This window comes from Pseudomonas sp. TE3895, assembly GCF_056278855.1.
Genome location: NZ_JBWBQE010000001.1, coordinates 515,678 through 573,348 on the forward strand (window position 1 = coordinate 515,678; position 57,671 = coordinate 573,348).

The following is a 57,671-nucleotide window of genomic DNA, read 5'->3' on the forward strand; positions in this document are numbered from 1 at the left end:
CTGGTTTTCACGGTGCGCGATGTGTGTCACCACCCCTCCTGCGGTGGCATCCAGGCGGCCGATCGCCAACTGCGTCAAAGTCAGCTTCTTGTCGCCGGTCTTCTGGCCGAAGCCCAGCCCGTGACCGTCACTGACAAAGCGCTCGACAGTGAGGATAAGGTCATCAGGAAAGTAATTGGCGTCTACCGGGTGGTCATGCAGCATCTCCTCGCGCAGGCGCGTCGCCGCATAGGTGTGCAAGTCCGGCAGACCGTCCTGAATGCCCTGGGCTGGGGTGCGCTGTTGCAGTAGCGACAAGTCGAGCATGGCTTGTAGGTAGGCGGTCTGGCTATCCGTATCGGCTCGCGACAGGCCCTTGGGGAGCGCCAAGCCCAGCCCACCGGAGCCATAGTCACTGAACTCGGCAAAAAAGGACGCGGGGTCGCAGGCCAAATGGCAGTAATGCTCCAGTTGGTCGACGCTGTCGATCGCACTCCAGCGCAGGCGGGCCACGCGCTCGAGCAAGATTTCCAGCAACAAGGCGCTGTACAGGGCGAAAGCGTCGCCTTCCACCGTCAGGCCTTGCCAGCTCAACTCATCAAACCGGTAACGTCCCGCCATCTGCATTTGCAACGCCGAGCCGAACGCAACCTGGGCGTCGAAACTGCGGACCAGGCCTTCGGGAGAACACCAGAGTGTCAGTTCGCGAACTTCACTGGAGGCGGTAATCAGCAAACCGGGCAACAGTTCATGGAAAGTGTCTTCGCCCTCACGTAACGCTACCCGCACCAGCTGCACATCGAGCCCGGTACGGTTGCCCATCATCAGGTCACGCAGCAGCTTGCGTTGTTCGTCATCCAGCGCTTCGTCCTTCAGGCCATCGAGCAGGTTGGCGCGCAACAACTGCTGCAACCACAGGTCCCGGTCGATCGTGGCGTCGCCGTTCCAATAGCCGATCTGCGCTTGCTGGAAGTGCCAAAGCAGTATCGGCAGCAACGCGTTGAGGCCATCGGTCAGGCGCGCGGGCTCGATCAAATCGCCCTCAGCAGTTTCGAAGCTCGACTCGATGGCGAAAAAGCGCCGGGGCGGGTTCAGGCTAAGGCGGTAGTCACTTGCTGGGGTGAGGTCCAGTGGTTTAGCCGCAAGCAGGGCCTGCAGCACAACATCCACCAGCGGCTGAGGGTGCCAGACACCATCCGGCTGCAGGGACATCAGGTATAGCGGTGCAGCCGAGGTCATTTCAGGGCGATGCACGCCAACCAGAGGATAGTGCTCCAGAATCACCTTCATGATCTGTTCACCTGCGACCTGCCGGAATGTAGGACGGCTGGCGAACTGGGCGGCGACTGCGTGATTGAGGTTGTGCGCGTGAGTGGCGGGCATGACCAGGACTCGTTGTGGAATGAACCACAAAGCGTCCTGGAGATGTTATCGAATGAGGTGCTACATATTGCTGCTGGCAAGCCGCGACACCTGGCAGTGCGGCGGCCTGCCGGGAAGTCAGCTATAGACGCGGCCAAGCACCTGGCGATGGCTCTCGAACTGATCGAGCACATCACGCACGATCTGGTCTGGGGCAAAGCCCATCAGGTCGTACTCCTGACTGCCGTCATGCAGGTAGACCTCGGCGCGGTAGAAGCGCTGGCGCAGTTCAGGCTCACCCTCGACCGGCGCCTCGCTCGGCGCGGCCATATAGCCGTCAAGGCTCACTTCGTAGACGAAAGGGTTGCCTTCTTCCATCATTACCCGCAAGCCCATCAGGTTGCGCGACTGGCCAACGCGGGTTTCCACCTCGAAGCCCTGCGTCTGCAGCTGTGCAGCGGCTTCTTTCAACGCCGGGCTGACCTGCTTGTCCATGAAACGCTGCACCACGGCCTGGGTCGGCTGCAGTTCCAGCTGGGTCAGGCGCTCGCTAAAGCCGCGACGGCCACGGGCGGCCAGTTCGGCGCGCTCCTGCTCGATCACCACGTCCTGCTTCATGGCCTTGTACAGGCCGAACATGAACAGCACCAGCACCACCGAGAACGGCAGGCCCGCCAGCACAACCATGGTCTGCATGGCTTCGAAGTTACCGGCAAACAGCAGGCCGATCGTGACCAGAGTGATCACCACGGACCAGAACACCACCATCCAGTGCGGGGCATCCTCGTCGACCTTGCCGCCTGTGCACGACAGGTTGGCCATCATCACCGCGCCGGAGTCGGCCGGGGTGAGGAACAGCACGAAACCGACGAACACTGCCACACCAATGACGATCTTGGCTGCCGGGAAGTATTCCAGCAACTGGTAGATCGACATCGATGGCTGTTCCAGCGCAGTCTTGCCCAGCTCCACGGCGCCCTGGTTGATCACCAGGTCCAGTGCGGTGTTGCCGAAGATCGACAGCCAAGCCAGGGTGAAGCCCAGCGGGATCAGCAGCACACCCATCACCAGTTGGCGCACGGTGCGGCCCTTGGAAATACGCGCAATGAACATGCCGACGAACGGGCCCCAGGAGATCCACCAGGCCCAGTAGAACACGGTCCACAGGCCCAGCCAGCGCTCCGACTTGCCGGCTTCGCCTTCATACACATAGAGGTCGAAGGTTTTCAGCACGATGCCGTTGAGGTAGTCGCCAACGTTCTGCACGAAGCCGTTGAGCAGGTGCAGGGTCTCGCCGCCCAGCAGCACGAAGATCAACAGGCCACTGAACAGCATGATGTTCAGGTTGGACAGGCGGCGAATGCCGTTTTCCACACCCGATACCGCTGCCACGGTAGCCACGCCAGCCATGACCAGGATCACCACCAGCAGGTTGGTCTTGCTGTGGTCCATGCCGAACAGGTATTCCAGGCCGGACGACACCTGCATCGCGCCGATGCCCAAGTTGGTCACCAGGCCCAGCAGGGTGACGAACATGCCGAAGATGTCGACGGCGTTGCCGGCAGCGCCCTTGACCCAACGCTCGCCCACCAGCGGGTACAGCGCCGAACGCAGTGCCAGCGGCTGGTTGTGACGGTAGGCAAAGTAACCCACGGCCAGGCCCACCAGGGCATAGATCGCCCAGCCGTGCAGGCCCCAGTGCAGGAAGGTCAGCTGCAGGCCCTGGCGCGCGGCCTCGAGGCTGGCAGGAGTGCCCTCCGGTGGGTTGAAGTAGTGGTCCAGGGGCTCGGAGGCGCCGAAGTACAGCAGCGAAATACCGATACCGGACGAGAACAGCATGCCGGCCCAGGCGCCGTAGCTGAAGTCAGGCTGGTCGTCCTTGCCACCCAGCTTGAGGCTGCCGTAGTCGGAGAAAGCCAGGTAGACGACGAACAGCAGGTATCCGCAGATGACCAGCATGTAGTACCAGCCAAAGGTGCGCGTCAGCCACTTCTGGGCCACGCCCAGCACCTGGCCGGCAGTTTCGGGTACAGCGATCAGCAAGGCAGTCAGAACAAGGATCATCAGCGCGGAGGTGAAGAACACCACGCGGTTGACCCGTACCCTCTCGGCGGGGGGCTTGGTAAGTGAGGCAGAACTCATTGCACGAATGCTCCGGGCAGTGCGGCTGTGGAGGCTAATCAGTCTTTCCCGAGCAATTGGTGGAATATCCCCACTGCATCAGGTGTTATAAAAGAACCCTGGAAACCGTGATCCCGAATCGATACGTTGCCAAAAACAGACAGGTGGCCTGCTGAAAATGCCACGCCTCAACGGAGGTGCGCGCATTCGTCACAGATCACCCCGCCCGCTCCAAGGGCCTGTCGCAGGGCCAATGGCCGTACGGCAGAATCTGCATTTCGCATCGCTCATGCCCGTCAACACCTTGTATTCCGGGGGTTACGCGATTTCCTGGGGTGTCAATCCGTGCCGTCTCGACCGCCTGAAAAACTGTCAATGGCACAAATTGTCGCAGAGCTTATTCTTTATTGATTGAACGTTCAATCAAAACAAAATAGACTGGCCTTCGCCGAGTCAGCCGCCTGTCGTCTGCTCGCAGGCCTGAGGAGATAGCAAGATGCCCAAGGTCGGTATGCAACCCATCCGGCGCCAGCAGTTGATCGAAGCCACATTGCAGGCGGTCGATCAGGTCGGACTGGGGGACGCCAGCATTGCGCTGATTGCCCGTTTGGCCGGTGTGTCGAACGGCATCATCAGTCACTACTTTCGGGACAAGAACGGCCTGATCGCAGCGACGATGGGTTACATCATGAGCATGCTCAACGAAGGCGTCAGAGCACGTCGCCAGGCCCTGAAAGACGACAGCCCGCGCGCTCACCTGAAAGTGATCATCGAGGGCAACTTCGATGCCAGCCAGGTAAACGGCCCGGCAATGAAAACCTGGTTGGCCTTCTGGGCTTCCAGCATGCACCAGCCCGATTTGCACAGGTTGCAGCGGATCAACGACCACCGCTTGTATTCCAACCTGTGCTGCCAGTTCCGCCGCGCCCTGCCGCTTTACCATGCGCGTAAGGCAGCCCGCGGCCTGGCAGCCCTGATCGACGGTTTGTGGCTGCGTGGTGCCCTGTCGGGTGATGCATTCGACACCGACCAGGCGATACGGATTGCTTACGAATACATGGATCTACAACTGGCTAAGCAGCACACCCTGGGCACCAACGACCAGGCCGCTGAACAAGCGCGCACGGCACTTGCCAACCCGGCAGGAGCGTGACGCGCAAGCCAAACCACACACTGCACTTGCGAGGACACTATGGCCCGTTTCGGAACGCAAAAACTCTACATTGATGGCGCTTACGTCGACGCTGGCAGCGATGCCACTTTCGAGGCCATCAACCCGGCCACCGGCGAAGTCCTCGCCCACGTGCAACGTGCTACCGAGGCTGACGTCGAGAAGGCCGTGGAAAGCGCCGAGCGTGGCCAGAAAGTCTGGGCTGCGATGACTGCCATGCAGCGTTCGCGCATCCTGCGCCGCGCCGTCGACATCCTGCGCGAGCGCAACGACGAGCTGGCCATGCTGGAAACCTTGGACACCGGCAAGTCGTACTCCGAAACCCGCTACGTCGACATCGTCACCGGTGCCGACGTGCTGGAGTACTACGCAGGCCTGGTACCGGCCATCGAAGGCGAGCAGATCCCGCTGCGCGAATCGTCCTTCGTCTACACCCGCCGCGAGCCGCTGGGCGTAACCGTGGGTATCGGTGCCTGGAACTACCCGATCCAGATCGCCCTGTGGAAATCTGCCCCGGCCCTGGCCGCTGGCAACGCGATGATCTTCAAACCGTCGGAAGTCACCTCGCTGACCACCCTGAAACTGGCCGAGATCTACACCGAAGCCGGCCTGCCAAACGGCGTGTTCAACGTTCTGACCGGCAGCGGCCGCGAAGTCGGCACCTGGCTGACCGAGCACCCGCGCATCGAGAAAGTGTCTTTCACCGGCGGTACCACCACCGGCAAGAAAGTCATGGCCAGCGCCTCCAGCTCTTCGCTGAAGGAAGTGACCATGGAACTGGGCGGCAAGTCGCCTCTGATCATCTGTGCCGACGCCGATCTGGACAAGGCCGCTGACATCGCCATGATGGCCAACTTCTACAGCTCGGGCCAGGTGTGCACCAACGGCACCCGCGTGTTCATCCCGGCTGAAATGAAGGCGGCCTTCGAAGCCAAGATCGCCGAGCGCGTTGCCCGCATCCGCGTTGGCAACCCGGAAGACGAAAACACCAACTTCGGCCCGCTGGTCAGCTTCCAGCACATGGAAAGCGTGCTGGGCTACATCGCCAAAGGCAAGGAAGAAGGTGCCCGCGTGCTGTGCGGCGGCGAGCGTCTGACTGCCGGTGACTTCGCCAAAGGTGCCTTCGTTGCGCCGACAGTGTTCACCGACTGCACCGACGACATGACCATCGTCAAGGAAGAGATCTTCGGCCCGGTGATGAGCATCCTCACCTACGAAACCGAAGAAGAAGTGATCCGCCGTGCCAACGACACCGACTACGGCCTGGCCGCCGGCGTCTGCACCAACGACATCACCCGCGCCCACCGCATCATCCACAAGCTCGAAGCCGGTATCTGCTGGATCAACGCCTGGGGTGAATCGCCGGCCGAAATGCCGGTAGGTGGCTACAAGCAGTCGGGCGTCGGCCGTGAAAACGGCGTCAGCTCGCTGGCTCAATACACTCGCATCAAGTCGGTCCAGGTCGAGCTGGGCGGCTACAACTCGGTTTTCTGAACCCTGTCTAGCCCCGCCCGTGCCACCGCGCACGGGCGTACCCGCTCCCCGATCACCGCCAACACGAGGGTACTTTCATGTCCCAAGAATTCGATTACATCATCGTCGGTGCCGGCTCGGCCGGTAACACCCTGGCGACCCGCCTGACCGAAGACGCCGGCGTCACCGTATTGCTGCTGGAAGCCGGTGGCCCCGACTACCGCTTCGACTTCCGCACCCAGATGCCAGCCGCCCTGGCCTTCCCGCTGCAAGGCCGCCGCTACAACTGGGCCTACGAGACCGACCCGGAGCCGTACATGGACGGCCGCCGCATGGAATGTGGCCGTGGCAAGGGCCTGGGTGGCTCGTCGCTGATCAACGGCATGTGCTACATCCGCGGCAACGCCATGGACTTCGACGGCTGGGCAGAACTGCCAGGCCTGGAAGACTGGACCTACCTCGACTGCCTGCCGTACTTCCGCAAAGCCGAAACCCGTGATATCGGCCCTAACGATTACCACGGCGGTGATGGCCCGGTCAGTGTCGCCACGCCAAAGGCTGGCAACAACCCGCTGTTCCACGCCATGGTTGAAGCAGGTGTGCAAGCCGGTTACCCGCGCACCGAAGACCTCAATGGCTATCAACAGGAAGGCTTCGGCCCGATGGACCGTTCGGTGACCAAGAACGGCCGCCGCTCCAGCACCGCCCGTGGCTACCTGGACCAGGCCAAGAAACGCCCGAACCTGACCATCGTCACCCACGCCCTGAGCGACCGCGTGCTGTTCGACGGCAAGCGCGCCGTAGGCGTGACCTACCTGGTCGGCGACAGCGAAGAACGCGTTGAAGCCCGCGCCCGCAAGGAAGTGATCGTCAGCTCTGGCGCCATCGCTTCGCCGCAGCTGCTGCAGCGCTCCGGCGTCGGCCCGCGCGCCCTGCTGGAAAGCCTCGACATCCCGGTTGTGCACGACCTTCCGGGCGTTGGTGAAAACCTTCAGGACCACCTGGAACTGTACCTGCAGTACGCCTGCACCCAGCCGGTATCGCTGTACCCATCGCTGCTGTGGTGGAACCAGCCGGCCATCGGTGCCGAGTGGCTGTTCAATGGCACCGGCATCGGCGCCAGCAACCAGTTCGAGGCCGGTGGTTTCATTCGTACCCGCCCTGAGTTCAAGTGGCCGAACATCCAGTACCACTTCCTGCCGGTTGCGATTAACTACAACGGCTCCAATGGCGTGAAGGAACATGGCTTCCAGGCGCACATGGGCTCCATGCGCTCGCCTGCCCGTGGCCGCATCCAGGCCAAGTCGAAAGACCCGCGCCAGCACCCGAGCATCCTGTTCAACTACATGTCCACCGAGCAGGACTGGCAGGAATTCCGTGACGGCATTCGCCTGACCCGTGAAATCATGGCCCAGCCGGCGCTGGACCCGTACCGTGGCCGCGAAATCAGCCCGGGCGCCGACGTGCAAACCGACGAGCAGCTGGACAAGTTCATCCGCGAGCACGCCGAAACTGCCTTCCACCCGTCCTGCTCGTGCAAGATGGGCACCGACGACATGGCGGTGGTCGACGGCGAAGGCCGCGTGCACGGCATGAAGGGCCTGCGCGTGGTCGATGCCTCGATCATGCCGCTGATCATCACCGGCAACCTCAACGCCACCACGATCATGATCGCCGAGAAGATTTCGGACAAGATCCGTGGCCGCAAGCCACTGCCGCGCAGCACCGCCAAGTACTACGTGGCGGGCGATGCGCCAGTGAAAGGCAAGCCGATGCGTGAAGTGAAGCAGGGCTGAGGCCTTGATCAGGGGCCGCTCAGCGGCCCCTTTCACGTGCGCTCAGGAGGGCAGCGCAAAGAATGTGCGCATCAACGAATCATCCTCCGTGCCCAGCCGCATCGCCAGTGCCTGGCGATCGAACAGCTTGCCTGTGCGCATATCACGCACTGCCTTGCCGCTTGGCGCCTGCGCCAGCGCCTTCAGGCACACCTCGGTAAAGCGATAATTGTGCCCTTGAACGGCCGTCACCTTTTCCACTTGCAGGTAGCGCCCGGGCATCATCAAAGACTCCGCCTCATCCGGTCGCCTTGAGAAGGGCCCGATAGGCGTCGCCTGCATATCCTCGCCCGGCTCCAACACATAAACCAACGCGTTTTCATCAAAAACATCCCTGCCACTGATTTGAGCCTGCGGGTCGTTGAAAACCTCCCAGAGGGCATAGGGATTTTCCGTGAATGACGTGAAGTCGGTGGTCACCAGCACATCACCCACTTCCATGGCACCCTCACCAACTGCCTGAAAACCCGTGCCCCGCAGGCTGGAGGCAGCCCGATACAGCCTCACTTGATTAGTCACGCCGATTTGCCCAAGTGCGTGAGAAAGCGCATGGCTGCGCTGGATATGCGCGGCGCGCGTGCCCTCTAGCGGCATACCCCGCCACAGGTTGTTGTAACGCTCCGGCGAGCTGGTGTACTCGGCAATGGCGGGCGAGCCAAAGCCGTGCTCATCGCGAAAGACGGGGTAGGGTTCACTGAAGGCATCCAGATACTCGCCATTGGGCCCCAAGGCATCGAGATCAGCCCACGGTACCGCGCCCAACAGAGCTTGCTGGCGGGCCAGCGCCTGATCCGACACCGCCAGCAATTCATCCGCCGCCGGGGCCATGTAAAGCCCCCAGTCGACCTTGGCGGCAGAGGCTTGCGCCTGACCAGCCACCCGCGGGGGGACGTGGCCATCGGTAAACAGCTCGCTGGCTCGCAGCATGGCTATATCAAGCAGGATGAACAGGATATCCGTCAGTACTGACCACCATGCTGCTGTGCGCCAGGCCTGCTTGCCATTGATTGCCCGGTCCAGGTGCAGAGCCAGGCTTGCGGTGCCCAGACCGAGCGATGCCAATATCACTGGCCAGCCAAGCGGCGCCATCGGCGCAATTATAAAACTCGCTGCTTGCAAGCCCGACAGCCAATCGGCCTTGCGCAACTGTGCGTTGGTGGTCAGCCGTTCGTGAGCGTCGCTGGTCAGATCATCCATCACCGCATCACGTAGACGAACGAACAGGTCCCCTTCAATGGACTGCCCCAAGATGGCGGTGTCACCTCGCGACTGAGCGAGCAACTTGAAGTAATTGCGTAGTCGCGGGCGTAGCGACTGCGCCAGTACCCCGTCCCCGACGAACAGCCTGACCAGCCGCTCTCGCCCCACCGTCGTGGCGGCCTGGTCAAGCCATCCACTCCTGAAACGCATGACGATCGTCGAACACCTGCACCACAGCCTGAACATCGGCAAGATAGAGGCACAGCCTGCCAGTCTTCAGCTTGCGCAAGAACATCAGCTTGGCGCTGATACTGCCAATGACAAGCGCGTTCCACCCAGATTGAGCACTCGCTTGCCGGGCGAGTCGCAAGGCTTTTACGGTAGTCGGCAGTGCGGGTGCAGCGAGCGTCACCCCCATTAGCTCCTGGCGCTCATGTTCGCTCAACCCAGATTGGCCCACAGCAGCCATGAAGCGGGCACGGGCCAGCACACAGTAGTCTTCGCCATGCCGTGCTCGAAACGTGCCCAGCGCCTCGGTGTAGCGCCCTGCAAAGTCCAACCGCCAGAACGCCTTCAGTACTTGCTGAGGGTCGAGCCGCACTTCGTTGCGCTCGTCGTAAACTGCGTGGCTGGCATCCACCCGGTAGAAGCCACCGTAAATACTCAACTCGTCAGCACTGGCCTGCTGCTGCGGGCTGAATCGCTGGATAACCAGTTCGGTAAGGCTCAAAGACCGCAGTGGCGGCCCATTGTGACGCCAGCCGGTGAAGCTCAACGAACTGCTGGCCGCCGACTGGAACTCGTGCCAATAGAGCCCGTCCGGATCCACCCAGTACCCCAGTTGGCGGTGAAGCACGTGGCCCGCCGCCTGGCGCGCCAGATTGTGCAAATCAGGAAATTGCCCGAGCAGGCGCTGGGCCACCTGGGCGAGAGAAGTGGTTTCTTTGACATTCATGTCACTTGGCTGCCTGACAGTGGGCGAACCATTACAGCCGCAAGCCGCAGCGACGATGCGGTATCGCTTTACAGCCTGCGTCGGCCTCAGGTTAGAATCGATTGGCACGCGACCTGCTAGCTTTTGCTGGAAAATGCGCTACCACGTCCCTTCCCCGCTGTCTCGGAGTACCTGCCTTTGGATGCAAGCACCATCAACAGCCTGTTCCTGATCGGCGCATTGCTGGTGGGTGCAAGTATCCTGGTCAGCTCGCTATCGTCGCGCCTGGGCATCCCTATTCTGGTCATCATCCTCGCCGTCGGCATGCTCGCCGGTGTCGATGGTGGCGGCATCATCTTCAACAATTACCCAACCGCCTACCTGGTGGGCAACCTGGCACTGGCCGTCATCCTGCTTGACGGTGGCCTGCGTACGCGGGTGGCAAGCTTCCGCGTGGCGCTGTGGCCGGCGCTGTCGCTGGCCACGGTCGGGGTGATGATCACCACCGCCCTCACCGGCCTGATCGCCGCCTGGCTGTTCAACCTGAGCCTGATCCAGGGCCTGCTGATCGGCGCCATCGTCGGCTCCACCGACGCCGCTGCAGTGTTCTCACTGCTTGGCGGCAAAGGCCTGAACGAGCGGGTTTCCGCTACCCTCGAGATCGAGTCGGGCAGCAACGACCCGATGGCGGTGTTCCTCACTGTCACCTTGATCGACATGATCGCCAGCGGCGAGACCGGCCTGCACTGGAGCCTGCTGGGCCACTTGCTGCGTGAGTTCGGTATCGGCGCGCTGCTGGGCCTGGGTGGCGGCTGGCTGATGCTGCAACTGGTCAACCGTATCAATCTGGCCGGCGGCCTGTACCCCATTCTGGTAGTGGCCGGCGGCCTGGTAATGTTCTCGCTGACCAACGCCCTGCATGGTAGCGGCTTCCTCGCCGTCTACCTGTGCGGCCTGGTGCTGGGCAACAAGCCGATCCGTAGCCGCCATGGCATCCTGCATATGCTCGACGGCATGGCCTGGCTGGCCCAGATCGGCATGTTCCTGGTGCTGGGGTTGCTGGTCACGCCGCACGACCTGCTGCCCATCGCCCTGCCGGCACTGGGCCTGGCGCTGTGGATGATCCTGGTGGCGCGGCCACTGTCGGTGGTCGCGGCCCTGCTGCCGTTCAAGGCTTTTCACGGCCGCGAAAAGGGCTTCATTTCGTGGGTCGGCCTGCGCGGCGCGGTACCGATCATTCTGGCGGTGTTCCCGCTGATGGCGGGCCTGCCAGACGCCCAGCTGTTCTTCAACCTGGCGTTCTTCATCGTGCTGGTGTCACTGCTGGTGCAGGGCACCAGCCTGCCGTGGATGGCCAAGCTGCTGAAAGTGACCGTACCGCCAGACCCGGCGCCGATTTCCCGCTCCGCCCTGGAAGTGCACATCACCAGCGAGTGGGAAATGTTCGTCTACCGCCTGGGCGCCGAAAAGTGGTGCATCGGTGCCGCCCTGCGCGAGCTGAAAATGCCCGAAGGCACACGGATTGCCGCGCTGTTCCGTGGCGAGCAACTGCTGCACCCGTCGGGCAGCACCGTGCTGGAAGTGGGCGACATGCTCTGCGTGATCGGCCACGAGCACAACCTGCCGGCCCTCGGCAAATTGTTCAGCCAAGCGCCACAGCGTGGCCTGGACCTGCGTTTCTTCGGCGACTTCGTGCTCGAAGGCGATGCCGAACTGGGTGCGGTGGCAGCGTTGTATGGCCTGAAGCTCGATGGCCTCGACGCGAAAATGCCGCTGGCGCAGTTCATCCGACAGAAGGTCGGAGGCGCTCCAGTAGTAGGGGACCAGGTCGAATGGCATGGCACGATCTGGACCGTGGCAACCATGGACGGGAACAAGATCCAGAAAGTAGGCGTCAGATTCCCCGAAGGAACGCGACCCGGACCAGGATTGTTCCTCTAAACTTCGTTTCAGCCGGATCCACAAGTAGTCTGCCTATGTCCCTGCGCGTGTACCTTCGCACAGCCCTGCTCGGGTTGTGCCTGTCCCTTTCTTTTGCGGCTGGCGCGGCAGAAGTCCCGACCACCGCCAGTATCCAGAACAGCCTCGACAAGATCGCCGAGCGCAAGCTGCCCGAGGCAGACCAGAAGGCGCTGCAGCAGGTGCTCGAACAAACGTTGAGCCTGCTTGCTGCCAAGGAAGACAACGAAAAGAAACTGGCTGCACTGAAGCAGCAGCTGAGCAGTGCCCCCAAGGAGACCAGCGACAGCCAGAAGGAGTTGGCCAAGCTCAAGGAAACCAAGGCACAACCGGTGGCACAGCGCTACGCCAACCTCACCGTGCCACAGCTTGAGCAGATGCTCAGCGAACGCAACACGCAGCAGGGCGAGCTGCAAAAGGCGCTGTCTGAAGCCAACAGCCTGATCATCAACTCGCAAACCCGCCCCGAGCGCGCCCAGGCCGAGATCAGCAGCAGCCAGACCCGCACCCAGCAGATCAACAACATCCTCAAAACCGGCAAGGACGGTGGCAAAGCCATCAATGCCGACCAGCGCAACCAGCTCAACGCCGAGCTGGCCTCGCTCAACGCGCTGACCCTTCTGCGCCGCCAGGAACTGGCCGGCAACAGCCTGCTGCAAGACCTCGGCAATGCGCGTCACGACCTGCTGGTCGAGCGCGCTGCCCGCCTGGAGCAGGAAATCCAGGACCTGCAGACGCTGATCAACGCCAAACGCCTGGCCCAGTCCCAGGAAGCCGTCACCCAGCAGTCGATCGAGGCTCAGAAGGCCGGCGGCAGCAGCCTGCTGGCCACTGAAAGCGCGATCAACCTCAAGCTTTCCGACTACCTGCTCAAGAGCACCGATCGCCTTAACGAACTGACCCAGCAGAACCTGCGCACCAAGCAGCAGCTCGACAGCCTGACCCAGGCCGACCAGGCGCTTGACGAGCAGATCAACGTGCTCAAGGGAAGCCTGCTGCTGTCGAAGATTCTCTATAAACAGAAACAGACACTGCCGCACCTGAAGGTCGACCGCGACCTGGCCGACCAGATCGCCGACACCCGCCTGTACCAGTTCGAAGTCAACCAGCAACGCGAGCAGATGAGCAGCCCGGTCACCTACGTCGACAAGCTGCTGGCGGCGCAACCGCAGGAAGCTGTGACACCGCAGCTGCGCAAGGCCCTGCTGGAAGTGGCCATCACCCGCAGCGACCTGTTGGAGCGGCTGAACCGCGAGCTGTCGGCGCTGCTCAACGAATCGATCACCCTGCAGCTCAACCAGAAGCAGCTGCTGGGCACCGCGCAGAGCCTGCGCACCACCCTCGACGAGCAAATGTTCTGGATCCCCAGCAACAAGCCGCTGGACTGGGACTGGCTGCAATACGTGCCAGAGCGCCTGGCCGACCAGGTCGCCAACCTGCCATGGGGCTCCAGCCTGAAAGAGCTGGCCGATGGCCTGAGCCAGCGCCCGTTGCTGTTCCTGCCGCTGCTGTTGGTGATCGGCGCGCTGTTGTGGCGGCGCAAATACCTTTACCAACGGTTAGGCAAAGTGCACCAGGATATCGGCCACTTCCGCCGTGACAGCCAATGGCACACGCCCCAGGCAATCCTTATCAACATTCTGCTGGCGATGCCGGTCAGCCTTGGTCTGGCGCTGTGCAGCTACGCCTTGCAGATCGACGCCCGCGGGCAAAACGCCAACCTGGGCGCCGCACTCTGGCAGCTGGCCCAGGCCTGGCTGGTGTTCTACACCGCCTACCGTATCCTCGCACCCGGTGGCGTGGCGGAAGTCCACTTCCGCTGGCACAAACCACAGGTCGAGTTCCTGCGCGGCTGGGTTCGCCGCCTGGGCACCGTGGTGCTGGCACTGGTCGGCGTGGTGGCGGTGGCCGAGCACCAACCTTCGGCACTGGCAGACGACGTGTTGGGCATCGGCGTGGTGCTGACCTGCTATGCGCTGATGGCCTGGCTGCTCAGCCGTCTGCTGCTCAGCAGCCCGGCACACCGTGACACCTCGCTGTTCCGCAGGGCGGTGGGGGTAGCATTCACCGCCCTGCCCATCGCCCTGTTCGTCGCCGTGTGCTTCGGCTACTACTACACGGCACTGAAGCTTACCGACCGACTCATCTACACCCTGTACCTGCTGCTGTTCTGGTTGGTGATCGAGGCCGCTTTTGTGCGCGGTCTGTCGGTGGCTGCACGACGCCTGGCCTACCAGCGTGCGTTGACCAAGCGTGCGGCAGCCAAGGAAGGGCTGGATGGCGAAGTCATCACCGAGGAGCCAACGCTGGATATCGAACAGGTCAACCAGCAGTCGCTACGCCTGATCCGCCTGGCCCTGCTCGGCGGCTTCATCGCCGGCCTGTACTGGGTATGGGCCGACCTGATCTCGGTGTTCGCCTACCTCAACAATTTCGTCCTCTACGAATACACCAGCGGCACCGGCGCCGCCGCCAGCATGGTACCGATCAGCCTCGGCGACCTGCTCGGCGCGCTGGTGATCGTCGGCATCACCTTCGCCCTGGCCGGCAACTTGCCGGGCCTGCTGGAGGTACTGGTGCTGTCTCGCCTGAACCTGGCCCAGGGCAGTGCCTACGCCACCACCACGCTGTTGTCGTACACCATCGTCGGCATCGGCATCGTCAGCACCCTGTCGACCCTGGGGGTGAGCTGGGACAAGCTGCAATGGCTGGTGGCCGCGCTGTCAGTAGGGCTTGGCTTCGGCATGCAGGAAATCTTCGCCAACTTCATCTCCGGCATCATGATCCTGTTCGAGCGCCCGGTACGGATTGGCGACACCATCACCATCGGCAACCTGTCGGGCACGGTAAGCAAGATCCGCATCCGTGCCACCACCATCACCGACTTCGACCGCAAGGACATCATCGTCCCCAACAAGACCTTCATCACTGGCCAACTGATCAACTGGTCGCTGACCGATACGGTCACCCGGGTGACGCTGAAGCTGGGCATCGACTATGGCTCAGACCTCGACCTGGTGCGCGACCTGCTGCTCAAGGGCGCGCATGAGAACCCACGCGTGCTCAAGGACCCGGAACCGATCGTGTACTTCCTCAACTTCGGCGAAAGCTCGCTGGACCACGAACTGCGCATGCACGTCCGTGACCTGGGCGACCGCAACCCGACGCTGGACGAGATCAACCGCTACATCAACCGCGAGTTCAAGGCCCACAACATCAAGATCTCGGTACGCCAGGTAGAGGTATTCCTGATGGACGCGAAGGGCGGCAAACAGCAATTGATTCCGATGGAACAGCCGAAATCGGATGGCACTGCTTCGGCCTGAATGGGCTCGAATACTTTATTGTGTGCAAAATGGCTGCGAGGGCTTCGCCCTCGTTCGCGGGTGAACCCGCTCCTACACAGGGACCGCACGGCTTTCAGGCGCTGCATGTTCTTTGTAGGGGCGGGTTCACCCGCGAAGGGCCGCCAAGCGGCCCCATAGGCACCGATTCCAAGGAGCAGTCCCGTGAAAGCCCTCGACCAACTCACCTTCGACAACCGCTTCGCCCGCCTGGGCGATGCGTTCTCCACCCAGGTGCTGCCCGAGCCCATTGCAGACCCGCGCCTGGTGGTAGCGAGCGAGTCGGCCATGGCCTTGCTCGACCTCGACCCCGCCCAGGCCGAGCTGCCGGTGTTCGCCGAACTGTTCAGCGGCCACAAACTGTGGGAAGAGGCCGACCCTCGGGCGATGGTTTATTCCGGCCACCAGTTCGGCTCGTACAACCCGCGTCTGGGCGACGGCCGTGGCCTGCTGCTGGCCGAAGTGCTCAACGACGCAGGCGAACACTGGGACCTGCACCTCAAGGGCGCCGGCCAGACACCCTACTCCCGCATGGGTGACGGCCGCGCCGTACTGCGCTCGTCGATTCGCGAGTTTCTCGCCTCCGAGGCCCTGCACGCCCTGGGTATCGCTACCAGCCGGGCACTGTGCGTAATCGGTTCCAGCACCCCGGTGTGGCGCGAAACCCGTGAAAGCGCGGCCATGCTGACGCGCCTGGCGCAGAGCCATGTGCGTTTCGGTCATTTCGAGTACTTCTACTACACCAAGCAGCCCGAGCAGCAGCGCGTGTTGATCGACCACGTGCTGGAACAGCACTATCCCGAATGCCGTGACGCCGAGCAGCCTTACCTGGCCATGTTCCGCACCATCGTCGAGCGCAATGCCGAACTGATCGCCCGCTGGCAGGCGTATGGCTTCTGCCACGGCGTGATGAACACCGACAACATGTCGATCCTCGGCATCACCTTCGATTTTGGCCCCTACGCGTTCCTGGATGACTTCGACGCCAACTTCATCTGCAACCACTCCGACGATCGAGGCCGCTACAGCTACGCCAACCAGGTGCCCATCGCCCACTGGAACCTCAGCGCGCTGGCCCAGGCACTGACCACCGTGATCGAAGTTGAGCCGCTGAAGGAAGCGTTGGGCCTGTTCCTGCCGCTGTACCAGGCCCATTACCTGGACCTGATGCGCCGGCGCCTGGGGCTGACCACCGCCGAAGATGATGACATGGCGCTGGTCGAGCGCCTGCTGCAGTGCATGCAACGCGGTGGCGTGGACTACAGCCTGTTCTTCCGCAAACTGGGTGAGCAGCCGGTGGCCGAGGCGCTGAAGGTGGCGCGCGATGACTTTATCGACCTGGCCGGCTTCGATGCCTGGGGCGCAGACTACCTGGCCCGCTGTGGGCGTGAGCCCGGCAATGCCGAAGGCCGCCGTGAACGGATGCATGCGGTAAACCCGCTGTACGTGTTGCGCAACTACCTGGCGCAGAAAGCCATCGAAGCGGCCGAGACGGGGGACTACAGTGAAGTTCGACGGCTGCACCAAGTCCTGACCAGGCCGTTCGAGGAACAGCCCGGGATGCAGGCCTACGCCGAGCGACCGCCGGAGTGGGGCAAGCACCTGGAAATCAGCTGCTCTTCCTGATTAGCGCCGAATCCTGAGCGGTTTTACCGGCGAAGCCGGTGCCATGCACCGCGTCGCATTCTTCGCGGGTGAACCCGCTCCTACAGGGAACCGCGATAGACCTACTGGAGATGAAATGACCGACCCACTGGTAATCCCCTGCCCCCACTGCAACGGCCTCAACCGCCTGCCCGCCGACCGCCTGGGCGATGCGCCGAAATGCGGTCGCTGCAAACAGGACGTGCTGTTGAGCACCCCTTTCGAGCTCACCGAAGCCAGCTATGCCAGCCAGATCAAAGGCGACCTGCCGCTGCTGGTCGACATCTGGGCCGACTGGTGCGGCCCGTGCAAGTCATTTGCCCCCACCTTCGAAGAGGCCGCCCGGAAGCTTGCTGGCCGCTGCCGCCTGGCCAAGCTCGACAGCGAAGCCAACCGTAACCTCGCAGGGCAACTGGGCATACGCTCGATCCCCAGCCTGCTGCTGTTCAAGAACGGCCGCGAAGTCAGCCGCCAGGCCGGGGCGTTTCCACTCCAGTCCCTGCTGGAGTGGCTGCGTAACCACGGGGTTTAAGCATTCTCCTCAAGCAGCGAATGCAACTCGACAAACTGCAGAGTCAGCTTGTGCCGCGGCTCCAGGTGAATCAGCGGCAGGCTGGCGTGGTGCGATTCGCGCATTTTCACCGAGCTGCCCAAGTACACCGGCAGCACCGGTAACCCTTCGGCCAGCAGTTCGTCGAGCATCTGCTGTGGCAGGCTGGCACGTGACTGGAACTGGTTGACCACGATGCCTTCGACCACCAGGTCTTCGTTGTGGTCTTCCTTGAGGTCTTCGATCTCGGCCAGCAGGCCATACAGGGCCTGGCGCGAAAAGCTGTCGCAGTCGAAGGGGATCAGCACGCGATCGGCAGCGATCAGCGCAGAAACCGCATAGAAATTAAGCGCCGGCGGGGTATCGATGTAGATACGCTCGTAATCCTCGTCCAGCTCGTCGAGCAACTTGCGCAGCTTGTTGATCTTGTGTTTTGCCTCCAGCTTTGGCTGCAGGTCGGCCAGCTCGGCAGTGGCGGTGACCACATGCAGATTGTCGAATGGGGTTTCGTAGATATCGACCTTGTTCTTCTTGCTGAACGGCCCGCTGGAAAGGCTTTGCTTGAAGAAGTCGGCGATGCCCATGGGGATGTCCTCGCCGGTCAGGCCGGTGAGGTATTGGGTCGAGTTCGCCTGGGCATCCAGGTCGATCAACAAGGTCCGGTAGCCTTCATTGGCACTGACCGCCGCCAGGTTGCAGGCAATGCTCGACTTGCCCACGCCACCTTTCTGATTGAACACCACGCGCCGCATGATTGACCTCCGTGTATCAACGAATGCCCGAGTATGTGGCGGCAGTGGGGCAATGACCAGTGCCATTTGACCAGCATCACGCCTGACCGACCACCTGCCCTGTCAACAACTCGGCAAATGCCTTGGCCATCACCGAATGGCCGCGCTCACGCTGCACCAGCCACACCGCCGACATCGCCTCTTCATCGAGCAAGGTGCGGTACACCACCCCTTCTATACGCATGCGCTGGAACGACGCCGGCAGCACCGACACCCCCAGCCCCGCCGAGACCAGGCCGATGATGGTCATCGCTTCCCCTGCCTCTTGCGCAAAATGGGGGCTGAAACCCGCATGCCGCGCCAGGCTCAGCAATTGTGCATGCAAGCCGCTGCCATAACTGCGCGGGAAGAACACGAAGGGCTCAGGGGCCAACGCCGCCATGTAGACGCCTTGCTCAGTGCCCTCGGCCAGCGGATGCGAGGCATTGATCACCGCCACCAACGGTTCTCGGAACAACTCGGTGGCCACCAACCCTTCCGGCAGCGGCATCGGCCGCATCAACCCCACCTCGATGGACTCGTCGAATACCCCTTCGGCAACATCACGGCTGCTCATTTCCTTGAGGTTCAGGTGCACCGCCGGAAAGCGCTGACGGAAGGCGTGAATGGCCTTGGGGATTTTCGAGGTGAACGGGGCCGAGGAGGTGAAACCGATTTTCATCTCCCCCAGCTCGCCCAACTGCGCACGCCGGGCGACATCCGCGGCCTTCTCCACCTGCGCCAATACCTGGCGCGCTTCCTCGAGGAACAATCGCCCGGCCTCGCTCAGTTCGACACGACGGTTGGTCCGGTCGAACAGCCGGGCCCCCAACTCCTGCTCCAGGGCCTGGATCTGCTGACTCAAGGGCGGCTGGGAAATACCCAGCTGCTGGGCGGCGCGGCCAAAGTGCAGCTCTTCGGCCACAGCAATGAAGTAACGCAGATGACGCAGTTCCATGATCCGCTCCAAACAAGTCGCCAAACATCTCAAATAGGTCGAACAATATATTGGATCTAATCGTTAGCCAGCTATATGCTTTTTTCATTGCGCCAGAGGTACCCGCCCGTGAAAACTGCAGTAGCCCCCCTCCTCCTTGAGCCAAAACCTGCCATCCTGACCGAAATGTGGATCGAAAAAGGCACACCCGCCTTCATGAAAACCGTGCTGGCCTTGTTCAGCGGCGGTTTCGCCACCTTCGCCTTGCTGTACTGCGTACAGCCGATGATGCCTCTGCTATCCAGGGAGTTTGCCATCAATGCGGCGCAGAGCAGCCTGGTGCTGTCGGTGTCCACCGCCATGCTGGCGTTCGGCCTGCTGATCACCGGCCCCATTTCTGACCGCATCGGACGCAAGCCCGTGATGGTGTTCGCGCTGGTCTGCGCCGCACTGTCCACCTTGGCCAGCGCAGTGATGCCCAGCTGGGAGCTGGTACTGGCCACCCGCGCATTGGTCGGCCTGTCGCTGAGCGGCCTGGCGGCAGTGGCGATGACCTACCTGAGCGAAGAGATCCACCCGCAACACATTGGTCTGGCCATGGGCCTTTACATCGGCGGCAACGCGATTGGCGGCATGAGCGGGCGGCTCATCACTGGCGTACTGATCGACTTCGTCAGCTGGCACACGGCGATGCTGACCATTGGCGGCCTGGCCCTGGTGGCCGCGCTGGTGTTCTGGAAGGTGCTGCCGGAATCACGCAATTTCCGCGCACAGACGATGAACCCACGCAGCCTGCTGGACGGTTTTGTCATGCACTTCAAAGATGCAGGCCTGCCCTGGCTGTTTCTTGAAGCCTTCTTGCTGATGGGCGCCTTCGTCACCCTGTTCAACTACATCGGCTACCGCCTGCTGGCCGAGCCCTACCACATGAACCAGGCGCTGGTCGGCTTGCTGTCGGTGGTTTACCTGTCGGGTATCTACAGTTCGGCACAGGTCGGCGCGCTGGCGGACAAACTGGGCCGGCGCAAGGTGTTCTGGGCCAGTATCGTGGTAATGGCGGGTGGCTTGCTGATGACACTGGCCAGTCCGCTGGTGATGGTGATCGTGGGCATGCTGGTGTTCACCTTCGGCTTCTTTGGTGCGCACTCGGTGGCCAGCAGCTGGATCGGCCGCCGGGCGCTGAAGGCCAAGGGGCAGGCGTCGTCGCTGTACCTGTTCTGCTACTACGCTGGCTCCAGCGTGGCCGGTACGGCGGGCGGGGTGTTCTGGCACCAGTGGGGCTGGAACGGGATCGGGCTGTTCATTGGCAGCTTGCTGGCGGTGGCATTGCTGGTGGCGTTGCACCTGAGCAAGTTGCCACCCAAAACGGTGTGATGCATTCGTGGGCACGCCCGCACCCACAACCTGTGGGAGCGGGCGTGACCACGAAGAGGCCATCAGATCAGTTGATGATCTCGACAATATCCACATCCACTTCCCGGCTCATCAGGTGCTTTTCAACCTCACCGGTCAGCTTCACCTTGGTCTTGTCGTTGAACGGCGTCGGCGGCAGGTCCTCATCGTCGATCTCGACAGTGATGGTGCCGGTGTTGTCCTTGAACTCGTACTTGTCGTCGTTGTTGATCTTCTTGGTCACGAAGCCTTGCAGCACAACCGGAGTGTCATCGGCGGCGTCGTTGGCGGCGGCAACCGTGGTTACCGACTGGGCGCCAGGGCCGGTGTAGCCAGCGGCAAATGCGCCAGCGCTGAACAAGGGGGCGAGGATGAGGGCAAGATAACGGATTTTCATGAGGATCGGGTCCTGTTTCGGTTTCGATGGGACCAGATTAACGACGATCGCTGAATTAAAACTTAATGCAAAATAAAAGCCCGGCACATGACCGGGCTTATGGTTTCCGCGTGTCACCTCACTGGTGATACTGCGCCGACAGCTCGTGCACGGCGTTGATGAACACGCCGGCATGCTCCGGGTCGACTTCCGGGGTAATGCCGTGGCCAAGGTTGAACACATGACCGGTGCCGTGGCCATAGCTGGCCAGGATGCGCGCCACTTCCTTGCGAATGGCCTCGGGCTTGGCGTAAAGCACGGTCGGATCCATGTTGCCTTGCAAGGCTACTTTGTCCCCCACGCGGCGGCGGGCGTCGCCAATTTCGCAGGTCCAGTCCAGGCCCAGTGCGTCGGCACCTGCGTCGGCGATGCTTTCCAGCCACAAACCACCATTCTTGGTGAACAGGATCACCGGCACCTTGCGCCCCTCGTGCTCGCGGATCAGGCCGCTGACGATCTTGCGCATGTAGGCCAGTGAGAACTCCTGGTAGGCCGCCGCCGACAGGTTGCCGCCCCAGGTGTCGAAGATCTGCACGGCCTGGGCGCCGGCCAGGATCTGACCGTTAAGGTAGCTGGTGACCGACTGGGCCAGCTTGTCCAGCAGCAGGTGCAGGGCTTGCGGATTGTCGTAGGCCATGGCCTTGGTCTTGCGGAAGTCCTTCGACGAGCCGCCTTCGACCATGTAGGTGGCCAGGGTCCACGGGCTGCCGGAGAAGCCGATCAACGGCACACGGCCATTGAGCTCACGGCGAATGGTGCTGACCGCGTCCATCACGTAGCCGAGGTCTTTCTGTGGGTCCGGGACTGGCAGCGCTTCGATGTCGGCGGGGGTGCTGATGACCTTCTTGAAACGCGGGCCTTCGCCGGTTTCGAAGTACAGGCCCAGGCCCATGGCATCGGGAATGGTAAGGATGTCCGAGAACAGGATCGCTGCGTCCAGCGGGTAGCGGTCCAGCGGCTGCAGGGTGACCTCGCAGGCGAACTGCGGGTTCATGCACAGGCTCATGAAGTCACCGGCCTTGGCGCGGCTGGCGCGGTACTCCGGCAGGTAGCGGCCGGCCTGGCGCATCATCCACACCGGGGTGACGTCTACGGGTTGCTTGAGCAGTGCACGCAGGAAACGATCGTTCTTCAGGGCAGTCATGTCGGCATCCGGAAAAATAGTGCGGGCATTTTCTCAGACACCAGCGCAAAAGGCACGGCCATGACCATGTGTTTTGTCTATTGGATGCCACAGATCAAGCGTTTTTGTATACAAAAGCTTCGCGGGCATGCCCGCTACCACGGGTTCTACGCTTAACCCTGTGGGAGCGGGCATGCCCGCGAACAGGCCGAAAATCAGACTTCGAGGTAGTCCAGGATACCCTCGGCGGCCGTACGCCCTTCGAAGATCGCAGTCACCACCAGGTCCGAACCGCGCACCATGTCGCCACCGGCAAACACTTTCGGGTTGCTGGTCTGGTGCTTGAACTTGCCCTTCTCCGGGGCAACCACACGGCCCTGGCTGTCCAGCTGAATGCCATGCTGCTCAAACCACGGCGCCGGGCTCGGGCGGAAGCCGAAGGCGATTACCACGGCGTCTGCCGGCAGGATCTCTTCGGAGCCCGGGATTGGCTCAGGGCTGCGGCGCCCACGGGCATCAGGCTCGCCCAGGCGAGTCTCGACCACTTTGACGCCTTCGACCTTGTCCTCACCCACAATGGCGATGGGCTGGCGGTTGTAGAGGAACTTCACACCCTCTTCCTTGGCGTTCTTCACCTCTTTGCGCGAACCCGGCATGTTGGCTTCGTCACGACGATAAGCACAGGTCACTGCCTTGGCACCCTGACGGATCGAGGTACGGTTGCAGTCCATCGCGGTGTCACCACCACCCAGCACCACCACTTTCTTGCCCTGCATGTCGACGAAGTCTTCCGGCGACTTCTCGAAGCCCAGGTTGCGGTTGACGTTGGCGATCAGGAAGTCCAGTGCGTCATGCACGCCCGGCAGGTCTTCACCCGGGAAGCCGCCCTTCATGTAGGTGTAGGTACCCATGCCCATGAACACCGCGTCGTACTCGGCGAGCAGCTGTTCCATGGTCACGTCCTTGCCCACCTCGGTGTTCAGGCGGAACTCGATGCCCATGCCGGTGAACACTTCACGGCGGTTGCTGAGCACGGTCTTTTCCAGCTTGAACTCGGGGATACCGAAGGTCAGCAGGCCACCGATCTCAGGGTTTTTGTCGAACACCACCGGGGTTACCCCGGCGCGCACCAGCACGTCGGCGCAGCCCAGGCCCGCCGGGCCGGCGCCGATGATGGCAACGCGCTTGCCGGTTGGCTTGACCTTGGACATGTCCGGACGCCAGCCCATGGCGAAGGCGGTGTCGGTGATGTACTTCTCCACCGAGCCGATGGTCACCGCGCCGAAACCGTCGTTCAGGGTGCAGGCACCCTCGCACAGGCGGTCTTGCGGGCAAACACGGCCGCATACTTCCGGCAGGGTGTTGGTCTGGTGCGACAGTTCCGCCGCAGCCAGGATGTTGCCTTCGGAGACCAGCTTCAACCAGTTGGGGATGAAGTTGTGTACCGGGCACTTCCACTCGCAATACGGGTTACCGCAGCCCAGGCAGCGGTGCGCCTGCTCCACGGACTGCTGCGGCTTGAAAGGTTCGTAGATTTCCACGAACTCCTTCTTGCGCTGGCGCAGCAGCTTTTTCTTCGGGTCCTTTCGGCCCACTTCGATGAACTGGAAGTCGTTGTTCAGACGTTCAGCCATTTTTCAAAACCTCTTTACAGCAGCTGCAAGCTACACGCTGCAAGCCGCAAGACGATCACTTAAGCCGGGCAAACCTCTCACTGCCATTACGTGCAGCTCGAGGCTTGCCACTTGCAGCTGTTTTTACTGCGGGTTGGCACGGGTGCTGGACAGCAGCTGCTTCAGGTTGGCTGCCTTCGGCTTGACCAGCCAGAAGCGCCGCACGTAGTCGTCCAGGTTCTCCGAGAGCTCACGCCCCCACTCGCTGCCGGTCTCATCCACATACTCGGCAAGGACACGCGCCAGGTGGCTACGGTAGGCCTCCATCGCTTCGCCACTGATACGCTGGATTTCCACCAGCTCGTGGTTGAGCTTGTCGACGAAGCTATTGTCCATGTCGAGCACGTAGGCAAAGCCGCCAGTCATGCCAGAACCGAAGTTGTAACCGGTCTTGCCCAGAACGCAGACAAAGCCGCCGGTCATGTATTCACAGCAGTGATCGCCAGTGCCCTCGACAACAGCATGGGCGCCGGAGTTACGCACAGCGAAGCGCTCGCCCGCAGTACCTGCGGCAAACAGCTTGCCGCCAGTGGCACCGTACAGGCAGGTGTTGCCGACGATGGCGCTGTGCTGGGTTTCGAACGGGCTGCCGGCTGGCGGCACGATGGTGACCTTGCCACCGGTCATGCCTTTGCCGACGTAATCGTTGGCGTCGCCTTCCAGGTGCAGGTTAAGGCCACCGGCGTTCCACACACCAAAGCTCTGGCCCGCAGTCCCCTTGAAGCGGAAGGTGATCGGCGCCGCGGCCATGCCCTGGTTGCCGTGCAGGCGGGCGATTTCGCCCGACACACGCGCACCAATGGAGCGGTCGCAGTTGCAGATGTCGAGGCTGAACTCGCCACCCGCTTGGTCGCGGATGGCCGGCATGGCCATATCAACCATCTTCTCGGCCAACTCGCCCAGGTCGAACGGCGGGTTCTTGTCGACTCTTCGCAGAACTGCGGTTTGTCCGCCGGAATGTGCGAGCTGCCCAGCAGCGGCGACAGGTCCAGGTACTGCTGGCGTTCGGTGTCGCCTGGCAGCACTTCGAGCAGGTCGGTACGGCCGATCAGCTCGCCAAGGCTGTGCACACCCAGCTTGGCCAACCACTCTCGGGTTTCTTCGGCAACAAAGGTGAAGAAGTTGATCACCATGTCGACGGTGCCGATGTAGTGGTCCTTGCGCAGCTTGTCGTTCTGGGTGGCCACGCCGGTGGCGCAGTTGTTCAGGTGGCAGATGCGCAGGTACTTGCAGCCCAGGGCAATCATTGGCGCGGTACCAAAGCCGAAGCTTTCGGCACCGAGGATGGCCGCCTTGATCACGTCCAGGCCGGTTTTCAGGCCGCCGTCGGTCTGCACCCGCACCTTGCCACGCAGGTCGTTGCCACGCAGGGTCTGGTGGGTTTCCGCAAGGCCCAGCTCCCAAGGGGCGCCGGCGTATTTGATCGAGCGTCAGCGGCGAAGCACCGGTACCACCGTCGTAACCGGAGATGGTGATCAGGTCGGCATAGGCCTTGGCCACACCCGCGGCAATGGTGCCCACGCCCGCTTCGGCTACCAACTTGACCGATACCAGCGCCTGTGGGTTGACCTGCTTGAGGTCGTAGATCAGCTGGGCCAGATCTTCGATCGAGTAGATGTCATGGTGTGGCGGTGGCGAGATCAGGGTCACGCCCGGTACCGCATAACGCAGCTTGGCGATCAGGCCGTTGACCTTTCCGCCCGGCAACTGGCCGCCCTCACCCGGCTTGGCGCCCTGGGCAACCTTGATCTGCAGTACTTCGGCGTTGACCAGATACTCCGGGGTCACACCAAAACGGCCGGTGGCCACCTGCTTGATCTTCGAGCTCTTGATGGTGCCATAGCGCGACGGGTCTTCGCCGCCTTCACCCGAGTTGGAGCGTGCGCCCAGGCGGTTCATGGCCTCGGCCAGCGCTTCGTGGGCTTCCGGCGACAGTGCACCCAGCGAGATACCCGCCGAGTCGAAACGCTTGAGAATCGCCTCCAGCGGCTCGATCTGCTCCAGCGCCAGCGGTTGGTCGGCCACTTTCACCTTGAGCAAGTCACGAATCATCGACACCGGGCGCTGGTCCACCAGCGTGGTGTATTCCTTGAACTTGGCGTAGTCGCCCTGCTGCACGGCGGCTTGCAGGGTGTTGACCACATCCGGGTTGTAAGCGTGGTATTCGCCACCGTGGACGAACTTCAGCAGGCCACCTTGCTGGATCGGCTTACGCGCGCTCCAGGCTTCGGCCGCCAGCAGCTTCTGGTCGTTCTCCAGGTCTTCGAAGCGCGCACCCTTGATGCGGCTGGACACGCCCTTGAAGCTCAGGCCGACCACTTCCTCGGCCAGGCCAATGGCTTCGAACAGCTGTGCACCGCGGTACGAGGCGATGGTGGAGATACCCATCTTGGACAGGATCTTCAGCAGGCCCTTGGAGATACCTTTGCGGTAGTACTTGAACACTTCGTCCAGGTCGCCCAGCACTTCACCGGTACGGATCAGGTCAGCCAGTACTTCATACGCCAGGTACGGGTAAACGGCCGAGGCACCGAAGCCCAGCAGCACGGCGAAGTGATGCGGATCACGGGCGGTAGCGGTTTCCACCAGGATGTTGCTGTCGCAACGCAGGCCCTGTTCGGTCAGGCGGTGGTGCACTGCACCAACGGCCAGCGAAGCATGCACCGGCAGCTTGCCCGGGGCGATATAACGATCGCTCAGCACCAGCTGGGTCTTGCCCCCACGCACAGCTTCTTCGGCCTGGTCGGCAATGTTGCGGATGGCCGCTTCCAGGCCCACGCTCTGCTCATAGTTGAGGTCGATCAGCTGGCGGTCGAAGCCTTCGCGCTCCAGGCTCATCAGCGAACGCCACTTGGCGGGCGAGATGACCGGCGAGCTGAGGATGACCCGCGAAGCGTGCTCCGGGGACTCCTGGAAGATGTTGCGCTCTGCACCCAGGCAGATTTCCAGCGACATCACGATCGCTTCGCGCAGCGGGTCGATCGGCGGGTTGGTTACCTGAGCGAACTGCTGGCGGAAGAAGTCGTACGGCGAACGCACGCGCTGCGACAGCACGGCCATCGGCGTGTCGTCACCCATCGAGCCAACGGCTTCCTGGCCCTGCTCACCCAACGGGCGCAGTACCTGGTCACGCTCTTCGAAGGTGACCTGGAACATCTTCATGTATTGCTTGAGCTGGTCAGCGTCGTAGCTGGCCACACCCTGGTCGTCGGTCAGCGTCGCCTGGATGCGGGTGGCGTGCTGACGCAGCCAGCGCTTGTACGGGTGGCGCGACTTCAGGCGGTTGTCGATGGCATCGGTGTCGAGGATCTGGCCGGTTTCGGTGTCCACGGCAAGGATCTGACCTGGGCCGACCCGGCCCTTGGCCAATACTTCCTCAGGCTGGTAACCCCATACGCCGATTTCCGAGGCGATGGTGATGTAGCCATTGGTGGTGGTGACCCAACGCGCCGGGCGCAGGCCGTTGCGGTCGAGCAGGCACACCGCGTGGCGGCCTTCGGTCATGACGATACCGGCCGGGCCATCCCACGGCTCCATGTGCATGGAGTTGTATTCGTAGAAGGCGCGCAGGTCGGCGTCCATGGTCTCGACGTTCTGCCACGCTGGCGGTACCAGCATGCGCACGCCGCGGAACAGGTCGATGCCACCGGTGACCATCAGTTCCAGCATGTTGTCCATGCTGGACGAGTCGGAGCCGACGCGATTGACCAGCGGGCCGAGCTCTTCGAGGTCGGGGATCTGGTCATTGGCGAACTTGGTGCGACGAGCAACGGCCCAGTTACGGTTGCCGGTGATGGTGTTGATCTCGCCGTTATGGGCGAGGAAGCGGAACGGCTGCGCCAGCGGCCATTTCGGCAGGGTGTTGGTGGAGAAGCGCTGGTGGAACACGCAGATCGCGGTTTGCAGGCGCTCGTCACCCAGGTCTGGATAAAACGCCGCGAGATCGCGCGGCATCATCAGGCCTTTGTAGATGATGGTCTTGTGCGAGAAGCTGCAGATGTAGTGGTCGGCGTCGTGGGCGTTGGCCACCGACGAACGACGACGGGCACTGAACAGCTTGATGGCAAATTCCTGGTCGCTCAGGCCTTCACCGCCAATGAACACCTGCTCGATCTGCGGCAGGCGCTCGAGGGCCAGGCGGCCGAGTACGCTGGTGTCGATCGGCACCTTGCGCCAGCCGACCAGTTTCAGGCCAGCGGCGACGATCTCGCGGTCCATGTTGGCGCGGGCAGCTTCGGCTTTGACCGGGTCCTGGTTGAAGAACACCATGCCGACAGCGTACTGCTTGGGCAGCTCGACCGCGAAGTGCTCCTGGGCCATGGCACGCAGGAATTGATCGGGCTTCTGCATGAGCAGACCGCAACCGTCACCGGTCTTGCCGTCGGCATTGATGCCGCCGCGGTGGGTCATGCACGTCAGCGCCTGCATGGCGGTTTGCAGAAGGTGGTGGCTCGGCTCACCCGTCATATGGGCGATCAGGCCAAAACCACAGTTGTCCTTGAATTCTTCGGGATGGTACAGACCTGTTTTCATAGACACATTCTCACCAGGTTCACCTCTCAACGGAGGTAAATCTCTTTTTTAACAACCACTTACCATCCACGCCGATCAAACGCCAGCTTTTTTGCGGTGGTCATGGAAAACCATTGTTGCACAGCGACAGCGACGCCCACAAATTTTCATGTCTCATCATTGAAAATTTATGTCGCAATTTTGAATGTTTTTGCGCCATGCGCCGTGATAGCGGCTTGGCTCGAGTCTGAAGCGTTTCAGCCATGACTGCAACTAGGGGCTTGTGGCCGGCAGTCCGGGACAGAAAAGCCTGCCGCGCTCGGGCGCAGCAGGCTAGTCGAAAGCTAGAATTCGCTTAGCTACTGGGCGGCGGGGTGATGCCGCCCGGAAGGTATCAGCGGGCCGTGGCCAGCTCTTGTTGGACGCTGCCGACGGTACGTGGCCAAGGTTTACCAGCCTGGACCTTCGCTGGCAAGTTCTTGATTGCCGCTACCGCTGCGTCGCGGTTGGCGAAACTGCCGTAAGTCACGACGTACAAGGGTTTGCCCTGCAGGTTTTTCTTGAAGTAGCGATAGTCGCCACCCTGGGCCTTGACGTAAGCCTGGGCCGACGCCTCGGAGCTGGTACCGAGGATCTGCACCACGTAATTGCCCGGCTTCTGTCCGGCATACCAGCCGCTGTTGCCAGCGCTAGCGGGGGCTGGTTTTTCGGCTGGTTTTTCGGCAGCTTTGGCGGCCGGCTTGGCCACGGCGACCTGGGTCGGCGCTGGTGCTGGCTTGGCCGGTGCAACCGGTTTCGCGGGCTGGGTTGCAACAGGCTTGGGCGCAGGCGCAACCGACTGAACTGGCTGGGCCGGCGCAGGCGCCGGGCCAGCTGGCACACCTTGTGGCGGAGCGATGGTGGTCACGGTGGGTGGCGGGTTGCCAGGCTGCAGCGCGGTGTCGACAGCCGGGCCTCCCTCTTCACCCTCGCCCATGCCTGCGGCTTGGGCCAGCGGCTCGCGCATCACCGGCTGCGACTGGCCAACCAGTGGCAGCGGCATTGGCTGGGACGAGCCAGAGAACTCGATGGCAGCACCCTGCTTGCCGTCACCCAGCGGCAACTGGGCCTGGGCGGCCGGCGCTTCGGCAGGGGCCTTGTCGCCTTTCTTGGGCATCAATACCGCGGCCGCAACGGCAACCACGACCACAGCGGACAGTGCGAGCACATGTTTTTTAGGCATCTTGAACCCCATGGTTGGTCGCTTGGCCGTCGAGCGGCTGGCGATCATGGCTTCGATCAAAGTGTCACGGGCGACCTGATTGATGTTGCCAGGCCAGCCGTCGGAGTTTTCATGGATATCGGCGATCTGTTCACGGCTGAACACCTCGATGCCCCGACCAGCCCCTTCCAGGCGCTGTTCCAGGTACTCGCGGGTTTCTTCTTCACTGTAGGGCGCAAGCTCGATGATGTGGAAACGTTCTTCCTCGACATTGAGCTCATCCAGCCCGGCAATCAGCGATGGCTCACCGAACAGAAACACGTGCGGACGCCCTTCAGGAACCCCCGCCGCCAACTCCAGCAACGCTTGGAGTGCCGACTCGTCGAGTTGTTCCGCATCGTCCACCAGCAAATACACTTCCTGCCCGGTCAGTGCCAGCTGCACCACCTTCGACAGGATCGCCTGCACCTCGGGCTGGGCCACACCCAGCTCCTGCGCGACCTGCGCGAGCATACTGGAGGCATCGCTGGCGCTGCGGGCCGACACCACCACACTTTGCACAGTCTGCTTGTTGGTGCTGGCCACCAGGGCCTGGCGAAGTAGCGACTTGCCGCTGCCCAACGGGCCGCTGACCACCAGCATCAACTGGCTATAGCGCGCCAGGTGGTGCAGTTGGCCAAGCACCGGTTTGCGCTGGGCCGGGAAGAACTTGAAGCCAGGTACGCGGGGCGCGAACGGATCATGGCTCAACTGGTAATGGTCGAGAAAGGCCTCATCGGCATGCAAACTTGTCATTGCGCTGTCACAACCTCAAAGCTGGGCCACGATCGCGCGGTAATCCGCCGACAGCGTGGCCTGAAGAATCTCTTTCGAATAGTCGTCGGTCACCACGGCCTCGCCCATCTGGCGCAGCAGCACCAAACGCAAACGACCGTCGAGCACCTTCTTGTCGACCGCCATGTGCTCCATGAAATGCGCCGGGGTCATTTCCTGTGGTGGCACCACCGGCAAACCTGCGTCCTGCAACAGGCGGATTCCACGATCGCGCTCAGCCTGGTCGATCCAGCCAAGGCGCATGGACATTTCCAGGGCCATCACTGTGCCCGCCGCGACAGCCTCGCCGTGCAGCCACACGCCATAGCCCATGTGGGTTTCGATAGCATGCCCGAAGGTATGCCCCAGGTTCAGCGTGGCCCGTACGCCCGACTCGCGCTCGTCAGCACCCACCACTGCGGCCTTGGCCGCGCAAGAGCGGCGGATCGCCTCGGTCAGGGCTGCCGAATCGAGGGCACGCAGTGCCTTCATATTGTCTTCGAGCCAGGCGAGGAATGGCTTGTCGCAAATCAGGCCGTACTTGATCACTTCGGCCAGACCTGCAGACAGCTCGCGCGCTGGCAGGGTCTTGAGGCTGGTGGTATCGATCAGCACCGCCTTGGGCTGATAGAACGCACCGACCATGTTCTTGCCCAGCGGATGATTGATGCCGGTCTTGCCACCTACGGAAGAGTCGACCTGGGACAACAGGGTAGTCGGCACCTGGATGAAATCGACGCCGCGCTGGTAGCAGGCAGCTGCGAAACCAGCCATGTCACCAATCACGCCACCACCCAGCGCGACCACAGTAGTACGACGATCATGCCGAGCTGTCAGCAGGCCATCGAAGATCAGCTGCAATGTTTCCCAGTTCTTGTGGGCTTCCCCATCGGGCAACACCACGGGCAGTACCGAGTAGGCTCCGAGGGCCTTGCTCAGGCGTTCGAGATACAGCGGCGCGACGGTCTCGTTGGAAACGATGGCAACCTGCCGACCCGCAATGTGCGGCGCCAGCAGCTCAGGCTGGTCCAGCAGGCCTTCGCCAATGTAGATCGGGTAGCTACGCTCGCCCAGGTCGACCTTTAGTGTCTGCATGTATCCCCACAATGTACTTGGGCGCGGCGCCATCCGGCGACCTGCGCGGTAACGTTGAGCCTCGCCTCGGCGCTGGAGGCCGAGAATAGTCCCGGGTTAACGGGGCGGCAACTGCTGCAAGCGCTCGAGAATATCGATCACCACCATGCGTGGTGGCCGCTCGTCGGTTTCAACCACCAGGTCGGCGATCTCGCGGTAGAGCGGGTCGCGGGTTTCCAGCAAGGTGCGCAAGGTCGCCTCGGGATTGGCCGTGCGCAGCAGCGGGCGATTGCGGTCGCGCGCGGTGCGACCGACTTGCTGCTCGACCGAAGCATGCAGGTAGATCACCCGGCCACCCTGATGCAGCGCCTGCCGGTTGGCTTCGCGCATCACCGCGCCACCGCCGGTGGCCAGCACCACACCGTCGAGCGCGCACAACTCGGCAATCATCGCTTGCTCGCGATCACGGAAACCCGGCTCGCCTTCCTTGTCGAATATCCACGGGATGTTTGCGCCGCATCGCAGTTCGATTTCCTTGTCGGAATCCTTGAACAGCAGGCGCAGCTCTTTGGCCAACAGGCGTCCGATGGTGCTTTTACCAGCGCCCATGGGCCCCACAAGTATCAAATTTCGCACAGAATCAACGACTCACAGCAATCGCCTGGTCACTCATGATACGCGGAGTCAGGAAGACCAGCAGCTCGGATTTTTTCTCTTGTAATGCATCGCGTCGAAACAGCCGCCCAACATACGGCAGATCGCCGAAAAATGGCACCTTGTCGACCACATTGTTTTGCGAAGTCGAGTAGACGCCACCAATCACGATCGTTTCGCCGTCAGCCACACGAACCTTGGCATTGACCTCGTTCTTGCGGATCGGCGGTACGTTGTTCAAGGCATTGACGTAATCCGGCTCGTCCTTGGTCACCCGGACGGTCATGATCACCTTGTTGTCCGGGGTGATCTGTGGCGTTACTTCCAGCGACAGCGAGGCTTCGCGAAACGATACCGAAGTAGCGCCGCTTTGGCTCGTTTCCTGGTAAGGCACCTCGGTACCCTTGAGGATCCTCGCCGTTTCCTTGTCAGCCGTGACCACCTTGGGCTGCGAAATGATCTCGCCGTTGCCGCTTTTTTCCATGGCACTGAGCTCCAGGTCCAGCAACACGTCACCGCGCAACAAACCCAGGCCGATACTGCTGCCGGCTCGCTCCAGACCGAGGTCGACGAACAGCTCCTTGCCGGGGCGCAGTTTCTCGCCGTACAGCGGCCCACCCCAGCGTACCCCCAGGCTTTTCTCATAATCGACGTTGGCCTCGACGATACGCGCCTCGATCGCTACCTGGCGCACCGGCACATCCAACTGCGCCACCAGCTGGCGTAACTCGGCCAGGCGGTCAGCGGGCAGGTACACCACCAGCGTATTGGTGCGCTCATCGACACTCAAGCTAGCCGGAGGGATGCCGTCACCCTCCAGGCCTGCCAGCAGCAACTGCGCCAGATCGGCGGCCTTGGCGTGGTGAATGGGCAGCAGCTCCCGACGCAATGGCTGCAGGTGCGCATCCAGCGCCTGACTCACCCGGGCGTCTGCTGATTGCGCGGCAAACTCGGCTGCAGGTGCCACCAACAGCACATTGCCCTCCTGGCGCCGGGACAGGCCCTTGCTACGCAGCACCAGGTCAAGCGCCTGATCCCACGGCACGTCCTGCAAACGCAAAGTGACACTGCCTTGTACCGCATCACTGGCGACCAGGTTGACGCCGGCGTAGTCAGCCAGCACCTGCAGCACCGCACGCACCTCAACATCCTGGAAGTTCAGCGACAGGGGTTCACCCTGGTAAGGCGTCGCCGAAGCCAGCGGGATCGACAGCAGGGTTGCCAACAGGTAGTTCATCCACGTTTTCATTCGGGTCCGAGGCCTCCTTGCCCAGGCGCTTGGTGAGGGTGATGAACGCCGTGCGCTCGTGCCATACCCCCGCCATGAACAGCCGCTCACGCACTTCGACCTGACGTTGGTCTACATGCATCACTACCCCCCGATCACGCCCTACCCGGTCGCCCGGGCGTACGCGATAGAGCTTGCCAGCCGCCATCAGCAGAGCCTCGTGTGCCGCCCCGCGCGCCAGGCTGCCGACCATTTCCAGCTGCGCCAACGGCACGCCGACCAGCCCGGCGCTGGCCACTCGCGCCGCAGCGGGCGCAAACGGGTCCACTTCAGGTGCAGCCATTGCGGTCCTTGCCGGCAGGTGCGCCAGCATTACAGGTGCCTTCATGGGCGTAGCCGCGTGATAGGCATCAACCCGCAACTGCAGGCGCAACAGTCCAGGCTGGCGATCAACGGTTGCCAGGCTCATGTCACCGCTGCGCAGAATCCGTGCCTGCCCTAACCAGTCGCCCAGCCACAGTCGCAAGGCCGAGTAACGCCCTACCACTTGCACCACCAGCGGTACCTTACTGAATCCGGCCTGTTGCTCGCCCTCACCTACATCGAGTCGCTCGACAAGCAAGCCGTGCGCATGCCCCGACACTGCCAGACGCTCAAGCAGGTCGCTCATGCTCTCCCCGGCCGCCAGGTACCAGTGCGCCGCTTGCAACCGCTGTTCGGCAATCACCGTTAGAGCCTTCAGCCGCTCCAGTTCGGCCAACTGCGCTGCACTGGCTGCCTGCAGCTGGTTCAACTCGACATGCCTGGCATCCTCCCGCGCCTGCTGCTGTAACAGGGCGGGCAGGCGCATCGCGCAGCCCAGGCTGAACAACACAACAGCGATCAGCACTGGCGCCAGCCGTCGGAAGCGGCCTGAGCCCTCGACCACCGCCAGCCAAGCGAGCATCTTCGCGGTACTCACGACCAGAACGCCGCAACGCGAGCGGTCAGCAGAAACTCATCGCCGTCCGGCAGGCTCTTGATGCGTTTGAGTTCCAGATCGAGCAAAACGCTCGAGCGGTTCAAGTCGCGCATGAACTGAGCAACCACAGCACCGGACGCAGCCACCCCTGTCATCTGCAAGCGGCCACTATCAAGGCTCAGGTCAAGTAGCTGCACACCTTCAGGCAACGCCCCTTCAAGGTCGGCGAAGACACCGGCCAATACACCCTGATGGGCGCGCAGGCCTTCCAGGGCCACCGCACGGGCAAGTAGCGCTTCATGCTGCGCACGCACGTCGGCCAGCGACTGCAACTGCTCATCCTGTGCATCAAGGGTCGCTTGGCGCTGGGTATTGGCCAGCACCTGCTGATGCCCGCGTTGGCGGGCCAGCTGATCGACCAGCATCACGGCGCACAAAGCCAAGAGTGCACCACCCACCAGCTGGCCTCGAAAGCGCCGCAGCGCCGCCTGACGCTGCCGTTCGCGCCAGGGTAGAAGGTTCAGTCGCATCATGGGCGCAAACCTCCCAAGGCCAAGGCGCAGGCCAGGAGCATCGCCCCATCAACATGCTCAAGCCCTGCCAGCCCAGGCAGGTACGTGCACCGCACATTCAGCCGGCTGCCAAGGCCTTGCAGCCAGCCCGGATTGATCGATGAGCTGCTGGCAACCCACAACCCCGCAGGCAGGCTCTGCCTGGCAAGTAAAGCCTGCAGGCGCTCTGACCATTGCCCGTTCATATCCGGGCCAGTCGTTTGTAGTTCACAGCGCTGGTACACCCTGCCCGGCTGCCAGTCATGAAGCGTTACGCTGCGGGTTTCGACACGCAGCAGTGCTGCTCCCTCAAGGCCACCCTGTGGCAACATGCGGCACAAGGCAATGTTGTCGACCTCGACGGCTTCCAACTGCAAGCCCGCCTCCTCGACGACGGCTTCGAGTGACGCCAGCGCACTCTGTCGACAGGCAGCAACCATTACCTCTGAGCAACCTGGCTGGTCATGGGAAGCCCCCATGACCTGAAAATCCAAGGCCAGGTCTTCCAGCGGAAACGGAAACAGCCGCTCTGCATCGGCAAGCAGTTGTGCCTCCAACTGCGCCCCGCTCTGCTCCACCGGCAGATGGCACAACTTGCAGATAACCTGACTGGCCGGCAGTGCCAGCGCTACCCGGCGCTGCCTGAGGCCGCTGCGCCGGTAAGCCCGCTGCAGCGCAGCCACCACCACCCCAGGCGCCTCAGCCCAGTCATTGGCCAGCGGCGCCTGAAACAGCTCTTGTGCCGCCCCCATCACACGCCAGCGTCGATTGCGCTGCTGCAGTTGCATGATCCGAACGGCGTCGGGCGTGATTTCCACCCCCACCAGTGAACCGGCATCCTTGCCGAAGCGTCCAAACATCGCGACTCCTTTGCTGTCTGTTGCAGCTGCCAAGCGCAGCCACCTGTCGCAACCCCGCGGCAACACTGGGCCGGGGCTACTCATCGAGTCGACGGGTAGCCTGGCCGGTCACCCGGAGAGGCGAAAAATGCTTATAATGCCCAGCGTTTTTTGGTCCACCGGACCTGCGTGCAATCCACTCCCAACCTGGACACCGAAAAGCCTTGATACGTCTGCTGAAGTTCTTCTGGTGGTCTTCCGTCGCAGTCATCTGCGCGCTCGTACTCGGTGTGAGCGGTGCGTTTCTGTATCTTAGCCCCAGCCTGCCCTCGGTCGAGTCCCTCAGAAGCATCCAGTTGCAGATCCCCCTCCGGGTGTACAGCAGCGATGGCAAGCTGATTGCCGAATTCGGCGAAATGCGCCGCTCGCCGATCCGCTTCGCGGAAATCCCCCCACAATTCATTCAGGCGTTGCTGTCAGCCGAGGACGACAATTTCCTCAACCACTACGGTGTCGACCCCAGCAGCCTGATGCGCGCCGCGACCCAGCTGGTGAAAACCGGTCATATCCAGACCGGCGGCAGCACCATCACCATGCAGGTGGCGAAAAACTTCTTCCTCACCAGCGAACGCAGCTTCTCACGCAAGACCAACGAAATCCTGCTGGCCCTGCAGATCGAGCGTGAGCTGACCAAGGACGAAATCCTTGAGCTGTACGTGAACAAGATCTACCTGGGCAACCGCGCCTACGGTATCGATGCAGCAGCACAGGTGTATTACGGCAAGTCCATCCGTGACGTGAGCCTGGCGCAGATGGCGATGATCGCCGGCCTGCCCAAGGCACCGTCGCGCTTCAACCCGCTGGCCAACCCGGTGCGCGCCAAAGAGCGCCGCGACTGGATCCTTGGGCGCATGTACAAGCTAGGCAAGATCGACCAGGCCAGCTACGAGGCCGCCCTGGCCGAGCCGCTCAACGCCAGCTATCACGTGCCGACGCCTGAGGTGAATGCCCCGTACATCGCCGAAATGGCCCGCGCGGAAATGGTCGGCCGTTACGGCAGCGACGCCTACACCGAAGGCTTCCGCGTCACGACCACCGTGCCTAGCGACATGCAGGAAATGGCCAACAAGGCCGTCCTCAAGGGCCTCTCCGATTACGATGAGCGCCACGGCTACCGTGGCCCTGAAGCACGCTTCCCGGGCCGCACCCAGGCAGCGTGGCTGCAGGAGCTGGGCAAGCAACGCACCCTTGGCGGCCTGGAGCCAGCCATTGTCACCCAGGTGGAACACACCGGCCTCAAGGTGCTGACCCGTGACGGCCAAGAGGCGCAGGTTGCCTGGGACACCATGAAATGGGCGCGCCCGTTCATCAACAACAACGCCCAGGGCCGTTCACCGCAGTCGCCGGCCGACGTGGCCCAGGTCGGTGACCTGGTGCGCCTGCAACGCCTTGACGATGGCACATTGAAGTTCAGCCAGGTGCCCGTTGCGCAGAGCGCCCTGGTCACCCTCGACCCGAACAGCGGCGCCATCCGCGCCCTGGTCGGCGGTTTCTCGTTCGAGCAGAGCAACTACAACCGCGCCGTGCAGGCCAAGCGCCAACCGGGCTCAAGTTTCAAACCATTCATCTACAGCGCCGCGCTGGACAGCGGCTACACCGCTTCCAGCCTGGTCAACGATGCGCCGATCGTGTTCGTTGACGAGTCGGTGGATAAAGTGTGGCGACCGAAGAACGATACCAACACCTTCCTCGGCCCTATCCGCATGCGTGAGGCGCTGTACAAGTCACGCAACCTGGTGTCGATCCGCCTGCTGCAAGCCATGGGCGTGGACCGCACCATCGACTACATCGCCAAGTTCGGCTTCAACAAGCAGGACCTGCCGCGCAACCTGTCGCTGGCCCTGGGCACCGCCACCCTGACCCCGATGGAAATCGCCACCGGCTGGAGCACCTTTGCCAACGGTGGGTACAAGATCACCCCGTACCTAATCGAGCGCATCGAGAGCCGCAGCGGCGAGACACTGTTCACCGCCAACCCGGCCCGCGTACCGCAAGGTGCCGAAGACCAGGCGGGCCTGGCCGCACCCGAGCAGCCAATCAGCACTGCCGCCATGCCAGGCGAGGCACCTTCTGCCTTCAGCCAGGTGGCCGCGGCACCGCAAGTGCCGGCAGTGGCTGAACAAATCATCGACGGGCGTACCACCTACATCCTCACTAGCATGCTGCAGGACGTGATCAAGCGCGGCACCGGCCGCCGGGCGCTGGCCTTGGGCCGCACCGACCTGGCGGGCAAGACGGGTACGACCAACGAATCCAAGGACGCCTGGTTCTCCGGTTACAACGCCGATTACGTGACTACCGTTTGGGTCGGCTTCGACCAACCGGAAACCCTCGGCCGCCGCGAATATGGCGGGACTGCGGCACTGCCGATCTGGATGAACTTCATGGGCGCGGCGCTCAAGGACAAGCCTGCGCATGCCCCGGCAGAGCCGGAGGGCATTCTCAGCTTGCGCGTCGACCCGGTCAGCGGGCGCGCGGCATCGCCGAGCACACCGAATGCCTACTTCGAGCTGTTCAAAGCCGAAGATTCGCCGCCGTCGGTGGACGAGCTGGGCAATGGCGCGGCACCGGGCAGCCCGCTGCCAGCCGATGAAGCGACGCCAATGGATCTGTTCTAAGGCAGGGCGCCTGACTCAGGTTTTGCGTGGGCGCGTGAATCGAGCGCCGCCCGCGCGGCGCATCGCGACGCAAGGCCGCTCCCATATCTGCTGCAACGTGCCGAACCTGCCAGGCCATGGTTGCCCGCCTGGGTGCATGCCTTGAGACAGGCGGGGCGGCATCAATGCCCACCTCCAAATCCAGTCATGCCAGCAAGGCTGACAACCATGGCCGCACAGGCATGGCCACGTTGCAACAAATGTGGGAGCGGCCTTGCGTCGCGATGCGCCGCGCGGGCGGCGCTCGATCTGATAGGCGCCACAAGTGCCCTGACGAACACCTTGCAGCCCTGACACATTCCCAAGCCCCAACAAAAAGCCCCGGCTCATGCGAGCCGGGGCTTTTTTATGTCGCTTGCGGCAATCAGCCGTTGAACACTTCATCCACGCTGGTCAGCGGGTAGTGCTTCGGATATGGCAGGGTAGCCACGCCGGATTCGATGGCAGCCTTGGCCACAGCATCGGAAACGACGGTGATCAAGCGTGCATCCAGCGGCTTCGGAATGATGTACTCACGGCCAAACTCCAGGCCTTCAACGCCATAGGCTTCGCAAACTTCCTTCGGCACTGGCAGCTTGGCCAGGTCTTTCAAGGCGATAGCGGCAGCGATCTTCATCTCTTCGTTGATACGCTTGGCGCGAACGTCCAGAGCACCACGGAAGATGAACGGGAAGCCCAGTACGTTGTTGACCTGGTTCGGGTAGTCGGAACGACCGGTCGCCATGATCACGTCGTTGCGAGTGGCGTGCGCCAGCTCTGGCGAGATTTCCGGGTCCGGGTTCGAGCAGGCGAACACGATCGGGTTGGCAGCCATCGACTTCAGGCCTTCTGGGCTCAGCAGGTTCGGGCCAGACAGACCTACGAACACGTCGGCACCGTCAAGGGCGTCGGCCAGAGTACGCTTGTCGGTCGCGTGGGCGAACTGCGCCTTGTACTGGTTCAGGTCGTCACGGCCAGCGTGGATCACGCCACTACGGTCGATCATGAAGATGTTCTCGACCTTCGCACCCATGCTTACCAGCAGCTTCATGCAGGAAATGGCAGCAGCGCCGGCGCCCAGGCAGACGATCTTGGCTTCTTCCAGTTTCTTGCCAGCGATTTCCAGGGCGTTGATCATGCCGGCGGCAGTCACGATGGCAGTACCGTGCTGGTCATCGTGGAACACCGGGATGTCGCACTGTTCGATCAGGGTACGTTCGATTTCAAAGCACTCAGGCGCCTTGATGTCTTCAAGGTTGATGCCACCGAAGGTGATCGAAATGCGGCGAACGGTGTCGATGAACGCTTGCGGGCTTTCCGATTCGACTTCGATGTCGAACACATCGATACCGGCGAAACGCTTGAACAGAACACCCTTGCCTTCCATGACCGGCTTGGAAGCCAGTGGGCCGAGGTCACCCAGACCGAGGATGGCAGTGCCATCGGAAATCACCGCAACCAGGTTGCCTTTGCCGGTGTATTTGTAAGCCAGCTCTGGATCACGGCCAATTTCGCGCACCGGCTCTGCAACACCTGGGCTGTAGGCCAGGGCGAGGTCACGGGCGGTGGCAGTGGGCTTGGAGAGTTCAACGCTCAGTTTCCCCGGACGAGGTTGAGCGTGATATTCGAGAGCGGCGGTTTTCAGGTCTGACATGGTGGGCATTCCGCTATTTACTGTTCTGACGGACCGCCGAGGATACGCAAAGAGCCGGGGAGCCACAAGACTGGCCGGTCACTTGTGTCAAGGCCTTTAGCCTACGACTTTACGCTACAACCCACGGGGCATACGACCAACAGTGTGTACAATCTCGTAGCGAAATGTCTACATCTTTTAACCTGAAATGCGCTCCAACATGCTTGGATCGGTCAATGGCAACACCCAACGTCGCTGCCCGGGCTTGAGGCCACCCCTGCGGGAACGATCCAGCACCCAGCCGCGCGCTTCGACCTGGCGTCCCTTGAGATTATCGAAGAAGCTGGCGGGGAAGTTGCGCTGCAGACGAGCGGGAACCTGCAGTACCAGGGTACCGCCCAGGGTAAGCCAGACCCCACCACGATTTCGCTCGATGCCTTCGATACGACCACGCACAACAGCGAAACCTGACTGCCTGACATCGCTTGCAGCCACTACGGGCGAACGCCGCCACAGGCCAACGCCAGCCTGGCGCGCTACTTGTTCGGCAAGCTGCTGGCAACCACTGAAACGCACATTAGGGGCAATGGCCACGCGGTAGCCCAAGCCCTCGCTAAGCAATTGTGCTTCCAGATTGTCGCCATTGCGGCTGTAGATGTGCGCCAGTGTGCGACCGTACTTGTCCTTACCTTCAACACCAGGCACCAGCCCGACACGATCGTCATTGGCCTTTACCAAGGCCTGCAATCGCCGCCTGGCAGCTTCGGCATAGGGCTCACTGGTACGCCCCTTGCGGCCTATTTCCGGGGCATTGATACCGATCAGCCGCACACTGCGGCCATCGACCAGACGCAAGGTGTCGCCATCAACCACCTGTCGTACCGCTACCCATTGGGGCTTATCCGGCTGTGGGCAGAACGCCAGGACCGGGAAATGCCAGATAACGCCCACAAAAAAGGCGCCCACAAGGGACGCCTTCTTCAGCAACAATGCGAAGCCCGAAGGATTCGCCCTGCGCATGATTACTTCTTGGCACCGAACATGCCGAAGCGATCGGCGAACTTCTGTACGCGACCACCGGTGTCCAGAACTTTCTGCTTACCGGTGTAGAACGGGTGGCACAGGTTGCAAACGTCGATCGACAGGACGTTGCCCAGGGTCGAACGAGTTTCGAACTTGTTACCGCAGCTGCAGGTGACTGCAACTACTTCGTAGTTCGGGTGGATACCTTCTTTCATGGTCACTTCCTCGAGCTGCGTGCCGCCACCCAACACCAATTGTTGAATACCGCACGTAATTAGGCGGCGAATAATACCAGAGCACACCGTCAGCGCAAGATGTCGCTTGCACCGACCGTCGTCTGCTAGGCTCGCCAGTCCTTGTAACGCCCTCCGAGACTTTCCGCGTGTCCGACGTCATCCTGCGCCTTGCCCTGCCCTCTCCGCTGCGGCGCCTGTTCGACTACAAGGCGCCGGCGAGCATGGCGCGCCAGACCTTGACCCCTGGCATGCGCATCCGCGTGCCCTTTGGCCGCCGCGAAATGATCGGTGTGCTGATAGAGGTGTGCACGCAGAGCGAAGTGCCCGCCGACAAACTGAAGCCGGCCACTGCCCTGCTCGACCCGGTGTCCCCCATCCCCGCGTCGCTGTTCAAGCTGTGCCTGTGGACCGCCCAGTACTACCAGCACAGCCTGGGCGATACCCTGAGCTGGGCGCTGCCCACGCTACTGCGCCAGGGCGAAGCTGCCGAAATGCGCCAGGAACGCTTCTGGCACATAGCCCCTGGCGCCCGCCTGGAGGACCCGCGCATCGCCCGCGCGCCGCGCCAGCGCGACGCCCTCAAGACCCTGGCCCAGCACCCGCACGGCGTGGCCCACAGCCTGCTGGCCAAACTCAACCTGAACAAGGACAGCCTCGACCTGCTGCTGGCCAAGGATCTGGTGCAGATCGAGACGCGCCGCCACTTGCCGGCCCTGCGCCATGAGCACTGGCTGGCACAGCCGGAACTCCCCCTCAACGAAGAGCAACGCGATGCCTTCGACGCCGTGTGCGAGGGCTTTGGCGGTTTCGGCGCGTTCTTGCTGGCCGGCGTCACCGGCAGTGGCAAGACCGAGGTCTACCTGCAACTGATCCGCGAAACCCTGGAAGCCGGCAAGCAGGCGCTGGTGCTGATCCCGGAGATCAACCTCGGCCCGCAAACCCTGGCGCGCTTCGAGCAACGCTTCAACGCGCGCATTGCCCTGCTGCACTCTGCGGTGAACGACCGCGAACGCCTGGATGCCTGGCTGGCGGCACGGGACGGCGAGGCCGATATCATCATCGGCACCCGCTCGGCATTGTTCACGCCGATGAAAAACCCCGGCCTGATCATCATCGACGAAGAGCACGACGGCTCCTATAAACAGCAGGAAGGCCTGCGGTACCACGCCCGCGACCTGGCACTGGTACGCGCTCACCAGGAGAACATCCCGATCCTGCTCGGCTCCGCCACACCGTCGCTGGAAACCCTGCATAACGCCCTGACCGGCCGCTACCGCCTGCTGCGTATGAACCAACGCGCAGGGGGGGCCCGCCCGCCGCGCATGCTGCGCCTTGATGTGAAGAGCCTGCCACTGGACAGCGGCATCAGTGGCCCGCTGCAGCAGGCTATCCGACAGACCCTGGAAGCTGGCCAACAAGTGCTGGTGTTCCTCAACCGCCGCGGCTTTGCCCCAACCTTGCTGTGCCACGATTGCGGCTGGCTGTCCGAATGCCCACGCTGCGATGCGCGCATGACCGTGCACCAGCGCTCCGGCGTGCTGCGCTGCCACCACTGTGGCTATGACGAACGCCTGCCTCACCAGTGCCCGCAATGCAACCACGTCGACCTGCGCCCGGTCGGTGCCGGTACCGAGCGCGCCGAAGAGCGCCTGAAGGTGCTGTTCCCGGATTACCCGATCCTTCGCGTGGACCGCGACAGCACGGCGCGCAAGGACGCCATGCACAACCTGTTCAGCACCATCCAGCGCGGCCAGCCAAGCATCCTCGTCGGCACCCAGATGCTCGCCAAGGGCCACCACTTCCCGCGGGTGACCCTGGTGGCCATCCTTGATGCCGATGGCGGGCTGTTTTCCGGTGATTTCCGCGCCAGCGAACGCATGGCACAACTTATCGTACAGGTGGCCGGGCGGGCCGGGCGGGCCGAAGAGCCCGGCAAGGTCATCATCCAGACCCACCTGGCCGACCACCCACTGCTGGTCCAGCTAACCGAGCAAGGCTACTTCGCCTTCGCCGAACAGGCCCTGGACGAACGCCGAGCCGCCGGGCTGCCGCCCTACTCGCATCTGGCCTTGCTGCGTGCCGAAGCACACAAGCCGGGGCAGGCCGAAGGTTTCCTCGACGAAGCCTGTGCCGCCGCCGAGCGCCTGGTGGCCGAACAGCACCTGCCGGGCATCGAACTGCTGGGCCCGGTACCGGCGCCCATGGAGCGCCGCGCCGGACGATTCCGCGCACAATTGTTGATACAGGCCAATACCCGGGCGCCGTTGCATCGACTGATCAGCGCCTGGTTGCTAGTGTTGGAACAGTTGCCGAGCGGGCGTCAGGTGCGCTGGTCGCTGGATGTCGACCCGGTAGACCTGTATTGATCTACAAGCTGCGAGTTACCAGCGGCAAGCAAGCGCCGGGCGGGTGCGATGCCGCTTTTTCTTGCCGCTTGTGGCCCCCAGCTTGCCGCCCAAAGGTTGGCAACCTGCTCCCGGCAACGGATAATGCCCAGTTTTTCCACCTGCGCATCCAGGCGCTCACCGCGCTTGCGGTCGAAAAGAGATCCCCATGAAAGACACCATTCGCCAGCTGATCCAGCAAGCCCTCACCCAACTCGTCACCGACGGTGTGCTGCCTGAAGGGCTGTCGCCGGCGATCCAGGTGGAAAACGCCCGGGACAAGACCCACGGCGACTTCGCCAGCAACATCGCCATGATGCTGGCCAAGCCGGCCGGCATGAAGCCGCGCGACCTCGCCGAAAAACTGATCAACGCCCTGCCGGCCAGCGCCGACATCAGCAAGGTGGAGATTGCAGGCCCCGGCTTCCTCAACTTCTTCCAGAACACCGACGCCCTGGCCAACCGCCTGGATGCCGCCCTGGCCGACGCCCACCTGGGTGCGCGAAAAGCCGGCCCGGCGCAAAAGGTGGTGATCGACATGTCGGCACCCAACCTGGCCAAGGAAATGCACGTCGGCCACCTGCGCTCGACCATCATCGGTGACAGCGTTGCGCGCGTGCTGGAGTTCCTGGGCGACAACGTCATCCGCCAGAACCACGTCGGCGACTGGGGTACCCAGTTCGGCATGCTGATGGCCTACCTGCAGGAAAACCCGATCACCAGCGACGAGCTGTCGGACCTGGAAAACTTCTACCGCGCGGCGAAGAAACGCTTCGATGAATCGGAAGAGTTCGCCACTCGCGCTCGCGGCCTGGTGGTCAAGCTGCAAGCCGGTGACCCCGAGTGCCTGGCCCTTTGGACACGCTTCAAGGACATCTCGCTGTCGCACTGCCAGAAGACCTACGAGCTGCTCAACGTCAAGCTGACCATGGCCGACGTGATGGGCGAAAGCGCCTACAACGACGACTTGGCCAACGTGGTGGCCGACCTCAAGGCCAAGGGCCTGCTGGTCGAAGACCAGGGCGCCCAATGCGTGTTCCTCGACGAGTTCAAGAACAGCGAAGGCGACCCCCTGCCGGTGATCGTGCAGAAGGCTGACGGCGGCTATCTGTACGCCACCACCGACCTGGCTGCCGTGCGTTACCGCAGCAACGTGTTGAAGGCTGACCGCGCACTGTACTTCGTCGACCAGCGCCAGGCGCTGCACTTCAATCAGGTGTTCGAAGTGGCCCGCCGCGCTGGCTTCGTCGGCCACCCGATGCAAATGGAGCACATGGGCTTCGGCACCATGAACGGCGCCGACGGCCGCCCGTTCAAGACCCGTGACGGCGGCACCGTGAAGCTGATCGACCTGCTCACCGAGGCCAAGGAGCGCGCCTACGCGCTGGTCAAGGAAAAAAACCCGAGCCTGGCCGACGACGAACTGCGCCACATCGGCGAGGTGGTGGGCATTGGCGCGGTGAAATACGCCGACCTGTCCAAACACCGCACCAGCGACTACAGCTTCAACTTCGAGCTGATGCTCAACTTCGAAGGCAACACCGCACCTTACCTGCTGTACGCTTACACCCGCGTAGCCGGCGTGTTCCGCAAGCTGGGCAAAGGCTTTGACGAAGTCGACGGCAAAATCGTGCTGCACGCTGCCCACGAGCAGGACTTGGCCGCGCGCCTGGCGCAGTTTGGCGAAATCCTTAACAACGTCGCCGAAAAAGGCACGCCGCACGTGCTGTGCAGCTACCTGTACGACTTGGCCGGCCTGTTCTCCAGCTTCTACGAGAACTGCCCGATCCTCGCTGCCGAAACCCCTTCGCAGCAGCAGAGCCGGCTGCGCCTGGCCGCCCTGACTGGCCGCACCCTCAAACAAGGTCTGGAACTGCTCGGCCTGGAAACCCTGGAGCGCATGTAAGTTGGCTGCCAAGAAAAAACCTGCCCCGAAACGCGGCGCCAGCCGCCAGACGGCACCGGCCAAACAGCCGATCCCCGGCTGGGTATGGCTGGCGGTCGGCCTGACCGTAGGCGCGTTCATCGTGTTCCTGATGAAGCTCGAACCCGGTGGCGATGACATCAAGCGCACCAAGCCCGAGCAGGAGAAACCGGCGAAAGCGGCCGAAGCCGGCAAGCCCGCGCAAGCTACCCCGCAACAGCCGGTGAAGCCGAAGTACGACTTCTACACCCTGCTGCCGGAGTCTGAGGTGATTGTGCCGCCGGAAGCCGTACCAGAGAAAACGCCACCGGTGCCGGCTCAGCCGGTAACCCCGGTGACACCAGCAGAAGCGGCGAAAATCGACACGGCGAGGGCGCAGGCGGCGCTGCTCGGCCAGACCCCACCACCGCCACCACCCGTGATCAAGCCGGCGGCGACCACGCAGTACTTCCTTCAGGCCGGCTCGTTCCGCAAGCAGGCCGATGCCGACAAGGTACGGGCACAGATCATCCTGCTGGGCCAGTCCGTGAAAGTGGAGTCGGGCACGGTCAAGGATGAAACCTGGTACCGCGTGCTGGTCGGGCCGTTCAGCAACCGCGAGCAGTTGACCGGCGCACAGAAGCAGCTGGCTGGGGCCGGGTTCAGCAACCTGTTGCTGCAACAGCGGCAGACCCGTCAGTAACGAAGAAGGCCTTGCCGCAGCGGTGCGACAAGGCCTTCTTTCTTTATATGGACAGCATTGCCCGTGAAGGGGCCTTAAGCAGCCCCGGTACCGTCAGCCACGCCCCGCATTCCTTTCGGACACCTGGCTGTTCAACGTCCAGAAGTCATACAGCACCCCCACCAGGAACAACCCGCCGGTAAAGAAGTAGATGATCGCGGTGATCCACTTGCCCTGATACAGCCGGTGCAGGCCAAACACCCCCAGGAAGGTCAGCAGGATCCAGGCGATGTTGTAGTCGATACGCCCGGACTGAAACCTCAGGTCGGCTTCACGGTCCATGGACGGGATCAGGAACAGGTCGATCAACCAGCCAATGCCCAGCAAGCCCAAGGTGAAGAACCAGATGGTCCCGGTAATCGGCTTGCCGTAATAGAAACGATGGGAGCCGGTGAAGCCGAAAATCCACAGCAGGTAGCCAATGGTTTTGCTGTGGGTGTCGTGAAAGGGCACCCCCTGTTGATAACTGTTCATTCATAGCCCCCGTGGGTTATCCGAAAATTTTCTAAGAAAAAATGTGACTTTCTCGTCGCAAGCCGACATACGGCACCTGGGCAATCGACCAACGGATCAATAACTGATCAAAAAGCTGTTATAAAGTTGCGCGCCCAACACATAACTATTCATAAGAGCTTCATCTATGCCGCCTTTGATCAAGACATGGCTGACCCTCTGCCTATTATTGCCCCTGGCCGCCCACGCCACCAATCGTGAGCAACGTCTTCCCAATGGTTTCACCGGCTACACGACCAACGCCTCGGTAAAACGCGCACCAGTCAAACAGACCGCGCTACGCGCCCGCCCAAGCAATGCTGCCAGCAGCCGCGGTGCGAATGTCGCCGCCATGTCGCCTAAGCAAAGCAGCGATGTGCTGAGCCGTGCGGTAAATGTGCTCGGTACTCCTTATGTTTGGGGCGGCAGCAGCCCGAAAAAAGGCTTTGACTGCAGCGGGCTGGTCAAATACGCCTTCAACGACGTCGCCGACGTCGACCTGCCGCGCACCTCCAATGCCATGGCCCAGGGCCACGGGGTGAAGGTGGCCAAGGGTGATCTGAAGCCTGGCGACCTGATCTTCTTCAACATCAAGAGCCGTCGGGTCAATCACGTAGCCATCTACCTGGGTAACGACCGCTTCATCCACGCTCCACGCCGTGGCAAGCGGGTGAGTATCGACACCTTGAGCAAGCCTTACTGGCAGAAGCACTACGTGGTGGCCAAGCGGGTACTGCCGAAGGAACAGCAGCAGCTGAACCTGGCCAAGCGCTAACAGGTCCGGCCTCTTCGCGGGCAAGCCCGCTCCCACAGACAGCACAGCCTTTAAAACCTGTGCCGCACCTGTGGGAGCGGGTTTACCCGCGAAAAAGCCCTGACAGGCACTAGAGATCACCGATCAAACCCTTCTCCCTCAGCCTCCGCAACGCCCCCTCCATCGTCCGCATCCCCTCCGCCGCCCCGCCCTGCATCACCGAAAACAACTGCGCCAAGCGCCCCTCCCGAACCAGGTTACGCACCGCCGGCGTCGCCACCAGCACTTCCCGCGCCGCCACCCGCCCGCCCCCCACGCGCCTGACCAGCACCTGCGCGACCACCAGGCGCAGCGACTCGGCCAGCATCGCCCGCACCAACGGCTTTTCCTCGGCAGCAAAAACCTCCACCAACCTGTCGATGCTGCTGGTCGCCGAACGCGCATGCACGGTTGCCAGCACCAGGTGCCCGGTTTCGGCCGCGCGCAGGGCCAGACGAATGGTTTCCAGGTCGCGCAACTCGCCGATCATGATCACGTCCGGGTCCTGGCGCAGCGCACTGCGCAGCCCCTGAGCAAAGCCGCGACTATGGCGCCCCATCTCACGCTGGTTGACCAGGCTGCGCTGGCTGGCATGGATGACCTCGACAGGGTCTTCCAGGGTAATGATGTGCAGCGCCCGCTCGCGGTTCAGCTGGTCGAGCAGCGTTGCCAGGGTACTGGACTTGCCACTGCCGGTCGGCCCGCCCACGAGGATCAAGCCATCCCGGCATTGCGCAACAGCTTGAAACACATCCGCAAGGTCCAGCTCACTCACCGTCGCAATGCGCCCCGGAATCAACCGAAAGGTAACCGCCGGGCCATTCAACTGGCGAAACAGGTTCAGCCGAAAGCGCCCAAGCGCCGGCAACTCCAGCGCAAGGTCCATTTCATCGCCTTGGGCCCACTGCCGGCGCTGATCGTCATCCAGCACGCTCGCCATGCCCTCGATCAAGGCACCCTGGCTCAAGGGCGGCAAGCCCATACGCTGCAACTCGCCATCCAGGCGCAGCATCGGAATCTGGCCCGTCGCCAGGTGCAGGTCTGAAGCCCCCGCATCCACAGCTCGGGCCAACAGCTCGGTCACATCCATGAGACTCCCCAAAGGCCTTCAAGCAGGTAGAATGCCGCAGACCCTACAGCTGCCGGCATCGATCCATGTCCACCCTAGCAGACAACCTTTCCGCGATTTCCGCCCGTATCGCCAGTGCTGCCCAGGCAGTCGGGCGTGATCCGGCCAGCGTCCAGTTGCTGGCCGTGAGCAAGACCAAGCCCGCCAGCGCTATCCGCGAGATCCATGCCGCCGGTGTGCGCGACTTCGGGGAGAATTACCTACAGGAAGCACTGACAAAGCAGCAGGCCCTCAGCGACTTGCCCTTGATCTGGCACTTCATCGGCCCCATTCAGTCGAACAAGACCAAAGCCATCGCCGAGCATTTCGACTGGGTGCATTCCGTGGACCGCCTGAAAATTGCCCAACGCCTGTCGGAACAGCGCCCCGCCGGGTTGGCGCCGCTGAACATCTGCCTGCAGGTAAACGTCAGCGGCGAAGACAGTAAATCCGGCTGCACCCCGGCCGACCTACCCGCGTTGGCCAAAGCCGTAGCCGCACTGCCCAACCTGCGCCTGCGCGGGCTGATGGCAATCCCGGAACCCACTGAAGACCGCGCCACCCAAGAGGCCGCCTTCGCCAGCCTGCGCAAGTTGCAGGAAGGCCTGGGGTTTGGCCTGGACACCCTGTCCATGGGCATGAGCCACGACCTGGAAGCGGCTATCGCCCAGGGCGCGACGTGGGTACGGATTGGCACGGCCCTGTTCGGAGCCCGCGACTACGGCAACACCTGATTCCATGCTTCACTCACTCTTTTCCACAAGGACCTGACATGAGCAAGACACGTATTGCCTTTATCGGCGCCGGCAACATGGCCGCCAGCCTGATCGGTGGTCTGCGTGCCCAGGGCCTGGACGCCTCGCAGATCCGCGCCAGCGACCCGGGCGCCGAGACCCGCAGTCGCATCCAGGCCGAGCACGGCATTGAAGCCTTCGAGGACAACGCCCAGGCCATCGATGGCGCTGACGTCATCGTGCTGGCGGTCAAGCCACAAGTCATGAAAACCGTATGTCAGGCACTGCAACCCAACCTGCAGGATGGCCAGCTGATCGTTTCCATCGCCGCCGGCATCACGTGCGCCAGCCTGCAAAGCTGGGTGGGCGCTCGCCCGGTGGTGCGCTGCATGCCCAACACTCCGGCATTGCTGCGCCAAGGCGTGAGCGGCCTGTACGCTACCGCTGAAGTGTCCGGCGAACAGCGTCAGCAGGCCGAACAACTGCTGTCGGCCGTGGGCACCGCCCTGTGGCTGGAGCAGGAACAGCAACTGGACGCCGTGACAGCTGTGTCCGGCAGTGGCCCGGCGTACTTCTTCCTGCTGATCGAGGCCATGACCGCGGCAGGCGAAAAACTCGGCCTGCCACGCGAAACGGCCTCCCAACTGACCTTGCAGACGGCCCTGGGCGCCGCGCGCATGGCAGTTGCAAGCGACGTCGATGCCGCTGAACTGCGCCGCCGCGTCACTTCGCCCGCCGGCACAACAGAAGCGGCGATCAAGTCGTTCCAGGCCAGCGGCTTCGAAGCCATCGTCGAGCAGGCGCTGCAGGCTGCAGCCACGCGCTCTGCCGAGCTGGCCGAACAACTGGGCAAATAAGGAGCTTTAGATGAATGCACTGTCAGGCGCCGCGATTTTCGTGGTGCAAACCCTGGTCAGCCTTTACCTGGTAATCGTCCTGCTGCGCTTCGTGCTGCAACTGGTCAAGGCCAACTTCTACAACCCGCTGTGCCAGTTCGCCGTTCGTGCCACCCAACCGCTGCTCAAGCCGATCCGCCGGATCATCCCTAGCGTTGGCGGGCTGGATACCTCGTCGCTACTGCTGGCGGTGGTCATCCAGGCCTTGCTGATGGGCTTTGTGCTGATGGTCACCTACGGTACCTTCGGCGACGTCCTGCACCTGCTGATGTGGGCGATCATCGGCATCACCTCGCTGTTCCTGAAGATTTTCTGGGTGGCGATGATCGTCATGGTGATCGTTTCCTGGGTTGCACCCAACAGCCACAACCCGGCGGCCGAACTGGCCTATCAGATCAGCGAGCCAGTGCTGGCGCCGTTCCGCCGCCTGGTGCCAAACCTGGGCGGCATGGACATCTCGCCGATCTTCGCCTTCCTGGCGATCCAGGTGATCCAGTCGTTTGTCATGCCTCCGCTGGCCGCCTACGCGGGCATGCCTCAAGAGCTGTGGCGAATGATCTGAGGCTCGCCAGAGCCAGCGTGCCCCCAGTCGCAAGCCTTTGCTTGCCGCTGGGGGTAGCGCTCTTTAGACTTACGCCTCCGTCAAGCGTGAGCAGGGTCGATGTCAACTGTCTTTCCCGAAGATTCCGTCGGTCTGGTAGTACCGCAAACCGCCCGGTTCGATGAACCGCTGGCACTGGCCTGTGGCCGTTCACTGGCCAGTTACGAACTGGTCTACGAGACCTATGGCACCCTGAACGCCAGCGCGAGCAATGCCGTGCTGATCTGCCATGCCCTGTCCGGCCACCACCATGCCGCTGGCTACCATGCCGCCACCGACCGCAAGCCGGGCTGGTGGGACAGCTGCATCGGCCCGGGTAAACCGATCGATACCAACCGCTTCTTCGTGGTCAGCCTGAACAACCTCGGCGGCTGCAACGGCAGCACCGGCCCCAGCAGTGTCAACCCGGCCACCGGTAAACCGTATGGCGCCGAGTTCCCGGTATTGACCGTGGAAGACTGGGTGCACAGCCAGGCACGGCTGGCCGACCGCCTGGGCATCCAGCAGTGGGCAGCTATCGTCGGCGGTAGCCTGGGTGGCATGCAGGCGCTGCAATGGACGATGACCTACCCCGAGCGCGTACGCCACTGCGTCGACATTGCCTCGGCACCCAAGCTGTCGGCGCAGAACATCGCCTTCAACGAGGTGGCGCGTCAGGCCATTCTTACCGACCCTGAGTTCCATGGAGGCTCGTTCCAGGACCAGGGCGTGATCCCCAAGCGCGGCCTGATGCTGGCACGCATGGTCGGCCACATTACCTATCTGTCCGATGATTCGATGGGTGAAAAATTCGGCCGAGAGCTGAAAAGCGACAAGCTCAACTACGACTTCCACAGCGTCGAGTTCCAGGTCGAAAGCTACCTGCGCTATCAGGGCGAGGAGTTTTCCGGCCGTTTCGACGCCAACACCTATCTTCTGATGACCAAGGCACTGGACTATTTCGACCCGGCCGCCACGCACGGTGGTGATCTGGCCGCCACCCTGGCCCACGTCAAGGCAGACTACTGCATCATGTCGTTCACCACCGACTGGCGCTTCTCTCCGGCCCGTTCGCGCGAGATCGTCGACGCGCTGATGGCCGCGCGCAAGAACGTCTGCTACCTGGAGATCGATTCGCCCTACGGGCACGATGCCTTCCTGATCCCCACACCTCGCTACATGCAGGGTTTCTCGAACTACATGAACCGCATTGCCATCTGAGGACAGCATGAGAGCCGATCTGGAAATCATCCACGACTGGATCCCCGCCGGCAGCCGGGTACTCGACCTGGGCTGCGGTAGCGGCGAACTGCTGGCCTCGCTGCGTGACCGCAAACAGGTCACCGGCTACGGCCTGGAAATCGACGCCGACAATATCGCCGCCTGCGTGGCCAAAGGCGTCAACGTCATCGAACAAGACCTGGACAAAGGCCTGGGCAACTTCGCCAGCAACAGCTTCGACGTGGTGATCATGACCCAAGCCCTGCAGGCCGTGGAATACCCCGACCGCATCCTCGACGAAATGCTGCGAGTGGGCCGTCAGTGCATCATCACCTTCCCAAACTTCGGCCACTGGCGCTGCCGCTGGTACCTGGCGACCAAAGGCCGCATGCCGGTATCGGACTTCATGCCGTATACCTGGTACAACACGCCGAACATCCACTTCTGCACCTTCGCCGACTTCGAAGAACTTGTGCACGAACGCCGAGCCAAGGTACTGGACCGCCTGGCGGTCGACCACTTGCACCGCAATGGGTGGGGTGGCCGGCTATGGCCTAATCTTCTAGGTGAGATCGGCATCTACCGCGTCAGCAGTCCGGGCCTGCAAGAGCATCAGCTCGCGGTCTGACGCCCACCGGAGGAATCGCACCATGCGTCGCCTAGCCCTGTTCCTGATCAGCCTGTGCCTGGCCCTGCCAGTACTGGCTGCCGATGCCGCACGCCCCGAGCGCAAGGAGGTATTTGGCGACGTGACGGTGCACTACAGCGCATTCACCTCGAGCATGCTCACACCCGAGGTGGCCGCGGCCACCGGCCTGGTTCGCAGCAAGAACCAGGGCGTGCTCAACATTACCGTACTCAAGGCCAGCAAACCTGCCACGGCGGTGATCAGCGGCACGGTCAAGGACCTGACCGGGCGCAGCAGCCCGCTGTCGTTCAAGCAGATTACCGAACAGGGCGCGGTGTACTACATCGCCCAGTTCAAGATCGACCAGCCAGAAACCGTCACCTTCGACCTGAACATCGAAACCGGCGGCATCAGCAACTCTCTCAGCTTCAACCAGGAAGTGTTCCCAGGCGAATGATGAATTTCCAGCAACTCGTATTGGCCAGCCACAATGCCGGCAAACTGAAGGAACTCCAGGCCATGCTCGGCCATTCCGTGCAACTGCACTCGATTGGTGAGTTCAGCCAGGTGGAGCCGGAAGAAACCGGCCTGTCGTTCGTCGAGAACGCCATCCTCAAGGCGCGCAACGCCGCCCGCATTTCCGGCCTGCCGGCCCTGGCCGATGACTCTGGCCTGGCAGTGGACTTCCTCGGCGGCGCGCCGGGCATCTACTCGGCGCGCTATGCCGACGGCAAAGGTGACGCGGCAAACAACGCCAAGCTGCTCGAAGCCTTGAAAGACGTGCCTGAAGCTGAGCGCAGTGCACAGTTCGTCTGCGTTCTGGCGCTGGTGCGCCACGCCGACGACCCATTGCCGATCCTGTGCGAAGGCCTGTGGCACGGGCGCATCCTGTTCGAGGCCAGCGGCGAGCAGGGCTTTGGCTACGACCCGCTGTTCTGGGTACCGGAGCGCAACTGCTCCAGCGCCGATCTAGCCCCAGCAGACAAGAACCAGCTCAGCCACCGCGCCCGTGCCATGGCCCTGCTGCGCAAACGTCTGGGCCTGGCATGATCGAAATGCTGTCGCCCCCCGGCGCGGCAGGCCTTAGCAGCCTGCCGCCGCTGGCGCTGTACATCCACATTCCGTGGTGCGTACGCAAATGCCCTTATTGCGACTTCAACTCCCACGCAGCCGGGCCTGAACTACCGGAAGATGCCTACGTCACAGCCCTGCTCGACGACCTCGACCAGGAACTGGCTGCCGTACAAGGTCGCCCGATCAGCTCGATCTTCTTCGGTGGCGGTACGCCAAGCCTGTTCAGTGCCAACGCCCTTGGCCGGCTACTGCGTGGCATAGAGCAACGTATTCCGTTCGCGCCAGACATCGAGATCACCCTCGAAGCCAACCCGGGCACCTTCGAGCAGGACAAGTTCAAGGCCTACCGGCAGACCGGTATCAACCGTCTTTCGATCGGCGTGCAGAGCTTCCAGCCAGCCAAGCTGGAGGCACTGGGGCGCATCCATAATGGCGACGAAGCGGTGCGGGCCGCCGACATGGCGCGCGCGGCCGGTTTCGACAATTTCAACATGGACCTGATGCACGGCCTGCCCGACCAGTCGCTGGACGACGCGCTGGGTGACCTGCGCCAGGCCATCGATCTGGGGCCGACACACCTGTCGTGGTATCAGCTGACCGTGGAGCCGAACACGGTGTTCTGGAACCAGCCGCCAGAGCTGCCCGAAGACGACATCCTCTGGGATATTCAGGAAGCCGGCCAAGCGCTGATGGCCGAGCACGGCTACCGCCAGTACGAGGTATCGGCCTACGCCCAGGCAGGCCGCGCCGCCCGCCACAACCTCAACTACTGGCGCTTCGGTGACTTCATCGGCATTGGCGCTGGCGCTCACGGCAAGCTCACCTTTGCCGACGGGCGCATCCTGCGTACCTGGAAGACCCGCCTGCCCAAGGATTACCTGAACCTGGCCAAGCCGTTCAAGGCCGGCGAGAAGCTGCTGCCAGTCGATGAACTGCCGTTCGAGTTCCTGATGAACGCCCTGCGCCTGACCGATGGCGTGGAAGCCGAACTGTTCACCCAACGCACCGGCTTGCCACTGTCACAGCTGCAGGAAGCACGCCGTGCAGCCGAACAAAAGGGCCTTTTGCAGGTCGAACCGGATCGACTGGTAGCCACGCCGAGGGGCCAGTTGTTCCTCAATGACCTGCTGCAGTATTTCTTGACCTAAGGATGACCCATGGATCTGGTACTTGATCTGCTCGCGACGGTTTCCCGCTGGAGCCGCAGCAACCTGTCGGAGATTTCACTGGCCTTGGTAGGCTGCCTGCTGGTGCTGTTCGGCACCGATGTCAAAGCCTGGGCCGAGCAGCGCCTGGGCGGCCTCGCGGGCGCCCTGCGCGTGCCGTTCATGGCGCTGATGGTCATGATCGGCAGCGGTGCTGCGCTGATCTATGCCACACCGTGGGTGGTGAAGGGGCTCAGCCAGTTCAACAACTATGCGTTGGCGCCTGTGTTGCTGGTGGTGCTGGTATTGATTGGCGTGGTGGCGGATCGCCGAGGCTGATCGAATGGCCCCTGGGTCAACTATCTTGCTCAACATTTGAAAGACCTGCGCGGCCGCCTGTAGGAGCGGGTTTACCCGCGAAGAGGCCGGCCCTGCTGGCCAATTTCCACCTGCCGTTCACCGTTGCCGCCGCCACCGTATTCGCGGGTAAAACTGCTCCTACACAGATTGGTGGTGGACACACCTCGGGGGTTGGACACAGCCCACTGTAGGAGCGGGTTTACCCGCGAAAGGGCCGGCCCTGCTGGCCAATTTCCACCCGCCGTTCACCGTTGCCGCCGCCACCGTATTCGCGGGTAAACCCGCTCCTACACAGATTGGTGGTGGACACACCTCGGGGGTTGGACACAGGCCGCCGTAGGAGCGGGTTTACCCGCGAAAGGGCCGGCCCTGCTGGCCAATTTCCACCCGCCACTCACCGTCGCAGCCGCCCGCGAACACCGGCAAAGCCGGTGCCATCCACCGCGTTGTTCTCTTCGCGGGCATGCCCTGAGGTGTTGTGTATTACCGAAAAAAAACCGCCCTTCTCAAGGCGGTTTTTTTCGCCTGCATTCCTGCAAGCATCGGCACATCGAGAAGCCGTATCAGCCGCTCAATCGACCTTCTCGAACTTCAAGTCCCACACCCCGTGCCCCAGCCGCTCACCGCGGCGTTCGAACTTGGTGATCGGGCGCTCTTCGGGGCGCGGCACATAGGTGCCGTCTGCCGCACGGTTGCGATAGCCAGGAGCTGCGCTCATCACTTCCAGCATGTACTCGGCATACGGCTCCCAATCGGTGGCCATGTGGAACACACCACCAGGCTTGAGCTTGCGACGTACCAGCTCGGCGAACTCCAGCTGGACGATGCGGCGCTTGTGGTGACGCGCCTTGTGCCATGGGTCTGGGAAGAACAGCATCAGGCGATCAAGGCTGTTATCCGCCACGCAGCGGTTCAGCACTTCGATAGCATCGCAGTCATACACCCGCAGGTTTTTCAGCCCCTGGGTCAGCACGCCATTGAGCAGCGCGCCAACACCCGGGCGGTGCACTTCCACACCAATGAAATCCTGCTCAGGTGCGGCAGCGGCCATTTCCAGCAGGGAATGGCCCATGCCGAAGCCGATCTCCAAGGTGCGCGGGGCCGAACGGCCGAACACCTGGTCGTAGTCCACCGGGCTGTCAGCCAGTGGCAGGATGTACAGCGGGCCGCCTTGATCCAGACCGCGTTGCTGGCCTTCGGTCATGCGCCCGGCACGCATCACGAAGCTCTTGATGCGGCGGTGTGGGCGGGCTTCGCCGTCGGGGGTGATCGGCGTATCGTGCGATTCAGTCATCAGTTGCTCTTACTTGATCAGACCATCCAGCGGCGAAGAGGCGCTGGCATAGAGTTTCTTCGGCATACGGCCGGCCAGGTAGGCCATGCGACCCGCGACAATGGCGTGTTTCATGGCCTCAGCCATCAGCACCGGCTGCTGGGCGTGGGCGATGGCCGAGTTCATCAGCACTGCCTCACAGCCCATTTCCATGGCGATGGTGGCGTCGGATGCGGTACCCACGCCAGCATCGACCAGCACCGGCACCTTGGATTCTTCCAGGATGATCTGCAGGTTGTAGGGGTTGCAGATACCCAGGCCGGTGCCAATCAGGCCAGCCAACGGCATGACAGCAATACAGCCGACTTCGGCCAGCTGACGGGCGATGATCGGGTCGTCGCTGGTGTAGACCATGACATCGAAACCTTCCTTGACCAGCACTTCGGCGGCCTTGAGGGTTTCGATCACGTTGGGGAACAGGGTTTTCTGGTCGGCCAGCACTTCCAGCTTCACCAGCGTCCGGGACTCGTGCGATTTGCGCCCATCGAGCAGTTCGCGGGCCAGACGGCAAGTGCGTACCGCTTCCACCGCGTCAAAGCAGCCTGCAGTGTTCGGCAGGATGGTGTACTTGTCGGGCGACAGTACATCGAGCAGGTTCGGCTCGCCCGCGTTCTGGCCAAGGTTGGTGCGGCGCACAGCGACAGTGACGATTTCGGCACCCGAGGCCTCGGTGGCCAGGCGGGTTTCTTCCATGTCACGGTACTTGCCGGTACCGACCAGCAGGCGCGACTGGAAAGTACGCCCGGCCAGGGTGAAGGGCTTGTCGCTACGAACGTTGCTCATCGTTGTTCCTCGGGAAAAGGTTGCAGGGCTTGCTTGTGAACCGCCGGGCTGCTGTCAGCCGCCACCGATGGCGTGGACCACTTCGACCTGGTCGCCGTCATTCAGCAGCGTGCTGTCGTGCTGGCTACGCGGCACGATATCCAGGTTCAGTTCCACTGCAACACGGCGCCC

Annotated in this window: 44 protein-coding genes and 3 pseudogenes (2 of these 47 running past the window's edge); 22 read left to right on the forward strand and 25 right to left on the reverse strand. The window is 62.5% G+C overall.

The features are described 5' to 3' along the window. From ACZ889_RS02265 to ACZ889_RS02275, 3 genes and pseudogenes are all read right to left on the reverse strand, one after another. Positions 1 to 1,362, reverse strand: the start of a protein-coding gene (locus ACZ889_RS02265) for a dermonecrotic toxin domain-containing protein (protein WP_476257151.1). Its footprint begins 3,324 nt before the window's first position; 1,362 of the gene's 4,686 nt are visible here — the first part of the coding sequence; its start codon is at positions 1,360 to 1,362; its stop codon lies beyond the left edge, outside the window. Between the two features lie 117 nt (positions 1,363 to 1,479). Beyond that, on the reverse strand, positions 1,480 to 1,944 hold the full coding sequence (locus ACZ889_RS02270) for a hypothetical protein (protein WP_172830944.1): 465 nt from the start codon (positions 1,942 to 1,944) through the stop codon (positions 1,480 to 1,482). Then, positions 1,892 to 3,426: pseudogene (locus tag ACZ889_RS02275) on the reverse strand (BCCT family transporter). The gene ACZ889_RS02270 and the pseudogene ACZ889_RS02275 overlap by 53 nt, the downstream one beginning before the upstream one ends. Positions 3,427 to 3,958: 532 nt before the next feature. Between ACZ889_RS02275 and betI the strand changes: the two are divergent. The 3 genes from betI to betA all read left to right on the forward strand — a co-directional run bounded on the left by betI (position 3,959) and on the right by betA (position 7,902). Then, positions 3,959 to 4,615: a transcriptional regulator BetI gene (gene betI, locus ACZ889_RS02280; protein ID WP_003249185.1), complete on the forward strand. Its 657-nt coding sequence runs from the start codon at positions 3,959 to 3,961 to the stop codon at positions 4,613 to 4,615. Between the two features lie 39 nt (positions 4,616 to 4,654). Continuing rightward, a complete protein-coding gene (betB, locus tag ACZ889_RS02285; RefSeq protein WP_003249182.1) occupies positions 4,655 to 6,127 on the forward strand; it encodes a betaine-aldehyde dehydrogenase in 1,473 nt (490 codons plus the stop codon). Between the two features lie 77 nt (positions 6,128 to 6,204). Continuing rightward, entirely contained in the window at positions 6,205 to 7,902 is a 1,698-nt protein-coding gene (gene betA, locus ACZ889_RS02290) for a choline dehydrogenase (RefSeq protein ID WP_003249179.1), read from the forward strand. 42 nt (positions 7,903 to 7,944) lie between these two features. Here the strand turns inward: betA and ACZ889_RS02295 are convergent. Beyond that, positions 7,945 to 10,096 (reverse strand): annotated as a pseudogene (locus tag ACZ889_RS02295) (dermonecrotic toxin domain-containing protein). A gap of 177 nt (positions 10,097 to 10,273) precedes the next feature. On the opposite strand from ACZ889_RS02295, the gene ACZ889_RS02300 reads away from it, so the two are divergent. From ACZ889_RS02300 to trxC, 4 genes are all read left to right on the forward strand, one after another. Next, a complete protein-coding gene (locus ACZ889_RS02300) occupies positions 10,274 to 12,016 on the forward strand; it encodes a potassium/proton antiporter (protein ID WP_064491019.1) in 1,743 nt (580 codons plus the stop codon). Between the two features lie 35 nt (positions 12,017 to 12,051). Further along, positions 12,052 to 15,360 (forward strand): mechanosensitive channel MscK, encoded by a 3,309-nt coding sequence (gene mscK / locus ACZ889_RS02305; RefSeq protein ID WP_180689139.1) that lies wholly within the window; start codon positions 12,052 to 12,054, stop codon positions 15,358 to 15,360. Positions 15,361 to 15,543: 183 nt separating this feature from the next. Then, positions 15,544 to 17,004, forward strand: a complete 1,461-nt coding sequence (gene selO, locus ACZ889_RS02310) for a protein adenylyltransferase SelO (RefSeq protein ID WP_476257152.1) — start codon at positions 15,544 to 15,546, stop codon at positions 17,002 to 17,004. A gap of 115 nt (positions 17,005 to 17,119) precedes the next feature. After that, on the forward strand, positions 17,120 to 17,554 hold the full coding sequence (gene trxC / locus ACZ889_RS02315; RefSeq protein ID WP_047603601.1) for a thioredoxin TrxC: 435 nt from the start codon (positions 17,120 to 17,122) through the stop codon (positions 17,552 to 17,554). Here the strand turns inward: trxC and ACZ889_RS02320 are convergent. Continuing rightward, a complete protein-coding gene (locus tag ACZ889_RS02320; RefSeq protein WP_003249168.1) occupies positions 17,551 to 18,324 on the reverse strand; it encodes a ParA family protein in 774 nt (257 codons plus the stop codon). The genes trxC and ACZ889_RS02320 overlap by 4 nt on opposite strands. A 76-nt stretch (positions 18,325 to 18,400) precedes the next feature. Continuing rightward, complete coding sequence (locus ACZ889_RS02325; protein WP_003249165.1) at positions 18,401 to 19,300, reverse strand: LysR family transcriptional regulator; 900 nt, start codon at positions 19,298 to 19,300, stop codon at positions 18,401 to 18,403. Between the two features lie 165 nt (positions 19,301 to 19,465). Between ACZ889_RS02325 and ACZ889_RS02330 the strand changes: the two genes are divergently transcribed. After that, entirely contained in the window at positions 19,466 to 20,653 is a 1,188-nt protein-coding gene (locus ACZ889_RS02330; protein WP_223279186.1) for an MFS transporter, read from the forward strand. 67 nt (positions 20,654 to 20,720) lie between these two features. Here ACZ889_RS02330 and ACZ889_RS02335 read toward each other — a convergent pair whose 3' ends face one another. From ACZ889_RS02335 to pilM, 11 genes and pseudogenes are all read right to left on the reverse strand, one after another. After that, a complete protein-coding gene (locus ACZ889_RS02335; RefSeq protein ID WP_003249161.1) occupies positions 20,721 to 21,068 on the reverse strand; it encodes a YgiW/YdeI family stress tolerance OB fold protein in 348 nt (115 codons plus the stop codon). A 118-nt stretch (positions 21,069 to 21,186) separates the two neighbouring features. Beyond that, a complete protein-coding gene (gene hemE, locus ACZ889_RS02340; RefSeq protein WP_003249158.1) occupies positions 21,187 to 22,251 on the reverse strand; it encodes a uroporphyrinogen decarboxylase in 1,065 nt (354 codons plus the stop codon). Between the two features lie 194 nt (positions 22,252 to 22,445). Then, positions 22,446 to 23,864, reverse strand: a complete 1,419-nt coding sequence (locus ACZ889_RS02345) for an FAD-dependent oxidoreductase (RefSeq protein WP_003249156.1) — start codon at positions 23,862 to 23,864, stop codon at positions 22,446 to 22,448. 123 nt (positions 23,865 to 23,987) lie between these two features. Next, positions 23,988 to 28,436, reverse strand: a pseudogene (gene gltB, locus ACZ889_RS02350) (glutamate synthase large subunit). Between the two features lie 373 nt (positions 28,437 to 28,809). Further along, positions 28,810 to 30,411 (reverse strand): SPOR domain-containing protein, encoded by a 1,602-nt coding sequence (locus ACZ889_RS02355; protein WP_003249151.1) that lies wholly within the window; start codon positions 30,409 to 30,411, stop codon positions 28,810 to 28,812. Positions 30,412 to 30,426: 15 nt separating this feature from the next. After that, a complete protein-coding gene (gene aroB, locus ACZ889_RS02360; RefSeq protein WP_180689134.1) occupies positions 30,427 to 31,524 on the reverse strand; it encodes a 3-dehydroquinate synthase in 1,098 nt (365 codons plus the stop codon). 96 nt (positions 31,525 to 31,620) lie between these two features. Beyond that, on the reverse strand, positions 31,621 to 32,139 hold the full coding sequence (aroK, locus tag ACZ889_RS02365; protein ID WP_010955625.1) for a shikimate kinase AroK: 519 nt from the start codon (positions 32,137 to 32,139) through the stop codon (positions 31,621 to 31,623). Between the two features lie 4 nt (positions 32,140 to 32,143). Further along, positions 32,144 to 33,406 carry a type IV pilus secretin PilQ gene (locus tag ACZ889_RS02370; protein WP_180689133.1) on the reverse strand — a complete coding sequence of 421 codons (1,263 nt, stop codon included), beginning with the start codon at positions 33,404 to 33,406 and terminating at the stop codon, positions 32,144 to 32,146. Further along, entirely contained in the window at positions 33,330 to 34,331 is a 1,002-nt protein-coding gene (locus ACZ889_RS02375) for a pilus assembly protein PilP (RefSeq protein WP_476258009.1), read from the reverse strand. Before ACZ889_RS02375 ends, ACZ889_RS02370 begins: the two co-directional genes overlap by 77 nt. A gap of 11 nt (positions 34,332 to 34,342) precedes the next feature. After that, positions 34,343 to 34,879, reverse strand: a complete 537-nt coding sequence (locus ACZ889_RS02380) for a PilN domain-containing protein (RefSeq protein WP_004575490.1) — start codon at positions 34,877 to 34,879, stop codon at positions 34,343 to 34,345. Next, positions 34,876 to 35,757 (reverse strand): type IV pilus biogenesis protein PilM, encoded by an 882-nt coding sequence (pilM, locus tag ACZ889_RS02385; RefSeq protein ID WP_180689132.1) that lies wholly within the window; start codon positions 35,755 to 35,757, stop codon positions 34,876 to 34,878. The genes ACZ889_RS02380 and pilM overlap by 4 nt, the downstream gene beginning before the upstream one ends. Before the next feature lie 206 nt (positions 35,758 to 35,963). On the opposite strand from pilM, the gene ACZ889_RS02390 reads away from it, so the two are divergent. Beyond that, positions 35,964 to 38,414: a penicillin-binding protein 1A gene (locus tag ACZ889_RS02390; protein WP_374222551.1), complete on the forward strand. Its 2,451-nt coding sequence runs from the start codon at positions 35,964 to 35,966 to the stop codon at positions 38,412 to 38,414. Between the two features lie 403 nt (positions 38,415 to 38,817). Here the strand turns inward: ACZ889_RS02390 and ACZ889_RS02395 are convergent, their stop codons facing one another. The 3 genes from ACZ889_RS02395 to rpmE form a co-directional block, all read right to left on the reverse strand. Then, on the reverse strand, positions 38,818 to 40,086 hold the full coding sequence (locus ACZ889_RS02395; protein WP_004575488.1) for a malic enzyme-like NAD(P)-binding protein: 1,269 nt from the start codon (positions 40,084 to 40,086) through the stop codon (positions 38,818 to 38,820). 177 nt (positions 40,087 to 40,263) lie between these two features. Continuing rightward, on the reverse strand, positions 40,264 to 41,085 hold the full coding sequence (locus ACZ889_RS02400) for a thermonuclease family protein (protein ID WP_004575487.1): 822 nt from the start codon (positions 41,083 to 41,085) through the stop codon (positions 40,264 to 40,266). A 2-nt stretch (positions 41,086 to 41,087) separates the two neighbouring features. Continuing rightward, positions 41,088 to 41,303, reverse strand: a complete 216-nt coding sequence (gene rpmE, locus ACZ889_RS02405; RefSeq protein ID WP_003249127.1) for a 50S ribosomal protein L31 — start codon at positions 41,301 to 41,303, stop codon at positions 41,088 to 41,090. A 167-nt stretch (positions 41,304 to 41,470) separates the two neighbouring features. On the opposite strand from rpmE, the gene ACZ889_RS02410 reads away from it, so the two are divergent. From ACZ889_RS02410 to ACZ889_RS02420, 3 genes are all read left to right on the forward strand, one after another. After that, on the forward strand, positions 41,471 to 43,690 hold the full coding sequence (locus ACZ889_RS02410) for a primosomal protein N' (RefSeq protein WP_004575486.1): 2,220 nt from the start codon (positions 41,471 to 41,473) through the stop codon (positions 43,688 to 43,690). A gap of 187 nt (positions 43,691 to 43,877) precedes the next feature. Beyond that, a complete protein-coding gene (argS, locus tag ACZ889_RS02415) occupies positions 43,878 to 45,614 on the forward strand; it encodes an arginine--tRNA ligase (protein ID WP_003249124.1) in 1,737 nt (578 codons plus the stop codon). Position 45,615: 1 nt separating this feature from the next. Next, the gene (locus tag ACZ889_RS02420; RefSeq protein ID WP_014859104.1) at positions 45,616 to 46,314 is read left to right on the forward strand and encodes an SPOR domain-containing protein; all 699 of its coding nucleotides are present in this window, start codon (positions 45,616 to 45,618) and stop codon (positions 46,312 to 46,314) included. Between the two features lie 93 nt (positions 46,315 to 46,407). Here ACZ889_RS02420 and ACZ889_RS02425 read toward each other — a convergent pair whose 3' ends face one another. Further along, positions 46,408 to 46,827 (reverse strand): NINE protein, encoded by a 420-nt coding sequence (locus ACZ889_RS02425; RefSeq protein ID WP_010955634.1) that lies wholly within the window; start codon positions 46,825 to 46,827, stop codon positions 46,408 to 46,410. A gap of 166 nt (positions 46,828 to 46,993) precedes the next feature. Between ACZ889_RS02425 and ACZ889_RS02430 the strand changes: the two genes are divergently transcribed. Next, complete coding sequence (locus ACZ889_RS02430) at positions 46,994 to 47,620, forward strand: C40 family peptidase (protein ID WP_180689129.1); 627 nt, start codon at positions 46,994 to 46,996, stop codon at positions 47,618 to 47,620. A gap of 109 nt (positions 47,621 to 47,729) precedes the next feature. On the opposite strand, the gene ACZ889_RS02435 is transcribed toward ACZ889_RS02430, so the two are convergent. Further along, on the reverse strand, positions 47,730 to 48,728 hold the full coding sequence (locus ACZ889_RS02435) for a type IV pilus twitching motility protein PilT (RefSeq protein WP_180689128.1): 999 nt from the start codon (positions 48,726 to 48,728) through the stop codon (positions 47,730 to 47,732). Between the two features lie 65 nt (positions 48,729 to 48,793). Here ACZ889_RS02435 and ACZ889_RS02440 point away from each other — a divergent pair, with 65 nt between their 5' ends. The 9 genes from ACZ889_RS02440 (at position 48,794) to ACZ889_RS02480 (ending at position 55,363) form a co-directional block, all read left to right on the forward strand. Beyond that, entirely contained in the window at positions 48,794 to 49,480 is a 687-nt protein-coding gene (locus tag ACZ889_RS02440; protein WP_004575484.1) for a YggS family pyridoxal phosphate-dependent enzyme, read from the forward strand. Between the two features lie 38 nt (positions 49,481 to 49,518). Further along, complete coding sequence (gene proC / locus ACZ889_RS02445) at positions 49,519 to 50,337, forward strand: pyrroline-5-carboxylate reductase (RefSeq protein ID WP_004575483.1); 819 nt, start codon at positions 49,519 to 49,521, stop codon at positions 50,335 to 50,337. A 10-nt stretch (positions 50,338 to 50,347) separates the two neighbouring features. Then, positions 50,348 to 50,938: a YggT family protein gene (locus ACZ889_RS02450; protein ID WP_012053960.1), complete on the forward strand. Its 591-nt coding sequence runs from the start codon at positions 50,348 to 50,350 to the stop codon at positions 50,936 to 50,938. Positions 50,939 to 51,037: 99 nt separating this feature from the next. Continuing rightward, positions 51,038 to 52,177, forward strand: a complete 1,140-nt coding sequence (gene metX / locus ACZ889_RS02455) for a homoserine O-succinyltransferase MetX (protein WP_003249108.1) — start codon at positions 51,038 to 51,040, stop codon at positions 52,175 to 52,177. A gap of 7 nt (positions 52,178 to 52,184) precedes the next feature. After that, the gene (metW, locus tag ACZ889_RS02460; RefSeq protein ID WP_003249106.1) at positions 52,185 to 52,805 is read left to right on the forward strand and encodes a methionine biosynthesis protein MetW; all 621 of its coding nucleotides are present in this window, start codon (positions 52,185 to 52,187) and stop codon (positions 52,803 to 52,805) included. Positions 52,806 to 52,827: 22 nt separating this feature from the next. Next, the gene (locus ACZ889_RS02465; RefSeq protein ID WP_064613754.1) at positions 52,828 to 53,262 is read left to right on the forward strand and encodes a DUF4426 domain-containing protein; all 435 of its coding nucleotides are present in this window, start codon (positions 52,828 to 52,830) and stop codon (positions 53,260 to 53,262) included. Further along, positions 53,259 to 53,855 (forward strand): RdgB/HAM1 family non-canonical purine NTP pyrophosphatase, encoded by a 597-nt coding sequence (gene rdgB, locus ACZ889_RS02470; RefSeq protein WP_003249101.1) that lies wholly within the window; start codon positions 53,259 to 53,261, stop codon positions 53,853 to 53,855. Before ACZ889_RS02465 ends, rdgB begins: the two co-directional genes overlap by 4 nt. Next, positions 53,852 to 55,027 carry a radical SAM family heme chaperone HemW gene (gene hemW, locus ACZ889_RS02475; protein ID WP_180689126.1) on the forward strand — a complete coding sequence of 392 codons (1,176 nt, stop codon included), beginning with the start codon at positions 53,852 to 53,854 and terminating at the stop codon, positions 55,025 to 55,027. The genes rdgB and hemW overlap by 4 nt, the downstream gene beginning before the upstream one ends. A 9-nt stretch (positions 55,028 to 55,036) precedes the next feature. Next, positions 55,037 to 55,363: a DUF3392 domain-containing protein gene (locus ACZ889_RS02480; protein WP_003249095.1), complete on the forward strand. Its 327-nt coding sequence runs from the start codon at positions 55,037 to 55,039 to the stop codon at positions 55,361 to 55,363. 592 nt (positions 55,364 to 55,955) lie between these two features. On the opposite strand, the gene trmB is transcribed toward ACZ889_RS02480, so the two are convergent. The 3 genes in view from trmB to thiS are tightly spaced (at most 54 nt apart) and all read right to left on the reverse strand, a layout consistent with a single transcriptional unit that may run on beyond the window. Further along, entirely contained in the window at positions 55,956 to 56,678 is a 723-nt protein-coding gene (gene trmB, locus ACZ889_RS02485; RefSeq protein ID WP_004575478.1) for a tRNA (guanosine(46)-N7)-methyltransferase TrmB, read from the reverse strand. A 9-nt stretch (positions 56,679 to 56,687) separates the two neighbouring features. Continuing rightward, positions 56,688 to 57,500 (reverse strand): thiazole synthase, encoded by an 813-nt coding sequence (locus ACZ889_RS02490; RefSeq protein WP_003249091.1) that lies wholly within the window; start codon positions 57,498 to 57,500, stop codon positions 56,688 to 56,690. Between the two features lie 54 nt (positions 57,501 to 57,554). Continuing rightward, positions 57,555 to 57,671, reverse strand: partial view of a sulfur carrier protein ThiS gene (gene thiS / locus ACZ889_RS02495; protein WP_003249090.1) — the 3' portion only. It continues 84 nt past the right edge of the window; 117 of the gene's 201 nt are visible here — the last part of the coding sequence; the start codon falls outside the window, past its right edge; its stop codon occupies positions 57,555 to 57,557.

What these genes read in the sequence shown, in the direction of transcription:
- betI (WP_003249185.1), top strand. Translation starts at nt 3,959, where the DNA reads ATGCCCAAGGTCGGTATGCAACCCATCCGGCGCCAGCAGTTGATCGAA.
- betB (WP_003249182.1), top strand. Translation starts at nt 4,655, where the DNA reads ATGGCCCGTTTCGGAACGCAAAAACTCTACATTGATGGCGCTTACGTC.
- betA (WP_003249179.1), top strand. Translation starts at nt 6,205, where the DNA reads ATGTCCCAAGAATTCGATTACATCATCGTCGGTGCCGGCTCGGCCGGT.
- mscK (WP_180689139.1), top strand. Translation starts at nt 12,052, where the DNA reads ATGTCCCTGCGCGTGTACCTTCGCACAGCCCTGCTCGGGTTGTGCCTG.
- trxC (WP_047603601.1), top strand. Translation starts at nt 17,120, where the DNA reads ATGACCGACCCACTGGTAATCCCCTGCCCCCACTGCAACGGCCTCAAC.
- ACZ889_RS02320 (WP_003249168.1), bottom strand. Translation starts at nt 18,324, where the DNA reads ATGCGGCGCGTGGTGTTCAATCAGAAAGGTGGCGTGGGCAAGTCGAGC.
- ACZ889_RS02325 (WP_003249165.1), bottom strand. Translation starts at nt 19,300, where the DNA reads ATGGAACTGCGTCATCTGCGTTACTTCATTGCTGTGGCCGAAGAGCTG.
- ACZ889_RS02330 (WP_223279186.1), top strand. Translation starts at nt 19,466, where the DNA reads ATGTGGATCGAAAAAGGCACACCCGCCTTCATGAAAACCGTGCTGGCC.
- ACZ889_RS02335 (WP_003249161.1), bottom strand. Translation starts at nt 21,068, where the DNA reads ATGAAAATCCGTTATCTTGCCCTCATCCTCGCCCCCTTGTTCAGCGCT.
- hemE (WP_003249158.1), bottom strand. Translation starts at nt 22,251, where the DNA reads ATGACTGCCCTGAAGAACGATCGTTTCCTGCGTGCACTGCTCAAGCAA.
- ACZ889_RS02345 (WP_003249156.1), bottom strand. Translation starts at nt 23,864, where the DNA reads ATGGCTGAACGTCTGAACAACGACTTCCAGTTCATCGAAGTGGGCCGA.
- ACZ889_RS02355 (WP_003249151.1), bottom strand. Translation starts at nt 30,411, where the DNA reads ATGACAAGTTTGCATGCCGATGAGGCCTTTCTCGACCATTACCAGTTG.
- aroB (WP_180689134.1), bottom strand. Translation starts at nt 31,524, where the DNA reads ATGCAGACACTAAAGGTCGACCTGGGCGAGCGTAGCTACCCGATCTAC.
- ACZ889_RS02370 (WP_180689133.1), bottom strand. Translation starts at nt 33,406, where the DNA reads ATGAAAACGTGGATGAACTACCTGTTGGCAACCCTGCTGTCGATCCCG.
- ACZ889_RS02375 (WP_476258009.1), bottom strand. Translation starts at nt 34,331, where the DNA reads ATGCTCGCTTGGCTGGCGGTGGTCGAGGGCTCAGGCCGCTTCCGACGG.
- ACZ889_RS02380 (WP_004575490.1), bottom strand. Translation starts at nt 34,879, where the DNA reads ATGATGCGACTGAACCTTCTACCCTGGCGCGAACGGCAGCGTCAGGCG.
- pilM (WP_180689132.1), bottom strand. Translation starts at nt 35,757, where the DNA reads ATGTTTGGACGCTTCGGCAAGGATGCCGGTTCACTGGTGGGGGTGGAA.
- ACZ889_RS02395 (WP_004575488.1), bottom strand. Translation starts at nt 40,086, where the DNA reads ATGTCAGACCTGAAAACCGCCGCTCTCGAATATCACGCTCAACCTCGT.
- ACZ889_RS02400 (WP_004575487.1), bottom strand. Translation starts at nt 41,085, where the DNA reads ATGCGCAGGGCGAATCCTTCGGGCTTCGCATTGTTGCTGAAGAAGGCG.
- rpmE (WP_003249127.1), bottom strand. Translation starts at nt 41,303, where the DNA reads ATGAAAGAAGGTATCCACCCGAACTACGAAGTAGTTGCAGTCACCTGC.
- argS (WP_003249124.1), top strand. Translation starts at nt 43,878, where the DNA reads ATGAAAGACACCATTCGCCAGCTGATCCAGCAAGCCCTCACCCAACTC.
- ACZ889_RS02425 (WP_010955634.1), bottom strand. Translation starts at nt 46,827, where the DNA reads ATGAACAGTTATCAACAGGGGGTGCCCTTTCACGACACCCACAGCAAA.
- ACZ889_RS02430 (WP_180689129.1), top strand. Translation starts at nt 46,994, where the DNA reads ATGCCGCCTTTGATCAAGACATGGCTGACCCTCTGCCTATTATTGCCC.
- ACZ889_RS02435 (WP_180689128.1), bottom strand. Translation starts at nt 48,728, where the DNA reads ATGGATGTGACCGAGCTGTTGGCCCGAGCTGTGGATGCGGGGGCTTCA.
- ACZ889_RS02440 (WP_004575484.1), top strand. Translation starts at nt 48,794, where the DNA reads ATGTCCACCCTAGCAGACAACCTTTCCGCGATTTCCGCCCGTATCGCC.
- proC (WP_004575483.1), top strand. Translation starts at nt 49,519, where the DNA reads ATGAGCAAGACACGTATTGCCTTTATCGGCGCCGGCAACATGGCCGCC.
- ACZ889_RS02450 (WP_012053960.1), top strand. Translation starts at nt 50,348, where the DNA reads ATGAATGCACTGTCAGGCGCCGCGATTTTCGTGGTGCAAACCCTGGTC.
- metX (WP_003249108.1), top strand. Translation starts at nt 51,038, where the DNA reads ATGTCAACTGTCTTTCCCGAAGATTCCGTCGGTCTGGTAGTACCGCAA.
- metW (WP_003249106.1), top strand. Translation starts at nt 52,185, where the DNA reads ATGAGAGCCGATCTGGAAATCATCCACGACTGGATCCCCGCCGGCAGC.
- ACZ889_RS02465 (WP_064613754.1), top strand. Translation starts at nt 52,828, where the DNA reads ATGCGTCGCCTAGCCCTGTTCCTGATCAGCCTGTGCCTGGCCCTGCCA.
- rdgB (WP_003249101.1), top strand. Translation starts at nt 53,259, where the DNA reads ATGATGAATTTCCAGCAACTCGTATTGGCCAGCCACAATGCCGGCAAA.
- hemW (WP_180689126.1), top strand. Translation starts at nt 53,852, where the DNA reads ATGATCGAAATGCTGTCGCCCCCCGGCGCGGCAGGCCTTAGCAGCCTG.
- ACZ889_RS02480 (WP_003249095.1), top strand. Translation starts at nt 55,037, where the DNA reads ATGGATCTGGTACTTGATCTGCTCGCGACGGTTTCCCGCTGGAGCCGC.
- trmB (WP_004575478.1), bottom strand. Translation starts at nt 56,678, where the DNA reads ATGACTGAATCGCACGATACGCCGATCACCCCCGACGGCGAAGCCCGC.
- ACZ889_RS02490 (WP_003249091.1), bottom strand. Translation starts at nt 57,500, where the DNA reads ATGAGCAACGTTCGTAGCGACAAGCCCTTCACCCTGGCCGGGCGTACT.